The 57,094-nt window shown below is 67.9% G+C and carries 53 protein-coding genes (1 of these 53 cut by a window edge); 33 read left to right on the forward strand and 20 right to left on the reverse strand.

Annotation, left to right across the window (positions count from 1 at the left end; genetic code table 11):
- Nucleotides 1–189: 189 nt before the first annotated feature.
- The 4 genes from EV647_RS37020 to EV647_RS37035 all read right to left on the reverse strand — a co-directional run bounded on the left by EV647_RS37020 (nt 190) and on the right by EV647_RS37035 (nt 3,284).
- Nucleotides 190–1,020, reverse strand: coding sequence for a DUF72 domain-containing protein (locus EV647_RS37020; protein WP_134012463.1), 831 nt, complete (start codon nt 1,018–1,020; stop codon nt 190–192).
- A 2-nt stretch (nt 1,021–1,022) separates the two neighbouring features.
- On the reverse strand, nt 1,023–1,556 hold the full coding sequence (locus EV647_RS37025) for a GNAT family N-acetyltransferase (protein WP_134011543.1): 534 nt from the start codon (nt 1,554–1,556) through the stop codon (nt 1,023–1,025).
- Between the two features lie 67 nt (nt 1,557–1,623).
- Nucleotides 1,624–2,703, reverse strand: coding sequence for an inositol-3-phosphate synthase (locus EV647_RS37030; RefSeq protein ID WP_133783942.1), 1,080 nt, complete (start codon nt 2,701–2,703; stop codon nt 1,624–1,626).
- The gene (locus EV647_RS37035) at nt 2,700–3,284 is read right to left on the reverse strand and encodes a PadR family transcriptional regulator (RefSeq protein ID WP_130386421.1); all 585 of its coding nucleotides are present in this window, start codon (nt 3,282–3,284) and stop codon (nt 2,700–2,702) included. The genes EV647_RS37030 and EV647_RS37035 overlap by 4 nt, the downstream gene beginning before the upstream one ends.
- Before the next feature lie 334 nt (nt 3,285–3,618).
- Between EV647_RS37035 and EV647_RS37040 the strand changes: the two genes are divergently transcribed.
- The 4 genes from EV647_RS37040 (at nt 3,619) to EV647_RS37055 (ending at nt 9,151) form a co-directional block, all read left to right on the forward strand.
- A complete protein-coding gene (locus EV647_RS37040; RefSeq protein WP_134011544.1) occupies nt 3,619–5,100 on the forward strand; it encodes a short-chain fatty acid transporter in 1,482 nt (493 codons plus the stop codon).
- A gap of 126 nt (nt 5,101–5,226) precedes the next feature.
- The gene (locus EV647_RS37045) at nt 5,227–7,467 is read left to right on the forward strand and encodes a transglycosylase domain-containing protein (protein WP_238175376.1); all 2,241 of its coding nucleotides are present in this window, start codon (nt 5,227–5,229) and stop codon (nt 7,465–7,467) included.
- Between the two features lie 128 nt (nt 7,468–7,595).
- Complete coding sequence (locus tag EV647_RS37050) at nt 7,596–8,789, forward strand: mannosyltransferase family protein (protein WP_238175375.1); 1,194 nt, start codon at nt 7,596–7,598, stop codon at nt 8,787–8,789.
- Nucleotides 8,790–8,836: 47 nt separating this feature from the next.
- On the forward strand, nt 8,837–9,151 hold the full coding sequence (locus EV647_RS37055; protein WP_133783948.1) for a hypothetical protein: 315 nt from the start codon (nt 8,837–8,839) through the stop codon (nt 9,149–9,151).
- A gap of 181 nt (nt 9,152–9,332) precedes the next feature.
- On the opposite strand, the gene EV647_RS37060 is transcribed toward EV647_RS37055, so the two are convergent.
- Nucleotides 9,333–13,283: a GH92 family glycosyl hydrolase gene (locus EV647_RS37060; protein WP_238177585.1), complete on the reverse strand. Its 3,951-nt coding sequence runs from the start codon at nt 13,281–13,283 to the stop codon at nt 9,333–9,335.
- 334 nt (nt 13,284–13,617) lie between these two features.
- Between EV647_RS37060 and EV647_RS37065 the strand changes: the two genes are divergently transcribed.
- The 4 genes from EV647_RS37065 (at nt 13,618) to EV647_RS37080 (ending at nt 19,979) form a co-directional block, all read left to right on the forward strand.
- On the forward strand, nt 13,618–14,241 hold the full coding sequence (locus EV647_RS37065) for a hypothetical protein (RefSeq protein ID WP_134011550.1): 624 nt from the start codon (nt 13,618–13,620) through the stop codon (nt 14,239–14,241).
- Nucleotides 14,234–16,057 carry a hypothetical protein gene (locus EV647_RS37070; RefSeq protein WP_134011552.1) on the forward strand — a complete coding sequence of 608 codons (1,824 nt, stop codon included), beginning with the start codon at nt 14,234–14,236 and terminating at the stop codon, nt 16,055–16,057. Before EV647_RS37065 ends, EV647_RS37070 begins: the two co-directional genes overlap by 8 nt.
- Entirely contained in the window at nt 16,054–18,849 is a 2,796-nt protein-coding gene (locus EV647_RS37075) for an ATP-binding protein (protein ID WP_134011554.1), read from the forward strand. The genes EV647_RS37070 and EV647_RS37075 overlap by 4 nt, the downstream gene beginning before the upstream one ends.
- Nucleotides 18,850–18,920: 71 nt before the next feature.
- Nucleotides 18,921–19,979 (forward strand): HD domain-containing protein, encoded by a 1,059-nt coding sequence (locus tag EV647_RS37080; protein ID WP_166680520.1) that lies wholly within the window; start codon nt 18,921–18,923, stop codon nt 19,977–19,979.
- Between the two features lie 112 nt (nt 19,980–20,091).
- Here EV647_RS37080 and EV647_RS42305 read toward each other — a convergent pair whose 3' ends face one another.
- A complete protein-coding gene (locus EV647_RS42305; RefSeq protein ID WP_166680521.1) occupies nt 20,092–20,265 on the reverse strand; it encodes a hypothetical protein in 174 nt (57 codons plus the stop codon).
- Between the two features lie 84 nt (nt 20,266–20,349).
- Between EV647_RS42305 and EV647_RS37085 the strand changes: the two genes are divergently transcribed.
- Genes EV647_RS37085 through EV647_RS37100 form a run of 4 tightly spaced genes read left to right on the forward strand, consistent with a single transcriptional unit; the run spans nt 20,350 to nt 24,973 of the window.
- On the forward strand, nt 20,350–21,519 hold the full coding sequence (locus EV647_RS37085; RefSeq protein WP_134011558.1) for a hypothetical protein: 1,170 nt from the start codon (nt 20,350–20,352) through the stop codon (nt 21,517–21,519).
- A gap of 14 nt (nt 21,520–21,533) precedes the next feature.
- Nucleotides 21,534–21,860, forward strand: a complete 327-nt coding sequence (locus tag EV647_RS37090; protein WP_134011560.1) for a hypothetical protein — start codon at nt 21,534–21,536, stop codon at nt 21,858–21,860.
- A 42-nt stretch (nt 21,861–21,902) separates the two neighbouring features.
- A complete protein-coding gene (locus EV647_RS37095; protein ID WP_166680522.1) occupies nt 21,903–22,802 on the forward strand; it encodes an NAD(P)-dependent oxidoreductase in 900 nt (299 codons plus the stop codon).
- 17 nt (nt 22,803–22,819) lie between these two features.
- Entirely contained in the window at nt 22,820–24,973 is a 2,154-nt protein-coding gene (locus EV647_RS37100; RefSeq protein ID WP_238177586.1) for a glycosyltransferase, read from the forward strand.
- Here EV647_RS37100 and EV647_RS37105 read toward each other — a convergent pair.
- Entirely contained in the window at nt 24,885–25,346 is a 462-nt protein-coding gene (locus EV647_RS37105; RefSeq protein WP_134011564.1) for a GtrA family protein, read from the reverse strand. The two genes, EV647_RS37100 and EV647_RS37105, sit on opposite strands and share 89 nt — an antisense overlap.
- 156 nt (nt 25,347–25,502) lie before the next feature.
- Between EV647_RS37105 and EV647_RS37110 the strand changes: the two genes are divergently transcribed.
- Nucleotides 25,503–26,657 (forward strand): NAD-dependent epimerase/dehydratase family protein, encoded by a 1,155-nt coding sequence (locus EV647_RS37110; RefSeq protein WP_134011566.1) that lies wholly within the window; start codon nt 25,503–25,505, stop codon nt 26,655–26,657.
- On the opposite strand, the gene EV647_RS37115 is transcribed toward EV647_RS37110, so the two are convergent.
- The 5 genes from EV647_RS37115 to EV647_RS37135 are packed head-to-tail and all read right to left on the reverse strand — an operon-like array spanning nt 26,647 to nt 30,900.
- Entirely contained in the window at nt 26,647–27,018 is a 372-nt protein-coding gene (locus EV647_RS37115; RefSeq protein WP_134011568.1) for a VOC family protein, read from the reverse strand. The two genes, EV647_RS37110 and EV647_RS37115, sit on opposite strands and share 11 nt — an antisense overlap.
- A 10-nt stretch (nt 27,019–27,028) precedes the next feature.
- Nucleotides 27,029–27,751 carry a methyltransferase domain-containing protein gene (locus EV647_RS37120; protein WP_238177587.1) on the reverse strand — a complete coding sequence of 241 codons (723 nt, stop codon included), beginning with the start codon at nt 27,749–27,751 and terminating at the stop codon, nt 27,029–27,031.
- Nucleotides 27,752–27,785: 34 nt separating this feature from the next.
- Complete coding sequence (locus tag EV647_RS37125) at nt 27,786–28,787, reverse strand: alanine racemase (protein ID WP_134011572.1); 1,002 nt, start codon at nt 28,785–28,787, stop codon at nt 27,786–27,788.
- Nucleotides 28,788–28,791: 4 nt separating this feature from the next.
- Nucleotides 28,792–29,922, reverse strand: coding sequence for a peptidoglycan bridge formation glycyltransferase FemA/FemB family protein (locus EV647_RS37130; protein ID WP_134011574.1), 1,131 nt, complete (start codon nt 29,920–29,922; stop codon nt 28,792–28,794).
- Between the two features lie 54 nt (nt 29,923–29,976).
- Nucleotides 29,977–30,900, reverse strand: coding sequence for an SDR family NAD(P)-dependent oxidoreductase (locus EV647_RS37135; protein ID WP_202871020.1), 924 nt, complete (start codon nt 30,898–30,900; stop codon nt 29,977–29,979).
- Nucleotides 30,901–31,021: 121 nt separating this feature from the next.
- On the opposite strand from EV647_RS37135, the gene EV647_RS37140 reads away from it, so the two are divergent.
- Genes EV647_RS37140 through EV647_RS37150 form a run of 3 tightly spaced genes read left to right on the forward strand, consistent with a single transcriptional unit; the run spans nt 31,022 to nt 33,547 of the window.
- The gene (locus EV647_RS37140; protein WP_134011578.1) at nt 31,022–31,585 is read left to right on the forward strand and encodes a TetR/AcrR family transcriptional regulator; all 564 of its coding nucleotides are present in this window, start codon (nt 31,022–31,024) and stop codon (nt 31,583–31,585) included.
- Nucleotides 31,582–32,298 carry an SDR family NAD(P)-dependent oxidoreductase gene (locus EV647_RS37145; RefSeq protein ID WP_134011580.1) on the forward strand — a complete coding sequence of 239 codons (717 nt, stop codon included), beginning with the start codon at nt 31,582–31,584 and terminating at the stop codon, nt 32,296–32,298. Before EV647_RS37140 ends, EV647_RS37145 begins: the two co-directional genes overlap by 4 nt.
- Nucleotides 32,299–32,317: 19 nt before the next feature.
- Nucleotides 32,318–33,547, forward strand: a complete 1,230-nt coding sequence (locus tag EV647_RS37150; RefSeq protein WP_134011582.1) for an MFS transporter — start codon at nt 32,318–32,320, stop codon at nt 33,545–33,547.
- On the opposite strand, the gene EV647_RS37155 is transcribed toward EV647_RS37150, so the two are convergent.
- Nucleotides 33,516–34,046: an NUDIX domain-containing protein gene (locus EV647_RS37155; RefSeq protein WP_134011584.1), complete on the reverse strand. Its 531-nt coding sequence runs from the start codon at nt 34,044–34,046 to the stop codon at nt 33,516–33,518. The genes EV647_RS37150 and EV647_RS37155 overlap by 32 nt on opposite strands.
- Before the next feature lie 28 nt (nt 34,047–34,074).
- Between EV647_RS37155 and EV647_RS37160 the strand changes: the two genes are divergently transcribed.
- The gene (locus EV647_RS37160) at nt 34,075–34,632 is read left to right on the forward strand and encodes a hypothetical protein (RefSeq protein WP_134011586.1); all 558 of its coding nucleotides are present in this window, start codon (nt 34,075–34,077) and stop codon (nt 34,630–34,632) included.
- Here EV647_RS37160 and EV647_RS37165 read toward each other — a convergent pair.
- Nucleotides 34,625–35,428 carry a deoxyribonuclease IV gene (locus EV647_RS37165; RefSeq protein ID WP_133783994.1) on the reverse strand — a complete coding sequence of 268 codons (804 nt, stop codon included), beginning with the start codon at nt 35,426–35,428 and terminating at the stop codon, nt 34,625–34,627. The two genes, EV647_RS37160 and EV647_RS37165, sit on opposite strands and share 8 nt — an antisense overlap.
- A gap of 10 nt (nt 35,429–35,438) precedes the next feature.
- Complete coding sequence (locus tag EV647_RS37170) at nt 35,439–35,960, reverse strand: Lrp/AsnC family transcriptional regulator (protein WP_134011588.1); 522 nt, start codon at nt 35,958–35,960, stop codon at nt 35,439–35,441.
- 94 nt (nt 35,961–36,054) lie between these two features.
- On the opposite strand from EV647_RS37170, the gene EV647_RS37175 reads away from it, so the two are divergent.
- From EV647_RS37175 to rplI, 5 genes are all read left to right on the forward strand, one after another.
- Nucleotides 36,055–37,188 (forward strand): MFS transporter, encoded by a 1,134-nt coding sequence (locus EV647_RS37175; RefSeq protein ID WP_134011590.1) that lies wholly within the window; start codon nt 36,055–36,057, stop codon nt 37,186–37,188.
- A 197-nt stretch (nt 37,189–37,385) separates the two neighbouring features.
- Nucleotides 37,386–37,676, forward strand: coding sequence for a 30S ribosomal protein S6 (gene rpsF / locus EV647_RS37180; protein ID WP_130386399.1), 291 nt, complete (start codon nt 37,386–37,388; stop codon nt 37,674–37,676).
- 64 nt (nt 37,677–37,740) lie between these two features.
- Nucleotides 37,741–38,343, forward strand: a complete 603-nt coding sequence (locus tag EV647_RS37185) for a single-stranded DNA-binding protein (RefSeq protein WP_134011592.1) — start codon at nt 37,741–37,743, stop codon at nt 38,341–38,343.
- Nucleotides 38,344–38,415: 72 nt separating this feature from the next.
- On the forward strand, nt 38,416–38,649 hold the full coding sequence (rpsR, locus tag EV647_RS37190) for a 30S ribosomal protein S18 (RefSeq protein ID WP_012924539.1): 234 nt from the start codon (nt 38,416–38,418) through the stop codon (nt 38,647–38,649).
- A gap of 14 nt (nt 38,650–38,663) precedes the next feature.
- The gene (gene rplI, locus EV647_RS37195; protein WP_133784000.1) at nt 38,664–39,110 is read left to right on the forward strand and encodes a 50S ribosomal protein L9; all 447 of its coding nucleotides are present in this window, start codon (nt 38,664–38,666) and stop codon (nt 39,108–39,110) included.
- Nucleotides 39,111–39,183: 73 nt separating this feature from the next.
- On the opposite strand, the gene EV647_RS37200 is transcribed toward rplI, so the two are convergent.
- Nucleotides 39,184–39,375 (reverse strand): hypothetical protein, encoded by a 192-nt coding sequence (locus EV647_RS37200; RefSeq protein ID WP_134011594.1) that lies wholly within the window; start codon nt 39,373–39,375, stop codon nt 39,184–39,186.
- Nucleotides 39,372–40,790 carry a hypothetical protein gene (locus EV647_RS37205; RefSeq protein WP_134011596.1) on the reverse strand — a complete coding sequence of 473 codons (1,419 nt, stop codon included), beginning with the start codon at nt 40,788–40,790 and terminating at the stop codon, nt 39,372–39,374. The genes EV647_RS37200 and EV647_RS37205 overlap by 4 nt, the downstream gene beginning before the upstream one ends.
- A 249-nt stretch (nt 40,791–41,039) precedes the next feature.
- Between EV647_RS37205 and EV647_RS37210 the strand changes: the two genes are divergently transcribed.
- From EV647_RS37210 to EV647_RS37255, 10 genes are read left to right on the forward strand one after another with little or no spacing between them, the layout of a single operon-like run.
- Entirely contained in the window at nt 41,040–41,660 is a 621-nt protein-coding gene (locus EV647_RS37210) for a DUF6668 family protein (protein WP_134011598.1), read from the forward strand.
- Nucleotides 41,661–41,674: 14 nt separating this feature from the next.
- Complete coding sequence (locus EV647_RS37215; RefSeq protein ID WP_133784005.1) at nt 41,675–41,950, forward strand: TrbC/VirB2 family protein; 276 nt, start codon at nt 41,675–41,677, stop codon at nt 41,948–41,950.
- Nucleotides 41,951–41,988: 38 nt separating this feature from the next.
- Entirely contained in the window at nt 41,989–42,852 is an 864-nt protein-coding gene (locus tag EV647_RS37220) for a PT domain-containing protein (protein ID WP_134011600.1), read from the forward strand.
- Nucleotides 42,849–43,706, forward strand: a complete 858-nt coding sequence (locus EV647_RS37225; RefSeq protein ID WP_133784009.1) for a hypothetical protein — start codon at nt 42,849–42,851, stop codon at nt 43,704–43,706. Before EV647_RS37220 ends, EV647_RS37225 begins: the two co-directional genes overlap by 4 nt.
- A 1-nt stretch (nt 43,707) precedes the next feature.
- Nucleotides 43,708–45,357, forward strand: a complete 1,650-nt coding sequence (locus EV647_RS37230; RefSeq protein WP_202871019.1) for a hypothetical protein — start codon at nt 43,708–43,710, stop codon at nt 45,355–45,357.
- Nucleotides 45,344–46,852: an SCO6880 family protein gene (locus EV647_RS37235; RefSeq protein WP_202871018.1), complete on the forward strand. Its 1,509-nt coding sequence runs from the start codon at nt 45,344–45,346 to the stop codon at nt 46,850–46,852. Before EV647_RS37230 ends, EV647_RS37235 begins: the two co-directional genes overlap by 14 nt.
- Nucleotides 46,853–46,886: 34 nt before the next feature.
- Nucleotides 46,887–48,482: an ATP/GTP-binding protein gene (locus EV647_RS37240; RefSeq protein WP_238156757.1), complete on the forward strand. Its 1,596-nt coding sequence runs from the start codon at nt 46,887–46,889 to the stop codon at nt 48,480–48,482.
- 6 nt (nt 48,483–48,488) lie between these two features.
- Nucleotides 48,489–50,324: a type IV secretory system conjugative DNA transfer family protein gene (locus EV647_RS37245; RefSeq protein ID WP_134011602.1), complete on the forward strand. Its 1,836-nt coding sequence runs from the start codon at nt 48,489–48,491 to the stop codon at nt 50,322–50,324.
- Entirely contained in the window at nt 50,314–50,691 is a 378-nt protein-coding gene (locus EV647_RS37250) for a DUF4913 domain-containing protein (protein WP_130386388.1), read from the forward strand. Before EV647_RS37245 ends, EV647_RS37250 begins: the two co-directional genes overlap by 11 nt.
- Nucleotide 50,692: 1 nt before the next feature.
- Nucleotides 50,693–51,037, forward strand: a complete 345-nt coding sequence (locus EV647_RS37255; protein ID WP_134011604.1) for a YrdB family protein — start codon at nt 50,693–50,695, stop codon at nt 51,035–51,037.
- Here the strand turns inward: EV647_RS37255 and EV647_RS37260 are convergent.
- Both EV647_RS37260 and EV647_RS37265 read right to left on the reverse strand, forming a co-directional pair.
- A complete protein-coding gene (locus tag EV647_RS37260) occupies nt 51,034–51,777 on the reverse strand; it encodes a hypothetical protein (RefSeq protein WP_134011606.1) in 744 nt (247 codons plus the stop codon). The genes EV647_RS37255 and EV647_RS37260 overlap by 4 nt on opposite strands.
- Nucleotides 51,778–51,818: 41 nt before the next feature.
- The gene (locus EV647_RS37265) at nt 51,819–53,141 is read right to left on the reverse strand and encodes an MATE family efflux transporter (protein ID WP_238175370.1); all 1,323 of its coding nucleotides are present in this window, start codon (nt 53,139–53,141) and stop codon (nt 51,819–51,821) included.
- Nucleotides 53,142–53,545: 404 nt separating this feature from the next.
- On the opposite strand from EV647_RS37265, the gene EV647_RS37270 reads away from it, so the two are divergent.
- Nucleotides 53,546–56,620, forward strand: coding sequence for a replicative DNA helicase (locus EV647_RS37270; RefSeq protein ID WP_134012473.1), 3,075 nt, complete (start codon nt 53,546–53,548; stop codon nt 56,618–56,620).
- Between the two features lie 19 nt (nt 56,621–56,639).
- On the opposite strand, the gene EV647_RS37275 is transcribed toward EV647_RS37270, so the two are convergent.
- Nucleotides 56,640–57,094 carry the 3' portion of an NADPH-dependent FMN reductase gene (locus tag EV647_RS37275; protein WP_134011608.1) on the reverse strand. Its footprint extends 127 nt past the window's final position, so the window shows 455 of its 582 coding nt (coding positions 128–582); the start codon falls outside the window, past its right edge — the gene reads right to left on this strand; it ends in the stop codon at nt 56,640–56,642.

A 57,094-nucleotide genomic window follows, 5' to 3' on the forward strand; every position in this document is an offset into this window, starting at 1 on the left:
TCGCCTTGACCATGCTCACCCTCGGCGGCTACCGACCACCCCTCCCAGGCCGCACCTGACCCACACATCAGACAGGAGACCCGGTTATCCCCTCGTGTTTGCAGAACGCCGGCGACGGGCGGGTCGGTGCGGCTGTCGCGTGGAACGCCTGCCTGCCGCAGTACGCCCGGGTCGCGGTTGGGCGGGAGGTTAGAAGAGTGTTGGTGGTTCGGGGTCGAGGGGGTCGGGGAGGGGTGCGAGTGTGGGGACGACCGCGGTGACGGTTGCGTGGAAGCGGCGGGCGAGGTTGAGGGCTTCGACGTTGTCCGGGGTGTGCAGGAAGATCGTGGGGGAGCGGCCTTCGGAGAGCCAGTTGATGACCAGTTCGACGAGGTACGTCCAGCCGGCGACGGTTTCGTCCACGGAGTCACGGCCGATGTAGCGGACGATCGGGTGGCCGGTCAGGGCGCGGGTGCGGCGGGCGACTCGTGGCTTCTTCATCCAGGCGTCGCGCTCGGCGAGGCTGGTCGGGCGGCGGGCGAAGAGTGTGCCGGTGTCGAACGGGATCCACTCCGCGTTCGCCCGCGCCAGCACGCGTTCCAGGTTGCCGGCAGCGCGGGGATCGTCGAAGAAGTCGCGGTGCCGGACTTCCACGGCGTACCGGTGTTCGCGGGGTGCCTGGTGGAGGAACGCGGCAAGGGCACCGAGGTCGGTCGGCGCGAACGCGGCCGGGAGCTGGATCCAGACCGCGTGGTTGCGCGGGCCGAACGGCTCGATCGCGGCGAGGAACGCGCGGAGTTCGACGTCGACGTTGTTGAGCCGGCGCTCATGCGTGATGACCTGCGGCAACTTCACCACGAAGCGGAAGTCGGGCGGCGTCTGCGCGGCCCAGGAAGCGACCGTCGATGCGGACGGCGTCGCGTAGAAGGTCGTGTTGCTCTCGACCGCGTTGCACCACGAGGCGTACGAACGCAGCTTGTCCCGGGAAGGCTGCGGCCACGCGGCATGAGTCCACTGCGCGCAACCGACGTACAACTGCATGTTCACAGCGATCGAACGTACTGCCTGTAGACGTGCACGCGGGAGAACCGCGCACGCATCGACGCCTCAGCCGAGATCGGTGCATGCATGAAAGCAGTCACCAGCTTGCCTGGCGCCTCGAAGCCCTCGGCATCATCCTGCGAGGACTTGTAGACATGGAGATAACGGAAGTTCTCCGTGAACCCGGACCGCTGGTACCAGCCGTTGGCTGACGCATCCCCACGCGTCCACGCGTCCAGTACGTCGACCTGAAGCCGAGGAAGAACCGCCCCGAGCAACTGCGTGGCCAGGCCGTGGCGTTGGTGATCGGGATGTACGGCGAGGACGTCGATGGTGGCGCGGTCCGTGAAGATCTCGACGTCCATCAGCCCGACCACTGTGTCGTCGTCGACGGCCACGAGTCGATGCGCCGGGTTGTCGAAGACCGGGCGCTGCGTCACGACGTCGTCGTAGTACTCGGTGCCGAAGAAGCTCAGCAGGCGGCAGTGCAGCCAGCTGGCGGCGTCGGTGTCGCGGTACTCACGGATCTCGGTCATCCGGCGTCATGATGGCACGCCGCCCCGACACCAGGGACGAGTGTCGGGGCGGGTCTTGCTGCCTAGGTCAGCGCTCGACCTCGCCGCGGATGAACTTCTCCACCAGGTCGCGGCAGACGTCGTCGGCGTACTGCTCCGGCGGCGACTTCATGAAGTACGACGACGCGGACAGGATCGGGCCGCCGATGCCGCGGTCCTTCGCGATCTTCACGGCGCGGATGGCGTCGATGATGATGCCGGCCGAGTTCGGCGAGTCCCAGACCTCGAGCTTGTACTCCAGCGACAGCGGTACGTCGCCGAAGTTGCGGCCCTCGAGCCGGATGAACGCCCACTTGCGGTCGTCCAGCCAGGCCACGTAGTCCGACGGGCCGATGTGCACGTTGCGCGGGTCGATGTCGTTGACCAGTTGCGAGGTGACGGACTGGGTCTTGCTGATCTTCTTGGACTCCAGCCGGTCGCGCTCCAGCATGTTCTTGAAGTCCATGTTGCCGCCGACGTTCAGCTGGTACGTCCGGTCGACGGTGACGCCACGGTCCTCGAACAGCTTGGCCAGCACGCGGTGCGTGATGGTGGCGCCGATCTGCGACTTGATGTCGTCGCCGACGATCGGTACGCCGGCCGCGGTGAACTTGTCGGCCCACTCCTTGGTGCCCGCGATGAAGACCGGCAGCGCGTTCACGAACGCGACCTTCGCGTCGATCGCGCACTGGGCGTAGAACTTCGCCGCCTGCTCGGAGCCGACCGGAAGATAGCAGACCAGGACGTCGACCTGCGCGTCCTTCAACGCCTGAACGACGTCGACCGGCGCCGCGTCGGACTCGGTGATCGTCTCGCGGTAGTACTTGCCGAGACCGTCGAGGGTGTGACCGCGCTGGACGGTGACACCGGTCGGCGGCACGTCGCAGATCTTGATCGTGTTGTTCTCGCTGGCGCCGATCGCGTCGGCGAGGTCCAGGCCGACCTTCTTGCCGTCGACGTCGAACGCGGCCACGAACTCCACGTCCCGGACGTGGTAGTCACCGAACACGACGTGCATCAGACCCGGGACGCGCTCCTCGGGCTTCGCGTCACGGTAGTAGTGCACGCCCTGGACGAGCGAGCTTGCGCAGTTGCCGACGCCGACGATCGCTACGCGAATCGAGGTCATCTGGAATCTCCTTGGGTAGGCGGGTAGTGCTGGTCAGGGGGCCGCTGTTGCCGCCGCTCGCCGTCGATCAGCTCGTTCAGCCAGCGGACCTCGCGCTCGGCCGACTCCAGGCCGTGCCGTTGCAGCTCGAGGGTGTAGGCGTCGACCCGCTCCGCCGTCCGGCTCATCGCCGCCCGGAAGTTGGCCAGCCGCTCCTCCATCCGGGCCCTGCGGCCCTCGAGGATGCGCAACCGGGTGGCCGGATCGGTCCGGCCGAAGAACGAGAAGCGGACGCCGAACGTGTCGTCCTCCCAGGCCGACGGGCCGGCTTCGTGCATCGCGTGCGCGAAGTAGTCCTTGCCGTCGGCGGTGATCGTGTACACGATCTTGGGCCTGCGACCCGACTCCGGCGTCCCGGGGTCGGCCGTGATCAGCCCGTTGCGGAGCATCGCCTTCAGACACGGGTACAGCGAACCGAACGACAGCACGCGTCCCCAGCCGAACTGGGCGTTGACGCGCTTGCGGAGCTCGTAACCGTGCATCGGCGCTTCGTGCAGCAGACCGAGTACGGCGAGCTCCAGGACCCCACTGCGGTTTCCCATGAGCCACCTCCCTCGGTCTAGTTTGTCATGACCTGATGTATCGGTTCGATACATCGTGCCGCCACTGTAAGCAGAGGTAGTGGCTGTGGACAACTCTTGACAAACCCAGCCTTTGTCACCCTCGCCGAGCGGCACGCCCAGGAAACCTGTTACGTCAGACGCCGATCTGCGTTAATCGAATGACACCCAGCGTCGTAGTCCGGGAGCGGACGGTAATGACGGCACCAATGCCGCGCCTCCGGCGCGGCGGGTCATTGGGCTGTAACTCCCGGCCTTCCCTCGTCGCTCCGGTCGCTTCGCTCCCTCCACTCCTCAGTCCAGGCCGGGAGGCCCAATGACCGACAGTCATGGGAAGCACGCCAAGTCCGATGTGGAAGCCGAGGGTGCGCTCGCCCGGCTGGCGCTGCGGTTCACCGCGTTCACCGAGAAGTGGCTGCCGGACGCGTTCGGGTTCGTCCTGGTCGGCACGTTCGTGGTGCTGCTGTTCGGGCTCGTCACCGGTGAGCCGCTGCTGAAGCGTCCCGACGACCCGGCCGCGACCAAGGGCTTCGGGATGATCGATGCCTGGGGCATCGGGTTCTGGTCGCTGATCACCTTCACCCTGCAGATGGCGATGATCATCATCGGCGGGTACGCCGTCGCCACCAGCGGACCGGTCGCGCGGTTGATCACGCGGCTGGCCCGGATCCCGAAGAGCCCGCGGACCGCGGTCGCGTTCGTCGCCGCGGTCGCGATGCTGGCGTCGTACCTGAACTGGGCCTTCAGTCTGATCTTCGCGGCGATCCTGGCGCGCGAGGTGGCGCGCAACGTGCCGAAGGCGGACTACCGCGCGCTCGGTGCGATGGCGTTCCTCGGGCTCGGGACCGTGTGGGCGCAGGGGCTGTCCGGCTCTGCGGCATTGCAGGTGGCGAGTGCGAGCAGCAGCCCGGCCCCGGTGCAGGAGGTGATCAAGGCCGGCGGTCACGCCAGCGGTCTGATCCCGCTCAGCGACACGATCTTCACCTGGCAGGCGATCGTGGCGACGTTGATCGTGTACGCCGTCGGCGTCGGGATGGCGTGGTTCATCGCGCCGGGCGAGGGCAATGCGCGGACCGCGGAGCAGATCGGGATCGAACTCAAACCGCTCATCGGCCGCGGGTCGGCGTACAACGGTCAACGGGGAGAAGCCCGCAGGCCGGGCGATTGGCTCGAGCATTCGCCACTGTTCAGTCTGCTGATCGTCCTGCTCGGCGCGGTCTACCTGGTCCGCTACTTCAGTGGGAAGAACTTCTTCAACGCGCTGGACCTCAACACGGTCAACCTGATCCTGTTCCTGCTCGCGATGCTGCTGCACTGGCGGCCGTGGCGGATGGCGCGTGCGGTGCGCGACGGTGCGCCCGCGGCGGCCGGCGTACTGCTCCAGTTCCCCTTGTACGGCGGGATTTTCGGGATGATCGCCTACACCGGGATCTCCGCGCGCCTCGCCGGGTGGTTGGTGCAGGCGAGCAACCAGTTCCTGTTCCCGCCGCTGGTCGCGATCTACTCGTGCATCCTCGGCATCTTCGTGCCGAGCGGCGGCAGCAAGTGGGTGATCGAGGCGCCGTACGTGCTGCAGGCCGCCAACGAACTGAAGGTCGACGCGGGCTGGATGGTCGTCGTGTACGACCTCGGCGAGGCGAGCGCCAACCTGCTGCAACCGTTCTGGATGCTGCCGACGCTCGCCATCCTCGGCCTCAAGGCTCGCGACATCATGGGCTATACCTTCACGATGTTCCTGGCCTGCTTCCCGGCCGCGTTGATCGCCGTGACATTGCTCGCACCGCACGTCACGGGGTAACCGATTGCAGCGACTTTGGGTCCGGCAGGATCTGCTTGCTAGCATCCGATGCGGATTCGGGCCCGTTACCACACCCACCGTAGTCTGTGGGGCAATGACTTCAGCGAGATCGTCGAGGATTGCACAGTGAGTGAAGCTCGTAGGAAGGCCGCCCCGCCGCCCCGGCGCAAGAAGCACTGGGCGCTCCGGGTGCTCGGCTGGCTCGCCGCACTCCTCTTCCTCGGCATCATCGGTTCGGTCGCGGCCTTCTTCGTCGTCTACCAGACGACCAAGATCCCGGACCCGAACAAGGAGTTCGCCACCAACACCACGACGGTGACCTACTCCGACGGCAACCAGCCACTCGGCTCGTTCTTCGAGCAGAACCGGCACACGGTGCCGCTGGCGCAGATCCCGAAGCACGTCCAGGACTCGGTGATCGCGGCAGAGGACCGGACGTTCTGGACCAACCCGGGGATCTCGCCGAGCGGCATGGTCCGGGCGGCGGTGAACATCGCCCGCGGTGAGCAGTTGCAGGGTGGTTCGACGATCACGCAGCAGTACGTGAAGATCATGTACCTGACGCAGGAGCGGACGGTCTCCCGCAAGCTCAAGGAACTGTTCATCGCGACCAAGCTCGGCCGTCAGCAGGACAAGAGCAAGACGCTCGAGGGCTACCTGAACACGATCTACTTCGGCCAGGGCGCCTACGGCATCGCCGCCGCCGGCGATGTCTACTTCAAGCAGCCGAACCCGAAGCTGCTGAGCGTCCAGCAGGCCGCGCTCCTCGCGACCGTGCTGAACAACCCTTCGCTCTTCGACGTCACCGACTCGGATCCGCGGACCAAGAAGCGGATCATCGATCGGTACCACTACGTTCTCGACGGCATGCAGCAGATGGGCACGATCACCGAGGCCCAGGAGAAGCAGTACGCCAACCGGCTGCCGGACTTGTCGCAGATGAAGAAGAAGAGCGACCGCTACAAGGGGCCGAAAGGCTTTCTGCTCGACATGGCTCGTAAGGAGCTGGCGCAGCGCGGGTTCGACGAGGACGAGATCACCGGCGGCGGCCTGAAGGTGACCACCACCTTCAACTACAACCAGCAGAAGAAGATGCTGGCTGCCGCACAGAACGAGCTGCCTGAGAAGAAGAACGGCCTGCATGTCGGGATGGCTGCGGTACAGCCGGGCACCGGCCAGTTGCTGGCGATGTACGGCGGGCCGGACTTCCTCAAGAGCCAGTTGAACTGGGCAACGACCAAGGCGCGACCCGGTTCGTCGTTCAAGCCGTTCGCGCTGGCCGCGGCGCTGAAGGACGGCAAGTCTCTCTGGGACGTCTACCAAGGCGACAGCCCGATCACGATCCAGGGCCAGAAGTTCGGCAACGAGCTCAGCACCGACTACGGCGACGTCACGCTGATGAAGGCGACCGAGCAGTCGATCAACACCGCCTTCTACGATCTGGTCGACAACGCCATGGAGAACGGCCCGGCCAAGGTCGTCGACGCTGCCGAGGCGGCCGGCATCCCGGCGTCGAAGACGCTGGAGAAGGACCGGGGGGCGCCGGCCACGGTGCTCGGCCCGGATGCGTACGCCTCGCCGGTCGACATGGCGAACGCCTACGCGACGTTCGCTGCCGAGGGCAAGTACACGCCGCTGCACGTGATCAAGGAAGTCCGCGGCCCGGACGGCAAGGTGCTGTGGTCGGACGCGAGCGTGCTGAAGCAGCAGAAGCAGGCCTTCACGCCGGAGATCGCCAACCTGGTGAACTACGCCCTGCAGAACGTGGTCAAGAAGGGCACCGGGACCGGCGCCAAGGATCTGGACCGCGCGGTGGCCGGCAAGACCGGCACCGCCGGTGGTGTCGCGGTCGAGGACCGCAAGGAGAACGCGGCGTGCGACGGCTGTAAGGACGGCTCGGCGACGCTGACCTCGTGGTGGACGGGCTACACGCCACAGGAATCCACCTCCGTGCTGTACCGGGCCGGTGCGACCGGTGAATCGGACCTCGACCCGTACAGCGACGACCCGGCCTTCTTCGGTGGCAACTGGCCGCTGAAGACCTGGCTGGCGTTCATGAAGTCGGCCCTCGACGGCGTCCCCGAGGCCGAGTTCGCGGACCCGGACAAGGACCAGATCAAGGACACGTCGACCCCGACGTTCACCCCGCCCCCGAACACTCCGCCGCCGAGTACGCCGCCGCCCAGCACCCCGCCGCCGAGTACGCCGCCGCCGAGCACCCCGCCCCCGTCGACGCCGGACAAGCCGACGAACACCCCGACCAAGACCAAACCCACGCGGACGACGACGACCCCGGTCATCCCGTCCCTGCCGACGGGCGGAACAACGAAACCCAAACCCACCGACACACCGCAGACGCCCGGGTAACGGAGCTGTCCTGGCTCAACTCGATGGCCGGCTGCTCGCGGTGATCGACCGGCCGGATCGCGCTGGAACCTGGATGAGGGACGATGGGGGCGTGACTCGGGTGGACTGTGGTGGCTGGCGGTGGGGGCGTGTTTGAGCGCTCGGTTGCCGGCGAGCCCAAGCCGGGGCGTGCCCGGCGAGCCCGGGTCGACAGGGTTGGCTGGCAGCGGTGGATGCCGACGCCGCTGACTCGGGAGGTGCTCGGGTGGTGGCTCGTCACCCGGGTGGCGCTGTTCGTACTGTCGGTCTCCGCGCCGCTCCTGTTCAACCGGGGCGGCGACTACCCGAACGTGTGGAAGGCCTGGCTGCAGTGGGACGTCTGGCACCTGAAGGCGGTCGCCGAGTTCGGCTACAACCACGGTGAGCCGTCCGGTGCGCCGCTGGCTGCCTTCTTCCCGGGCTTCCCGTTGCTGGTCCGGTTGGTCAGCTACACCGGCATCGGCTACGTTGCCGCCGGCATCGTGGTGTCGGCAGTCGCCAGCGCCGTGGCGGGCGTGTACCTCGCGCGCCTGGCGCAGTACGAGTTCCCGGAGCTGAAGGGCATCGGCCCGAACGCCGCCATGATCTGGTACGGCGCCCCGGTCGGAGTGTTCCTCGCCGCCGGGTACACCGAGGCGCTGTTCTGCGCCTTCGCGTTCCCCGCCTGGCTGGCCGCGCGGCAGGGACGCTGGGCCCGCGCCGCCGTCTTCGTCGCGCTGGCGTCCACGGTGCGGGTGTCCGGGATCTTCCTGATCTTCGCGCTGCTCGTCGAGTTCGTCACCTCGAAGAAGCGTGACTGGTTGTCGCTGCCGTGGCTGGCGCTGCCCGCCGTACCGGTGCTCGGTTTCATGGCGTACCTGAAGCAGATTCACGGCTCCTGGTTCGCCTGGCAGGACGCGCAGGAGAAGGGCTGGGCGCGGGAGTTCACCTGGCCCTGGATCTCGCTCGTGCACACTTTCGAGGCCGCGAGCAAGGGCCACTTCCCGGCTGACCGCAGCGACTGGACCTGGATGTTCCGGGCCGAGCTGGTCACGCTGTTCGTCGGGCTGATCCTGCTCGCCTGGCTGTTCTGGCGCCGGTCCTGGGGCGAGGCGGCCTGGGTCGCCGCCACGATCGGTGCGTTCTGTACGTCGTTCTGGATCTACTCACTCACCCGGGCCACCCTGCTGATGTGGCCGCTGTGGATCGGCCTCGCGGTCCTCGCCAGACGCAGACCGTGGATCGGCCGCCTCTACCTGGCTGTGGCGATACCCCTGGCCGCCATCTGGGCCGCCGCCTTCTTCACCGGCCGCTGGTCGGGCTGAGTAGTTCTGCTCAGGCGCTGGACCCGTCCCGTGCCTACCGTGGTCCCATGGAAGCCCGGACGATCGGCAGGGTCGCCCTGCAGGCGGTCTTCGTCGGCGTGATGGCGGGTGTCGCGTACGCGCTGATGCGTCAGTTCGGTGCGCCGCTGTGCCCGCCGACCGGGGTGAGTTGCGCCGTGGAGAGCGGTGGCGCGCTGTTCGCCGTGCAACTCGGGGGCGTGGCGACGACGCTGGCGCTGCCCGTGCTGGCTCTGCGGGCCGGGCTCGGGTGGGTCTTCGCGGTCGCAGCGACAGCCGGAGTGCTGGTCGTGAACCTGGTCTGGTTCCTGTCATTGTCCGGCATGTGGACAGTTCTGGGGTGAGGCAACCCTCGGGAGGGTTCGAGCGTCGATAGGGGTGAAGGGGTGGCAGTCCGGGCGGGGACCGCCACCCCTCCTTACTTGCAGTAAGTACTGCCGGCGGAACCTCTCAGGGGCAGGCTCCGCCGGCTGGACCACACGAGGGCGACGGCCGGTGCCGTCGCCCTCGCGTCATGCTCAGGTGCTAGCCGTAGTTGCGGTCGATCGACTGGGACGGGGTCGGGCTCGGCTTCGTCTCGGCCACGCGCTTGTCGCTCGGGTGGGTACCGGTCTCGACGCCCTTCAGCGTGCCGAGCAGCTCGATCTCGGACAGGGTGACGCCGTCGGCCCCCGCCGCCGGCGTGAGCACCAGCCGGTACTGCGTGTACGCCCTGGGCGAGCTGATGCTGAAGGACCTCGTGTACGACGTCCACGCCCAGCTCTGCCCGGTACGGCGGTCCACTGTCGTCCACGTCGTACCGTCGTTCGAGCCCTCCAGTGTCCACGCCGACGGAGCTGTGCCGGTCGCACCGCTTGTCAGCGTGTACATGCCGACCGGACGCCCCTGTGGCAGGGCGACCGTGACCGTCGGCTGGGCGCCGGTCAGCGTGACCTGTGTCTTCGAGTCGTTGTCGATCAAAGCGGAGACATCCGCGCCACCCGCACCGATCACCGCGCCGGTGTCGGAGGTCGAGTCCCGCCAGGTCGTCGGGTCCTCACCCGGCTTGGTGATCGACGGTGGGGCGTCGTTGCGGCCGCTGCCCCACTTGGTCGGCTGGTCGGTCATCTCGAACTCGATCTTGCCGCCTCCTGCGATCAGGTCGTGCGGCAACGCTGTCGAAGTCCAGTTCTTGCCGTTGACGCGAACGCTCTTCACATAGACGTTCTTCGATGAGTTCTGCGGTGCGCTGATCACCAGCTTCTTGCCGCCGGCCAGTCGGACCGTCACCTTGGTGAACAGCGGCGAGCCGATCGCGTACGACGGTGAACCGACCTGCAACGGGTAGAAGCCGAGAGAGCTGAACAGGTACCACGACGACATCTCGCCGTTGTCCTCGTCACCTGGGTACCCCTGCCCGATCTCCGAGCCGGTGTACAACCGCGACAACGCCTCACGCACGAGAGCCTGCGTCTTCCACGGCTGCCCCGCCACGTCGTACATGTAGGTGATGTGGTGCGACGGCTGGTTGCTGTGGCCGTACTGCCCCATGCGGACGTCACGCGCCTCGAGCATCTCGTGGATCGTGCCGCCGTACCCGCCGGTGTGCAGCGCGTCTTCCGGCGTACTGAAGAACTCGTCGAGCTTCTTCGCCAGACCGTCCCTGCCGCCGTAGATCGCGGCCAGGCCGGCCCCGTCCTGCGGAGTGGAGAACGCCATGTTCCACGCGTTCGTCTCGGTGTAGTCGTGACCCCAGTCCCGCGGGTCGAAGGTGCTCGGGGAGTTGCCCCAGACACCGTCCGGGCCCTTGCCCTGGAAGAAGCCGACCGTCGGGTCGTAGAGCGTGACGTAGTTGCGGGCCCGGTTCAGGAAGTACTTGTAGTTGTCCAGGTACTCCTGCTTGCGCGGGTCGTTCTTCTTGGCCTTGTCGTACAACGCCTTCGACAGGTTCGCGATCCCGAAGTCGTTGATGTAGCCGTCCATCGACCAGCTGAAGCCCTCACCGGTGGTGTTGGCCGTGTAGCCGTTGAACGTGGACAGGTCCATGCCCTTGCGGCCGACGTTCTGCGACGGCGGTACGACGGACGCGTTCTTGACCGCCGCGTCGTACATCGCCTGGACGTCGATCCCCTTGATGCCCTTGAGGTACGCGTCCGCGAAGGCGACGTCGGACGACGTACCGACCATCAGGTTCGCGTAGCCGGGGGAGGACCAGCGGGAGATCCAGCCGCCGTCCTCGTACTGCTGCACGAATCCGTTGACCAGATCCGCCGCCTCGTCCTGCGCGAACAGCGAGTACGCCGGCCACACCGTGCGGTACGTGTCCCAGAATCCGTTGTTCACGTACGTCTGCCCGGCGACGATTTTCGAGCCGGTCGTGGTCGGGGTGTCGGTGCCCACCTTCGGCGAGGTCGGCGACGCGTACATGATGACCGGCTTGTCCTTGGATCCCGTGTTCTCGGACCCGTTGTTCGGGTAGAGGAACAGCCGGTAGAGGTTCGAGTACAGCGTGGTCAGCTGGTCGGCCGTCGCGCCCTCGACCTCGATCGTGCTGAGCTTCTTGTCCCACGCGGCCTGCGCGGCGTCCTTGACCTTGCTGAACTTCGAGCCCACCGGGAGCTCCAGCCCGAGGTTCTTCTGAGCCTGTGCGGTGCTGATCAGCGAGGTCGCGATCCGCAGCTGCACCTGGGTGACCGTGCGATCGAAGCCGAAGTATCCACCGACGTTCGCCCCGCCCCCGTTCGACAGTTTGCCCGAAGCAACAACCTTCTGGTCCACGACGCCGTACACGAACAACCGGCCGGCGCCGGTGGACAGTCCGCTCTTGATATCGGAGTACCCAGTGACCACGCCGGTCGCCGGGTCGAGAGTGAGGCCGCCGCTGTTGTTGACGTTGTCGAAGATCAGCGACGCCTTGCCGGCCGGGAAGCTGAACCGCAGCAGCGCGGCGTGGTCGGTCGGCGCGATCTCGGCCGCGTTGCCGTTGTCGAACGTGACGCCGTAGTAGTACGGACGGGCGATCTCGTTGTCGTGGCTGAACGACCAGGCGCGGGCCTTGCGATCCGCGGTCGGGGTCGCCGCGGTCGACGGCATCACCTGGAAGGTCTGCCGGTCACCCATCCACGGGCTGGGCTCGTGGCTGATCGACAGGGCCTGCATGGTCGGCTTGTTCGCCTCGTTGTTGCCCTTGGCGTAGTCGTACAGCCAGGACGTGGACCCGGCGTTCGTCACCGGCGTCCAGAAGTTGAAGCCGTGCGGTACGGCGGTGGCCGGGAAGTTGTTGCCCCGCGAGAAGCCGCCGGTCGCGTTCGTGCCGCGGGTGGTCAGTGCGAGGTCCGACGGGTGCTTGGCCGCGGTCTTCTGCGCCGCGCGGTCCGGGTTGATCGCCGCGGCAATCCGGACGTCGTCGATCCAGCCGCGGAACTCGGCCGGTCCGGACGGCTTGTCGTACCCGACCAGGATCCGTGTGATCGTCTTGCCGGCGGCAACCTTGCCGAGATCGGCCTCGATGTTGTTCCACTGGTTCGTGTAGAGCGCCTTGGAGTCGCCCTGGCCGCGCGGGCTGAGCTCGAAGCCGTGGTGGTCCTTGGCCTTCAGGTCGCTCAGATAGGTGCCGTCGGAGAACGCCAGGTCGAGCGCGGCGTACGTGCTCGGGTAGCTGAGATCGCCCTCGACGTGCTCGGGGAAGATCTTGTACGAGAGGCGGGTGTCCCTGCCCACCTTCAGGTCGACGTCGGACACCTTGTTCCACGTGTATCCACGGCCCTCCGCGTCCTGGTGCCCGGCGTACCGGAAAGACTTGACGCCGGTGAAGCCGACGCGGGCGCGGGCGTTGTAGGCGCTGGTCGGGCCGGAGTCGAGGCGCGACTCGGCGACCGGGCCGGGTGGCGGCAGCGGGGCGCCGTTCGACAGGTACCAGTCGGCGAGTTGGACGATGTTCTCACCGTGGTTCAGCGTGATGTCCAGCTTGAAGTACATGTACGCCGTGTCGTTGGCGAAGCTGTACTCCTTGGTCTGGAACCGGTTCTCGAAGCTCTGACCGGTCTGGGTGTCCAGCGTGATCCACGTGGTGCCGTCGTTCGAACCCGAGACGGTCCAGTTCTGCGGGTCGCGGCCGTCCGCGTCGTTCGCCGAGGTCAGCGCGTACTTCTTGATCACCACCGGGGCCGAGGTCTGGTAGACCAGCCAGCCGGTCGGCTGGAACACCAGCCACTTGGTGAACTTGTCACCGTCGGCGGCGTTCGTGGCGATCTCGCCGCCACCGGTGTTCTCGCCGTTCGCGGTCACCTTGGTGACCTTGTCCATCTCGCTGCCGCCGATCCCGGTCGGCGTCGGGCCGCGCACCCCGTCGGTGCGTGGCTTCCCGTCCGGGCCGGTCTCGACGGCGTCGGTGTACCCGGGCTGTGGCTGGCCTGGCTCGAACGAGGTGAAGTACGACGAACCGCTGATCACCGGCTGCTCCGAGGCAGCAGATGACGCGGCATGCGCTGGCGTCATGGCAACAGACAGTGTCACAACCAGCGTGAGAGACGTGACGAGCCCCAGTGGGCGGCGGAGATTCATCGACGCTCCTTGCACATCCGGCCGGCGCGACGGGACGCCCCCGTCCACCGGTGTAGGTACGCGGCCCCGATGACAAGGTTGTCAGCCCGCGCCCGGCCGGAATCGTCTCCCGCCGATCACGCGCCGTCAAGATCTCGTCGCGTTCGGTCCGCATCGGGCCGGAGTTTTCCACAAGTGGCAACGCGATCGGGCTGCGACAGGCACAGGCGGTAACTACAGTTACCTTGCGCGGTCCGCTGGGGAGGCCGCACGGTCTCGGGAGGACGTAGTGGCTGTCGAACGTGCCGGGCTGGTCCGTCGGCACCACACTCATCTGCTCCTGCCCCATGCCGCGCTGGACGCCCCGCAGCGAGCCCTGTTCGAGGTGGCGCTGCGCCCGGCCGGCTGGACCGCGGATCCGGACGACACGTCCACCATGTCCCTGCGCTGGAACCGTGGCGATGCCGCGCTGCGACTGCAGACGCTCGGCTGGTTCCCGCTGCTGGTGACCGTGGGTCCGATGGGGAAGGCGACCGGCGTTCATCGGGATGCCGCCGCGAGGCTGACCTCGGCGGTGCTGGCGGGCGGCGGGAAGAGCTTCACGGACCGGCAACTGGTCGAGTACCTGCCGCAGGCGCAGGAGCGCTGGCAGCGTGCACTGCTGGAACGTCGACGGTTATCCACAGCCGAGCGCCTGCTCCAGGCACGACGGTGCTCGTCCTGCGGAGCGTGGTCCGACCTGTCGGCGACGCACTGCGCCGGATGTCGTCGGCGGTTCACCACAGCTGACGATGCGGAACGGGACGCTACGGTCAGCCGTGCAGCGGCAACGGTCCAGGAGGCCGAGGCGATCCTGGCGGATCTGGCGCGTGGTGTGGTCCTGGACCGCCTGAACGGTGCGGCGCATGGCTGAGCCGATGGTCGCGACTCGTGAGGCCGAGCAGTGGGGCTGGGAGTACCGCGGGCGCGAGGTCGTGGTCGTCGAGCAGCAAGACCCGCCCGTTCCCGCCGTACCGCCGCCGACGGAGCTTGCGGCGCTCGAGACCAAGCGTGCTGCCGCCGTACGGATGCGGCCCGTCCTGACGTGGACGATGATCGCGGCCGTTGTAGCCACCGGTGTGGTCGGCGTCGTTGTGGACCCGTTGATCGCGCTGGTGCCTGCCGTAGTGGCGATCGGTCTCGGCTGGTTGTGCTGGGGACGACCGGAGCTGCTCCGACGGGCTACCGCCAAGGAGCATCAGCTGTGGTTGGCCCACTGCGTCAGCACGATGGCCCGGTTCGAGCGCGACGTACAGGCCTGGCAGCAGGACCTGAGCGACCGGGAGCGGGCCAAGTCCCTGCAGGTCAGCGCCGTACGTCCGTGGGTGCCGGTCGGCCCGGCGACGAAGGAGCGCGTCGACCTGTACGGCGGGACTGCCGCGGGCTGGCGTGCGGCGTTGCTCGCGATGGGGAGCTCGCTGATGAGCGCCGGCGGGCGACTCGTGGTTCTCGACCTCACGCAAGACTCTGTGATCGAGCCGCTGCACCGCATGGCCTCGGATCACGGTGCGCCGATCCGGTCGGCCGTCGTACCGGACGAGGCGCGCTCGCTGAACCCGCTCACCGGCTTGAGCGCTGATGAGATCGGTGTCGTGGTCGCAGAAGGATTGCGCGCGGCCGAGCCCGAGCAGACCGAGTCGCGGGGTGTCGACGCGAACTTGGTGCAGCAGGTCGTCGAGTGTCTGACGGACGGCCCGGTCACCTTCACGAGACTGCACCTGGCGTTCCAGGTGTTGCTGCGGCAGCTGACGCCGGATCAGCGGGCTTCGTTGACGCGGGCTGAGTACACGAGGCTGTCCGATCTCTTGAGCGAGGCTGCCCGGCGTACGGCGGAAGCTCGGCTGTTCCGGCTGGCTGCGGGCGTGCAGCGGCTGGCTGCGGTCACGGGTGATGCGCCGATGGACGGGTGGGAGGACGACGACGTCTCGCTGCGGGTGTTCGAGTTGTCGCATCGCGAGCCGGAGCTGACCGCCTCGTTGCTCAGGCATCTGCTGTTCCAGATCACGATGGTCCGGATCCAGCGTGGCCAGCTGTCGGGGCGGGGAGAGCGGATCGTGGTGATCGCCGGAGCTGATGCGGTGGCGCGGCCGGAGCTCGAGCGGTTCGACAGCATCTGCCGACGCAACGGGATCCGTCTCGTGCTGCTGTTCGCGCATCTGCGGGACAGCGCGGTGGAGCTCCTCGGCGGCGGGGACGCCGTACTGTTCATGCGCCTCGGGAACGCGAAGGAGGCCGAGCAGGCCGCGACTTTCATCGGGCGGCAGCACCGGCTGGTGGCGAGTCAGTTCACCTATTCACACGGGACGAACACGTCCACGTCGACCTCGGACAGTACGACGCGCGGCAACAGTTCGTCGACGAGCGATTCGGTCGGCGTACAGACGTCGGACAGCCGGCAGGCGACGTTCGGGCTGCTGTTCAGCAGGCGGCATCGGTCCGGGTCCAAGACCTCGGGCGAGCAGTCCTCGTCATCGACGACCGGCGGTACGTCGTGGTCGGAGTCGACGTCGACCTCGGCGTCGAGCGGGACCACGGAGAGTACGTCGGTCGGGTATCAGCGCACGTACGAGTACTCGGTGGAGCCGACGGTGCTGCAGGGGTTGTCGCCGACCGCTTTTGTGATGGTCGACCCGCTCGATCCGGCGAGTCCGCGGCTGGGCGATTGCGATCCGCGGTTGGGTGCTTCGTGATTGCGTCAGGTGCAGGTGTTCCGCGGTGGCGCGTCACCTCGGTTCCGTTGGCCGGCGGGCCGGACACGGACCTGGCGCAACGGTTCACGGCGCTTCGGCGTGGGTTGCTGCCTGCACTGATGCTGCAGGCGTCGGCGGGGCGTTCCTTCAGCTGCTGCTGGACTCGCGCGGTGGCCGGTGGGCCGATCGAGGTTCGGGTCGGTATCGAGCCTGTGGACGGCGCCGTTTCCTACCCGGTGGGTGCGCGGGCAGTCGCTGCGGACGCGGTCGATTTCCCTTGCTGGGTGGGTGTGGACGGCGTGCACGACGTACTGACTGCGCTTCCGGAGGCCGAGGTCGAGCCGGCCGGGACGCTAGAGGATCTAGCGGAGGCGTTGCCGGCGTTCGCCTGGTTGGTGCGAGCCTCGCCTCTTGGTGTCCAGAAGCGCGGTGAGTTGCTCGACGACCTCCATCTGCGGATGACGATCGGGCTGGACCGGGAGAAGATCTCGGGTCGGGACGCGCTCGAGCTCGAGCGGAGCCGGGCTCGCTACCGGGACTTCTCCGCGGCGCAGGGTGGCTTGTGGTCGGTGGAGATTCTCGCTGGTGGAGTGGATGAAGCCAGTGCGAGGCTCGTGGCGCAGACCTTGTCCGGGGCGGCTGACCTGCACGCCACGCCGTACAGCTTGACGACTCAGTCCGAGGGTCGCGCTTTCGAGGCGACCGGGGAGCTGCTTGCAGCCGTCGCGCGGCCGCCGGTGCGGGAGATCGCCGGTGTTCGAGTGGTCGAACACGTGCGTTTCGACCTGACGCCTGAGACCCCGGCGGACGGGATCCCGCTGGGCGACGTCATCGATGCGTCGGGGCGCGCGGTCGGGACAATGACGGTTTCGCGGGACACGTTGAACCGGCACGCGTTTGTTGCCGGCGCCACCGGTTCGGGCAAGTCGCAAACGATCCGCCACCTGCTCGAGGGCCTGACGGCGGCCGCCGTACCGTGGCTGGTGATCGAGCCCGCGAAGGCGGAGTACGCCGGGATGGCCGGACGCCTGGGTTCGGACTCCAGTGTCGCGGTCGTCCGCCTCGGCGATCCGGACGTCGTACCGCTGAGCCTGAATCCGCTGGAACCGGAGGCCGGGTTCCCGCTGCAGACGCACCTCGACCTGGTCCGCGCGTTGTTCCTGGCCGCCTTCGAAGCGAACGAACCTTTTCCACAGGTCCTCAGTCAGGCGCTGACCCGGTGCTACACCTCGTACGGCTGGGACCTCGCACTAAGCCGCGGGGGCCCGCAGTACCCGACGCTCGCGGATCTGCAGCTCACCGCACGCCAGGTGGTCGACGACATCGGGTACGGCGCCGAACTCGCCGCCGATGTCCGCGGCTTCGTCGACGTCCGCCTCAGCTCGTTGCTGCTCGGGACCCCCGGCCGGTTCCTCGGCGGCGGCCACCCGCTCGACGTCGCGGACCTGCTCAGCCGGAACGTCGTACTCGAACTCGAGGACGTCGGCGACGACCAGGACAAGGCGTTCTGCATGGGCGTCGTCCTGATCCGCCTGATCGAACACCTCCGCGTCCGCCGCGGACCGGCCTCCGGCCTGCGCCATGTCACGGTCGTCGAAGAGGCCCACCGGTTGCTCAAGGCAAGCACTGGCGACTCTGGCGGAACGGCCGGTCACGCGGTCGAGATGTTCGCCGGCCTGCTCGCCGAGATCCGCGCGTACGGCGAAGGCATCGTGGTCGCCGAGCAGATCCCCGGCAAGGTCATCCCCGACGTCGTCAAGAACTCCGCCCTCAAGATCCTGCACCGCCTCCCCGCCGCCGACGACCGCGAAACCGTCGGCGCCACCATGAACCTCGACACCCCCCAATCCCGAGCCGTGGTCTCCCTCCCACCCGGCCAAGCCGCCACCTTCACCGACGGCATGGACCGCCCCATCCTCCTCCAAATCCCCCACGGCGAACCCCGCGAAAGACGATTGGCTTTACCACCGACCGTTGCCACCACGGCCTGTCGGAGCGCTGCCTGTGGAGCCGTCTGCCGAGACGCTCCCTGCAGCATCCGCGCAATCGGCGACGCCACCGCGCTACTTGCCGACTCTCCGCACCTGACCGTGTGGGTCGAGCTCCTAACAGTCGCGCACGTCGCGGGCCTACCCAGGCCGGTGCTGCTGGCTGGCCCGCCGCTTCCGGACAACACGTCCGCTCGCCTCCGGGAATGTGTTGTCGCCGAAGCGGTCACCCGGGCGGTCACTGCTCGATCGCACCTGATCCGCGCGGACTACGCGCCGGACACGTTGGCAGAGCACCTTGCGGGCACAGTCACGCGCGCATTGTCCGGGGGCGCGCCCGCATGTCCAGTCTCCGCGGAAACGCACTGGCAGGCCGGCCGCTACCGTTTCACCGACGTACCGCTGGCCCTGCACCACTGGCAGGGTCGTCGAGACCGGCCGCATCCGATGACCTCCTCCTGGCGCGCCCGCGGTCTGGATCTGGACGGCGCCACCATCGACGAGCAGTTGTTGAGGTACGCCGTTCGCGCCGGCAGCCGACTGCCCGCCGCCGAGCTCCTCTGGGGCGATGGCCATCTGGCCGCCGCGATCGACCAACTCTCCGGTGCGTCAGATCCCACGTCCCGCCTCATCGCCGCTGCCGGCCGTCTTCAGATCCCCGACGCGTGGCACCACTACATCTTTGACCTGGCCACCACCGCAGACACCCCCTTCAGCGCCGCCGCCCCGGATGCGGGAACTACGCCGCGGCCCGGCGGAGCGGCACTCGACCAGGACGAGACAAGGAGCAGATGGCATGACTGACGCGGACACGGCCGATGAGCCAGTTCCGTTCGATCTTCCCGGGTGGGACGGATACCGAGACCGTGTGCTCCATGGCTGACCTGCGCATCTTCCCGGGTTGGGACGACTGGAGCGCTGCGGGGATCGACCTGCGAGCGCTCCTCTCCGATCAGACCGCTGACGAATTAGCCGTAGCGTTCGATGCTGCGGTCGGCTGGCACGAAGGCCAGACCAGACCGGCCGGCGAACCCTACTGGCAGCATCTGCTTCAAGTGCTGCACGTGCTGGCAAGCGGACTCGACGTCAAGGATGTCGATCTGCTCAGGGCGGGGCTGCTGCACGACGTTGTGGAAGACACGGCGGGCACGGGAGCCGATCTGGTGGCGCGGTTCGGGGAGCGTACGGCGGGGTTGGTGGACGCGGTCACGATTCCGGAGGTCCGGGCGGGGGAGTCGAAGGACGAGGTGCGGACGGCATACCTGGCGAAGCTCGCGCGGGCGCCTCGGAAGGTGTTGCTGTTGAAGCTGTCGGATCGGTACAGCAACGTGCAGCGCCTGCATACGCATCCACGGGTCGCGAAGCAGCGCTCGTACTATGCGGAGACCGTCGAGCGATTCGTTCCGTTGGCGTCTGTGGATGACCGGCTGGATCAGCTGTTCAAGCGTTGGGCGGACGCGTACTCGTACCTCGCGGGTCCGGTCGACAGCATCGAGACTGCCGACAAACTCGCGGCGGCCCTTCACCGGGAGCAGGTCGACAAGAGCGGGCAGCCGTACGTCGACCATGTCCGTGGCGCTGCGGCAATTGCGCGCGCGAACGGCGCCCGTACAGACCAGCAGATGGCGGCGCACCTCCACGACACCGTGGAAGACACCGCCTGCACGCTTGCCCAACTCCGCGACCTCGGCGTGCCCGATCCCGTCGTGGACATGGTCGACGCTCTCACCCGTCGGCCCGGCGAATCCCACGACACGTATCTGACGCGCCTCACCCGAACCCCCGATGCCGTCCTCGTCAAGCGAGCCGACATCGAACACAACAGCAGCCCGTCCCGCCAGAGCCAACTAGATCCGGCTACCCAAGACCGCTTGCGCCAGAAGTACGCCCACGCCGTACGAGTTCTCGACGAGGCCACCGGCAACCATGGATAGCCGCCGCCACCGCGCCGACAACTCCACCCCCGACCAGCCCACCGCCAGCACCGCCCCACACCACGACAACCCCGCGCCTCGAGACGGCCTCGATCCCACTCCCGATCTTCGCTCAGATCAACCCGACCCACCCAAGCCCAACGCCGAGCCGCACGACCGCCCACCACCCAGCCCCGCGGATGAGCACCGCGAGCCCGACCACCACAGCGAGCCCGACCAGCACCGCGAGCCCGACCACCACAGAGAGCCCGACCAACACGAGGAGCGCCAGGAGACCGACCGTCACTCGCCGGACCGAGCCGCCGAGTCACCCTCAACCGACGCTCAACCGGACCCGTTCGCGTCGTACCCTCCCGAACTCCGCGCCCACATGCACCACGACGACACCCTGTCCCGCCTGCAATACCTCAGCAACCCCCTGCCCGAACCCGACCGTACGAGCGATGGTGAGCCGGGCGAGGGACCCGACGACGAGACCGACGGTGTCGTAGAGGACAACGCCGCAGCCACGCAACCAGAACCCTCGAGTGCTGACACGCCTCCAGATGTAGCGGACAACGCGAAGCCCACCTCAACCGATGACGAACTCGAAACCACGGAAGCCGAGGCGGACGAGGCCGCGCAACAGCCAACAACCGACCCAAACCGCGATACGGACCGGGACAGCAGCAACACCACAACGGACGGCCCGATACCGTCCGACGACTCTGCGGGTCCAGGCGAGCGCATGACCCTCGACACCGAGGTGAACGGCGAGGCCGTGGAGAGGCGCGTCGACCGGTGGAACCCGGATCGTGCCAATCTGCCTGTCCGCGTCCCGGACGGCGAGCAGGATGCCGGCGTGGCGGATCCTGAAGCCGAGCCGATGGATCTCGACGAAGCAATGGACTATGTGACCACCATGAAGAGTGAAAGGCCATGGCTGGAACCAGTCGCCGACTGTGATCCCAGAATCCAGCGCATCCACACAGCGATCGATCTGGGTCCCGGGCACGCACATATCCGTCACGGAGCGATGGGTGACGACGAACTGTATCGGCGCAGGGTCGCGTATCTCGAAGACCCCGCACAACTCGACGAAGCCAAGCGGATGGCCGGCATCGATGGTCTCAAGCCCGACAAGGTGCATTTCTGTGCCGACACGGCAACACGTATCAATGACGCTACTGCTTTTGCGGTCGCGTATGCAGGCGTCGTCGAGCACCCAGAAGTTCGGCGGGTTCTCGACGCAGGCGCCGACCAGGCTCATCACCCGCATGCAGTCGAGATCCCGCTCGCCGACCTGCTTGGCACGGACGGCCACAGGTTCTGCTCGGGCTACCGGTTGACGGGAGACTGGGCCGAGTCCAACGCAATTCGCAAAGAGTGGGTCATCGCTCGCGCAGAGGGTCAGGATCTGTCCGGACTTCAGGAGCCGCAGACAGAGCGGATCTCGTCGTTCGTGAACGGGACCATGATGGTGCGATTCGCCCGCAACCCAACTGATCAGAAGTTCTACATAGCTACCATGTTCGTCCAACCGCCACCCGATGAAGATTGAGAGAGGTTGCTGGGATGGCAATTGCCCGATACTGGCTGACCGACAAAACGGCGCCGTTCGCGACGTTCCTGAACCTCCTTGACGCCTATTACCATCCCGAGATCCGTGATGAGAACTTCGACGCGCTGGTGCAGCGGGCACGGGCCGCGCAGGCCGACGACGAGGAGTTGGCGATCTTCAAGCAGCAGTTCGAACAGTTGCTGGAGGGTCATCGAGACGGACTTCACCCGAAGGCAATCGCCACCGCCGCAGGCTACGACCAAAGGAACGACGAGGAGTTCCTCGTGTGGTTGTGGGGGGTGTTGTATCCGGGGGAGGTGGTTCCGGGGGGTGCGGTTTGAGGGGGGTGGGAGGAGTGCGGGGGCGCGGGTAGGTTGAGGGGTATGGACGAGCGTGTGTTGGTCACGGGGGCGTCGGGGTTTGTGGGGCGGGGTTTGGTTAGGGCCTTGCGGGGGCGGGGGGTGTTGGTTACTGCGGTGGATCGGGAGCCGGGGGATTCCTCGTGGGATGGCGGGGTGCATGTGGTGACGGGGGATCTTGCGGAGCAGGAGACGTGTGTTGCGGCGTTCGAGACGCGGCCTACCGCGGTGGTACATCTGGCGGCGTTGACGTCGGTGTTGCGTTCGGTGGATGCGCCGATGCAGACCTTTGCGCAGAACGTGACGATCACGCAGGTGCTGCTGGAGTTGAGTCGCGGTAGTGGCGTGGACCGGTTCGTGCTGGCGTCGACCAATGCGGTCGTGGGGGATGTCGGTACGTCGACCATCACCGCGGATCTTCCGCTGCGGCCGTTGACGCCGTACGGCGCGACGAAGGCGGCGGGTGAGATGTTGCTGTCGGCGTACTCGGGGAGTTACGGGATGGCGACCGCGGCGCTGCGGTTCACCAACGTGTACGGGCCGGGGATGTCGCACAAGGACAGCTTCGTGCCGCGGATGATGCGGGCGGCCTTGAGCGGTGGCGGCGTGCGGGTGTACGGCGACGGGAAGCAGCGGCGGGATCTGGTCTTCATCGACGACGTGGTGAACGGCGTACTGCTCGCGCTCGACAGCAAGTACGACGGGCGCGCGATCATCGGATCCGGGCGGTCGGTGTCGGTGCTCGAGATGATCGACGCGGTGCGTGCAGTGACCGGATGCCCGGTGCCGGCCGAGCACATCGAGGCGCCGGCGGGCGAGATGCCGGCCGTGGTCGTGGACATCACCAACGATCTCGGCTACGAGCCGACGGTTTCGCTGGAAGACGGTCTGGCCCGGACGTGGCAGTACTTCAAAACCCAGTGAGCAAGCTACAAAGAGCAGTGCGGACGCACTGGCTGCTCGCGGTCTTCCTGCTGGCAGGTCTGGTACTGCGTGTTCTCGCGACCGTCGCGTACCGGCCCGCGATCATCTACACCGACTCGGTCCAGTACCTGACCAACATGGGCAAGCTGAGCCCTGACCAGCTCAACCCGATCGGGTACGACTTCGTGCTCGGCCCGCTGGTGGCGATCGGCGGACTGACATTCGTCGTGATCGTGCAGCACCTCGCCGGGCTGCTTCTCGGTGTCGCGATCTACGCGCTGGCGCGCAGGCTCACCGTCTACCGCTGGTTGGCCGCGTTCGCCGCCGCACCGATCCTGCTCGACGCGTACCAGGTGCAGATCGAGCAGAACATCATGGCCGAGACCACGTTCGACGTGATCCTGGTGGCGATCCTCTGGCTCCTCCTCGGCAAGGGTGTGCCGGGCTGGCGGCGCGCGGCCGTCGTCGGCGTACTGGTCGGCGCCGCCTTCACGGTGCGCGCGATCGGATTGGTCCTGCTGATCGCAGTCGTGCTCTACCTGATCGTGGTGGGCAAACAGCGCGTACGCCGTACCGCTGCCGCCGTCGCGGGATTCGGTGTCGTTTTCGCCGCGTACGCCGGCTACTACCATGCGGAAACGGGCCGCTGGGGTTTCACCGGCGCCGAGAACCAGGTCCTGTACGGGCGGACCGCTACGGTCGCCAACTGCGACAAGCTCCCACTCGACGAGGGCACGCGGCTGTTCTGCCCGAAGGAACCGCTGGGCCAACGCCTCGGCGTGGACAGCTACGCCCACAACCACTACGGCGACCCGAACTGGCCCGGTCCGCTTCCACCCGGTACGACGAAGCGTCAACTGGCGACTGAGTTCGCACACCTCGTGATCAAGCACCAGCCGCTGGACGTGACGTGGGCGGCGCTGAAGGACTTCGCGAAGGGTTTCGCGCCCACACGCACCACGTCACCTGACGACGTACCGCTGGACCGCTGGCAGTTCCAGCTGACCTACCCGAACCTCAAAGACCCCAACACCACAGAGGCTGCAGTGAAATGGGGAGGGTCCGAGCCACACGTCTCCCACGCACCTGCGGTCATTCTGCGCGCCTACCAGCTCCACGGCGGCTACACCTCCGGCACAGTGCTCGCACTGTGCGTGCTGATCGCTCTTGCTGCCGTAGCAAGGGCTAAGGAGCTCCGGTCGGCCACGCTGTTCCCCGTAGCGGCCGGTGTGATCCTCCTGCTCGGCTCAGCTGCGTTCGAGTTCTCCTGGCGATACCAACTGCCCGGACTGGCGTTCTTCCCGCTCGCAGGCGCCATAGGTCTCCGGGCACTGCTCGGCAAGGACCAGGCACGACCTGCGATGGCGGGCTTCCCAGACGCCGTGGATTCCGAAGCAGTAAAGGACAAGCCGAGCTTCGCCCCGGTCGTAGTGGTCATCGCCGCGTACAACGAGGCCGGCGGCATCGGCCAGGTGCTCACCGACATGCCGCGTACCTGTGCCGGCCTCCAGGTCGACGTCCTGGTCGTCGTGGACGGCGCGACCGACAACACCGCCGAAATCGCCCGTGAACACGGGGCGTACGTGTGTGTTGCCCAGAGCAACCGAGGTCAGGGCGCGGCGCTCCGGCTCGGGTATCACCTGGCAGCACAAGGCGGAGCGCGGTACGTCGTCACCACGGACGCGGACGGTCAGTACGACAACGACGAGCTGGAGACCCTCCTGGAGCCGATCCTGCTCGACCGGGCCGACTTCGTCACCGGGTCGCGCCGCCTCGGGGCCGAGGACGCGGACAGCCGGCTGCGCTGGGTCGGCGTCCGGGTGTTCGCCGTCCTCGCGTCGATCCTGACGGGCAAGAAGCTGACCGACACCTCGTTCGGGTTCCGCGCGATGCGGGCCGAACTCGCGACAGCGGTGACGTTGCGTGAACCGCAGTACCAGTCGTCGGAGCTGCTGCTCGGTGCGCTCGCGCTCGGCGCCCGCGTGGTCGAGCTGCCGATGACGATGCGCCGCCGTGGCGACGGCAGCAGCAAGAAGGGCCCGGGGATCGTGTACGGCGCGAACTACGGGCGGGTGATGACGACTACGTGGCTACGGGAGTACGTACTTCGACGGGGTCGGAAACCGTCTTGGCGAACACCAGCCGGTCGAAAAGCACGAACTTCACAATGAACAGCACCGCGTACGTCGCGAGGTACGACCCGGTCACCAGCACCGTCTGCCACGCGTGGGACTCGAGCGGCTGGACCAGGTGATCGGTCACCGACGTGACCACCGCGGCCATGACCGCCGACCCGACCACGATGATTGTGTACGGCAACTTCTGCCCGCTGCGGCCCCACGTCCACCGACGGTTGAGCACGTAGTTCGGCACCGCGCCGGAGACCCAGGCGACCAGGCTCGCGACGATCGCTGCCGTGCCGAACCAGTAGCACAGAGCGAACGCCAGCTGGCTGACCACGGTGGCGATCACGGACGACGCAGAGTACTTCGCCCACAGCAACAATCGGCTGCGGGAGAGATAGGCCTTGGTGAGTACGCGCATCCCGGCCTATTCTGCACCTCCACACCAGCCAGCGGCAGTGCGCCGGAAATTCTCAGCCGATTACCAGCGAATAGGTGGCTCTGATCACGTTACTGGAGTGGGTACTCGGGATAGGAAGGGTGGTGACGACGTTTCCCGACGGAAGGCGGCCGAACCGTGCGCGTACTCGTCCTGGGCGGTGACGGCTACCTAGGGTGGCCGACTGCACTGCACCTGTCCGACCGTGGCCATGACACGGCCGTGCTCGACAACATGGCCCGGCGTGGTTACGACCGCGAGCTGGGCGTCCAGAGTCTGGTCCCGATCGAAGATCTCGAAAGCCGGGTCGCGGCCTGGGAAGAGGTCTCCGGCCGACGGATCCCGGCGTACGTCGGTGATCTGCTCGACGCCGACTTCGTCTACCGGGTCGTGCGGGAGTTCGCGCCGGACGCGATCGTGCATTTCGCCGAGCAGCGCGCCGCGCCGTACTCGATGATCGACCGCGAACACGCTGTCTACACCCAGCACAACAACGTGGTCGGCACGCTGAACCTGATGTACGCCATCGCCGAGACCAACCCGGACATCCACCTGGTGAAGCTCGGCACGATGGGTGAGTACGGGACGCCGAACATCGACATCGAGGAAGGCTGGCTGGAGGTCGAGCACAACGGCCGTAAGGACCGGATGCTCTACCCGAAGAAGCCGGGCTCGTTCTACCACCTGAGCAAGGTGCACGACTCGCACAACCTCGAGTTCGGCTGCCGGATCTGGGGGATGCGCGTCACCGACCTCAACCAGGGCGTGGTGTACGGGCAGCAGACCGTCCAGACCGTGCGGGACGCGCGGCTGGCGACGCGGTTCGACTACGACGCCGTGTTCGGCACGGTACTCAACCGGTTCGTCATCCAGGCAGTACTCGGTGAGCCGCTGACCGTCTACGGCAGCGGCGGGCAGACCCGCGGGTTCCTGGACATCCGGGACACCGTCGAGTGCATCCGGCTCGCGGTCGAGAATCCGGCGGACGCGGGCGAGTTCCGCGTGTTCAACCAGATGACCGAGAGCTACTCGGTGTCGCAGCTCGCCGACCTGGTCGCGGAGTGTTTCCCCGGGCCGGTGCAGGTCGAGCACCTGGAGAACCCGCGCGTCGAGCAGGCCGAGCACTACTACAACGTGAAGCACACCGGGCTGGTCGGCCTGGGCCTGCAGCCGCACCTGCTGTCGGACACGCTGATCGAGTCGATGTTCGACATCGTGTCGGCCAACAAGGACCGCGTCGACCCGGCCGCTCTGCTACCGACCGTCCGCTGGACGGGTCACCTCAATCGGTGAAGAAGCAGAAGATGTGACCGACGGGGTCGGCGTACACCCGGACGTCGGGCTGTGGCTGGAACTCCATCAGCCGCGCCCCGGCGTCCATCGCCCGCCGGTGCGCCGACTCCAGGTCGTCGACTTGGATGTCCAGGTGTAGCTGCATCTGCTGGACGCCGGTCTGACTCGGCCACGTGGGCGGCTGATAGTTCGGCTCCAGCTGGAACGACAGGCCGGTCGTGCCGTCGGGATCGGTCGCCGTGACCCACGTGTCGTCGTGAGCGTTCAGCTCCCAGCCGAGCGCGCGGCTGTAGAACTCACCGAGCGCTCGCGGGTCGGGCGCGTCCAGTACGACGCCTTTCAACGCGTATTTATGGCTCATCTCCAGAACGTTAGCGCTGCCCGCCGACAAGAAGCGTCGGGAGCACGGCGAGGAAGCGGTCCCGGCGGCCGCGGCCGGCCTGTTCCCTGAGCCAGCCGGCGGCATCTTCTCGAGTGATCAAGGCCTTGTCGACGGCGGCTTCAGCGGCGCTCTTGAGCTGTGGAGCCATCTGTTCGTAGTCGGTGACGACTTCGGTGTGTACGGCGACCTCGACCTCGGTGAAGCCGGTGTCGAGGAGGACGTCGCGCAAGGTGCGGGTCGCGCGCGGGGAGACCGTGCGGGACTCGAGGCCGAGGCGGATCACGTCGGTCAGGTCCTGGTCGGAGCTGTCGATCAGGACGAAGCCGTAGTCCTGCCCGCCGAGCACGATCCGCCCACCGGGACGTAGTACCCGATAGGCCTCGGCCACCGTCGGAGCGGAATCCTCGAGCAGATGGAACAGCCGTAACGCGCGGTAGCCGTCCATCGACTCGTCCTCGAGCGGCAGCTCGTCGGAATGTGCCACGTGAAACATCGCCCCGGGCGCCCGCTCCCGAGCCGCCTCGATCGCGTCGGGATCCGCGTCGACCCCGGTCACCTTCAGGCCCTTCTTCGCCAGCTCGGCCACCGCATGACCCGCCCGGCACGCGACATCGACGCAGGTCGCGCCACGTTTCAGCCCCAGCATCCGGTACGACGCCGCACGCAACTCCGCCGCCCCGGGCCGCTCCTCCATCCGCTCCAGAAAACTCATACGGTCCACGCTGCAACTTCAGGTGGACCTGAAGTCAATCCATCGACACCTTGTCGAACGTGGTCGTGGTGTAGCGGACGTCGAGGGCGACCTCGTCGCCTACTGCGGGCGGGGCGACCGACGACGGGAGGAACAGCATGCTGGCCTGCATGTGCGGTGGTTCGGCGAACCAGCGCTGCTTGCCTTCGATGGTGAACGGTGACAGCGCCATGCCGGCCGCGTCGAGGCTGCCCTTGGCCATCGCGATCGCGCGTTGCCGGACGCTCGCCGCCGCGGTCGGTGCCTCCAGGCCGACGCCGTGCGCCGTACCGCCGGAGACGATCAGGATGTGCCCGTCGCCGCTGACCCGGCGCTGCCGGTAGCCGACGCGCTCGCCGCGGCGGACCGAGTGCACGTCGAGGACGGTCGCCCGGACCGACAGCGCGCCGCGGTCGCCGAGCCACAGCCCGGTGCCCATGCGGAGCTTCACGTCCGGACCGATGTCGGCCAGCTTCTGCGCCGGTACGTGCGACACCCACAGCGGGCCCTTGCGGACGTCGAGCGCCGCCTTCGCCAGTTGCTGAGCCTCGCGGAGGTTGGCCGACGTACCGCCGGCGCCCATCGGGAAGTGCAGCGACCAGCCCTCGAACCGGATCCGGTCGAGCGCGTTCAGCAGCATCGTGTGCCGCAGTTCGCGGGCGCCGATGCCGTGCCGGCGCATCGAAGTCATCACCTCGATCAGCACCCGGCTGCCGGCCGGGATCGAGACCAGGTCGGCCAGCCGGCTGACCGTGTGGATCACGTTCTTGCTCTGCGGCACCTCGAGGAACGGCCGCCACGGCGACAGCACCACGACGTCCTCGCGTGGATCCGCGGGAACCTCGAAGTACGTGCCGACCGCGACCGTCCGGGCGCCGAGCGCGCGGGCTTCTGCGAACAGCCGGTGGTTGCCGAACCCGTACCCGTTGCCCTTGGCGACCGGGACGATGTCGGGGTTCCACGTGGAACGCAGGTGATCACGCCATCGATCGGAATCGACGTGCAGGACTAGGGGCATGGTGTCAACGCCGTCTCATGTAGAGGTCGAATGCGGTGTACAGCGCCTTGTTCAACGGCAGATCCCACTCACCGACGTACTCGACGGCCTCGCCGCCGGTCCCGGTCTTGAACTGGATCAGCCCGACATGCGGGTCGTTCGGGTCCAAGGTGTCGGTGATGCCCCGTAGGTCGTACACGGACGCACCCGCCGCGAGCGCGTCCGACATCATGCGCCACTGGATCGCGTTCGATCCGCGCACGTCTCGTTTGGCGGTCGAGCTGGCACCGTAGGAGTACCAGGAATGACCGCCGACCCGGACCCAGATCGTCGACGCGACCAGGTCGCCCTCGTGATGGGCGTTGTAGATCCGGAAGTCACAGCAATCGGCCGGCTGGTTGGCCATCGCGGCGTACATCTTCTCGAAGTACGGCAGCGGCCGCGGCGTGAAGTGGTCGCGCTCGGCGGTCTCGACGTACAGCTGATGGAACGCCTTGATGTCCTCGGTCCCGCCCTGCGTCACCTCGACGCCGACCTTGTCGGCCTTCTTGATGTTGCGCCGCCAGAGCTGGTTCATGCCCTTGAGCAGGTCGTCCGGGGTGCGGCCGGCCAGCGGCACCTGGAAGACGTACTGAGGTTGCCCGGCCGCGAAACCTTCCGCGATCCGGGGCGCCTTCCACCCCAGCTTGCGGAGCTTCTCGGCGACAGTGGCGCCGGACGGCTCGATCACGTCCGGGCGGACGTCGCCGAGGCGCGGCTGCTGACCGCCGGCGATCGCGTCCTTGATCGTCTGCGCGGTCCAGCGCCGGGTCGCCACCGGCGGACCCATCCGGATGCCGAACGCGCCGCGCTCCTGCAGATGCGCGGCCAGCGGACGAAGGTAGCTGCCGAGGTCGATCGCGTCCCAGTCGATCACCGGGCCTTCCGGCAGGTAGGCCAGGTACCGCTTCACCTTCGGCATCTGCCGGTACAGCACCAGGCCGACGCCGACGAGGTTGCCGGGGTTTCCCGATTCGTACCAGCCGAGTGACTCCGCCTTCCACTCGCTCTTCACCGCAGCCCAGCCCGGGGTCTGCAGGAAGCTCGCCGACGGCTGCGCCGCGATGTAGGCGGCGTGCTCGTCCGCGGAGATGGTCCGAATGCTCAAGTCACTCACGGTGGGTCAGGTTACCGGCCCAGCCACGTGATCCGTAGCTGAGCCGGTTTCTGATCAAACCTGTGCGAGCAGCTTCTCCGACAGGTCCCACAACCGAGTGGCCGACTCCGGATCGAGCGCGTACTCCGCGACGCCGTGCATCGGATCGCCTTCCGTCAACGGCAGTGCCTCGTTGTTGTCCTCGAAATAGCGGCCGGTGACGCCGTCGACGAGCGGCGAGGCGGCCAGCAGGACCGACGTCGACGCGCCCTGCTCGACGGTCTTCCACAAGAAGCGGTCCCACTCCTTCTGCACGTCCTCAGACACGTGCCGCTGCAACGCGGTCCGGATCCCGCCCGGCATCAAGGCGTTGGCGACGATGCCGTCACTCGCCCAGCGCTTGGCCGCCTCGACGGCGAACAGGATGTTGGCCGTCTTGGACTGCCCGTACGACGCCCACTCGTCGTACGGCCTGTTCTCGAAGTGGATGTCCTCGAACACGACGTCCGAGGAGTGATGCGCGCTGGAGCTGACGGACACGATCCTCGCGGAGCCGGCCTCCGCGAGCGCGCTGTGCAGGCCGAGCGCGAGGCCGAAGTGGCCGAGGTGGTTGGTCGCGAACTGGTGCTCCCAGCCTTCCGGCGTCCGGTTCAGCGGCTCGGCCATCACGCCGGCGTTGTTCACCAGGATGTGCAACGGGCCGGCCCAGGTGGCGGCGAAGGCGCGCACCGAGGCGCGGTCGGCGAGTTCGATCGGCGCGACGAAGACGTGGTTGTTGCCGGTGCTCTCGATGATCTGGGCGGCGACGCGTTCGCCGGCCGCGGTGTTCCGGACGGCGAGGGTGACCTCGGCGCCGGCCGTGGCCAGGGCACGAGCGGTCTCGACGCCGATGCCGGACGCGCCGCCGGTGACGACGGCCCGGCGACCTGTCAGGTCGACGCCGGCGATGACCTCGGCCGCGGTGGAGTCATGCGTGAAAGGAGTGGTGATCCTGCTCATCAGGTCATTCCTGTTCTACGAGCTACGCTTTAACCGGAGGAGCCTCCGGTAAATCCAGTTAAGCGGAGATGCCTCCGGTTATCAAGTCCGCTAGGTTGTGAGGCCACGGAGGGAGGGGGAGATGGGTACCAGCGAGCGCCCGTTGCGTGCGGACGCCCAGCGCAATCGGGACCAGATCGTCGCCGCTGCGGGGCGCGCGTTCTCGAAGTGCGGGCTGGAGGCGACGCTGGAAGGGATCGCGAAGGACGCCGGGGTCGGCATCGGCACCCTCTACCGGCACTTCCCGACCCGCGAGCTGCTGATCGAGGCGGCGTACCGGAATGAGCTCGCCGCGGTCTGCGACGCATCCGTGGAACTGCTGAAGCAGCTGCCACCGGACCAAGCGCTGCGGGCGTGGATGGACCGATTCATCGACTACATGGCGCGCAAACGCGGCATGGCCGACGCGCTGCGAGCAGTCTTCGCTTCCGGCGCGAACCCGTACGCACAGAGCCTCGAGCTCCTCGTCGGTGCGGTGCAGCCACTACTCGACGCGGGCGCTGCGGCGGGTCAGATCCGGTCGGACATCTCGGCCGGGGACCTGCTGGTCAGCATCGGTGGCGTCGGCGGTGCCGCGGCCGACGACCGTGACCAAGCGGGCCGCTTGCTCGACCTGCTGATGGACGGCCTCCGGTACCGCGCATGAAGGTTGCCTTGGTGACCGGATCCGCGTCAGGCATCGGAGCCGCGACCGTACGGCGGTTGGCCGCGGACGGGATGACCGTCGCGGTGCACTCGCGATCCAGCCGGTCCACCGGAGAAGCCTTGGCCGCGGAGTTGGGCGGGTCGTACCACCAGGCAGATCTGTCCGACGACGCTGCTGCTCAGGCGCTGGTGCCTGAGGTGCTGGCCGAGCACGGGCGCCTCGACGTACTCGTGAACAACGCGGGCATCAGCTGGCCGGTCCCGCACGCGGACCTCGACGGGCTGACCGCGTCCGACTGGCGGCAGCTGCTCGACGTCAACCTGATCGCACCCTGGCTGCTGTGTACGGCGGCCCTCCCGACGCTCCGCGAGTACGGCGGATGCATAGTCAACGTGACGAGCCACGCTGGCGTCCGCCCCAAGGGCAGCTCGATCGCGTACGCCGCCTCGAAGGCCGCGCTCAATCACGTGACGAAACTGCTGGCTGCCGCGCTCGGACCCGACGTACGGGTCAACGCGGTCGCACCCGGACTCGTCGACACGCCGCTCACCGAGTCGTGGACCGAGGCCCAGGACCTGTGGAAAACCTCGAGCCCGATGCGTCGCGCCGCCCGGCCCGCGGATGTCGCCGACCTGATCTCGGCAGTTGTCCACAACGCTTACCTGACTGGTGAAGTGATCATGTTCGACGGCGGCATGAATTTGTGTCGGTGACGGCTTCTACGATCGCGGGATGTCTTTGGGTCGGGACTTCCGTCGGTTGTGGGTCGCGTTCACAGTCAGTGCCCTCGGATCGGCGGTAGGGCTCGGCGCGCTGCCGTTGGTCGCCGTACTCGCCCTGGACTCCAGCACCTTCCAGGTCTCGATGCTCGCCGCGTTGTCGGCGGTGGCCGGCGCCGCACTCGCGTTGCCGATGGGCGACTTCATCGAACAGCGGCGAAAGCGACCGGTGATGATCGCGTCCGATCTCGTGCGGTTCGCGGCCCTGGTCTCGGTGCCGGTGTCCGCGGCGTTCGGCGTACTGACTTATGCACACCTGTGTGTCGCGGGTGTGCTTCAAGCGGCCGGAACGATCGCGTTCCAGTCGGCGAGCGGCGCGCATCTGAAGGCGCTCGTGCCGGCCGAGGGACGGGCGGAGGCGAACAGCCGGTTCGAGCAGACGAACTGGGTCTCGCTGAGCATCGGTCCGGCGGTCGGGGGTGTGCTGGTCAGTTTGGTCGGTGCGACCGTCACGCTGGCGGTCGATGCGGTCTCGTTCCTCGGTTCGGCGCTCGGTATCCGACGGATCCAGCAGCCTGAGCCGGAGCCGGTGAAGCGGGAGGGCAAGCGCGACATCACGGCAGGGTGGCGGTACATCCTGCGCCACCGCGGGCTGCGCATCCTGTTCTGGAACTCGCAGTTGTTCGGCGGACCGGTGATGATGACCTCGCCCTTGCTGACGGTCTTCATGTTGCGCGACCTCGGGCTGTCCGCGTGGAGCTACGGCGTCATGCTCGGTGTCTCCTGCATCGGCGGGGTCATCGGCGCGCGGATGGCGCCGCGGCTCACCCGGCGATACGGGCTGCAGTGGATGCTGCTGGTGTTCGGCGTACTGCGGGCGCCGTGGCTGCTCCTCTTCCCGCTGGCGCCGCACGGGTGGGGCGGGTTCGTGCTGCTCACTGTGGCGGAGACGGCGCTGCTGGTGGGAGCCGGCGCGTTCAACCCGTCGTTCGCGACGTACCGCATGGAGGTGACCGAGGACGGGTTCATGGCCCGGGTCGTGGGGTCGTGGTCGATCAGCTCGCGGTGCGTGCAGCCTGCGTTCATGGCGCTCGGCGGCGTGCTCGCGACGGTGGTCGGGATGCGCGGTGCCCTGTGGGTCGCGGGCATCTGCTGCACGCTGAGCGCCGTACTGCTGCCTTGGCGCGCAGGGCGGAGCCGTCAGACACCGCCTAAACCAGCTGCATTGCCTGAGCCAGCCTGACGATGGAGCCCACCTCTTCGGGCTGCCCGTCCAGGTACGCGGCCGCTTCGTGCGGCGGCAGCACCAGTACGTCGGTGACCTGTTCGCCGTCCTCGGGGTTCGTCGGCTCCTGCTCGATGACGACGTCCGCGACGTAGTTCGCCCAGTACGAGACCGGGTGCGGGAGGTGCGGACGGTACGGTCCGGGGCGACGGTGATCAGCTCGATGGGCGCCCAGCCAGGTGAGCGGACCGGTCAGCCGTGCGCCGGCCTCCTCGAGCAGCTCGCGGTGGACGAGCTCCTCGATCGTCTCGCCCGGTTCGCGGGTCCCGCCGGGCAGGAAGCGCCAGCCCAGATCGTTGGTGCAGACAACGATTCCGCCGGTGGTGCGGCCGACGACGTGGACGTTGCTGATCAGCTCGTCCGGCGGCTGCTCGACGGTGTACCGGACGTCGAGGTCGCCCCACTCCCAGTAGCCCGGTGCGAACAGGTCGGGGAACCGCTCCGCCCAGGTCTGCATAACCTCATTCTGCGCTACCGTCGCTGCCATGGTGCAGCCAGACCCTGACCCCAAGCCCACCGCGGCCGCCGACTCCGAGCCGGTCGCCGAGGAGGCTGTGGACGAGAAGGCTGTGGACGGTAAGGCTGTGGACGAGGAGGCCGTGGACGAGGAGGCCGTGGACGAGGAGGCCGTGGACGAGGAGGAGGCCGAGCCGAAGCCGGATCCCGAGAAGGCCCGGAGCACGGTCGACCGCCTGATGTGGACCAGCGCCTGGCTGACCGTCATGGTCGGTGTGTTCCTGCTGTCCGGCATGCTCCAGGCCGAGGGCGGTTACAACGTTCTCGGCTGGCTCGGCGCGGTAGTGGCGATCCTGGGGCTGCTCGCCCTCATCGCCGCGTACGCCGCCTGCGCGCTGAACCGCATCACGCTGCGAACCAAGGTCCTCGGCTCCGCCGACCTGTTCCAGGCCAGCACCCTCGTCGTCGCGATCGTCGTCATCTGCGGCCTGCTCGTGCCGTCCAACAACACCGCCGCGCTCGCGATCCTGCTCCCCTGGGCCGTGACCTACTGGTTGCACGGCCTGACGAAGGCCCCGACTACGTGAGGTGCGCCCGCAGGTAGTCGAGGTCGGCCTTCTGGCCGTTGTCGGCGTTCGGGGTCTCGACGACGACCGGGGCGCCGGCGGCCTGCACGACCGCGACGATGTCGGCCGGGTCGATGTGCCCGTCCTCGAAGTTGCTGTGCCGGTCCGCGCCGGAGCCGAACTCGTCCCGGGAGCCGTTCGCATGCACCAGGTCGATCCGCCCGGTGATCGCCAGCACCCGCTCGACGATCGACGGCAGCTCCTCGCCGGCCGCGTGGAAGTGGCACGTGTCCAGGCAGAACCCGACGTTCTCCAGCCGGTCGTTGCCCGACGCCTGCACCGCCTCCCAGAGCCGTGCGATCCGGTCCAGCTGCCGGGCCATCGCGTTCTCACCGCCGGCCGTGTTCTCGATCAGCAGCGGCACCGGCAGCTCGGCGCGCTCGATGCACTTGCGCCAGTTGTCGAACCCGGCCTCCGGATCGTCCTCGTCGCCGACGTGCCCACCGTGCACGATCACGCCCTTGACGTCGATCTCCGCCGCCTTGTCCAGCGTCTGCTGCAACAGCTTGCGGCTCGGGATCCGGATCCGGTTGTTCGTGTTCGCAACATTCAGCCGGTACGGCGCATGCACGTAGAGGTCGACGCCCGCGGCGGCGGCCCGCTCCTTCAGCGCCTCCTCGCCGTCCGCGTACGCGAGCTTGGGCGCCTTGTAGTCCTGCGGATTCCCCAGGAAGAACTGCACCAGGTCGGCCCCCCGATCGGCCGCCTCGGCCAGCGGGTCCTCCTGGTCCACGTGCGCACCAAGCTTCACAGTCATACCCACCACCCTAGAACTGTCCACCGACACTTCCGGAGCCCCATCCGGCCGAGCGGCTGACCTTGCGTTCCTCGGGGGTGGGCGGCTGGACGGGGCGGCCCTCGAATTCTGTGGACAGGACGATGTGGGTGTTCATCTCGCCGTGTTCGCCGAGGCGTTCGAAGAGGCCTTCGAGGTGGCGCATCGAGGTGACGCGGACGCGCAGCATCGAGCAGGAGTTGCCGCTCAGCTTGTGGATCTCCAGGACCTCGGGGAAGTCCTCGGCGCGGGTTGTCTTGAGCAGGCAGCGGCCCGTCGTGCAGCGCATCTGGACGAACGCGGACAGCGGCTGGCCCGCCTTGGCCGGGTCCACCTCGGCGCGGTAGCCGGTGATCACACCGGCCTCCTCCAGGCGCCGTACCCGGTCCGCCACCGCGGGCGGCGAGAGGTTGACCCGCTTGCCGAGTTGGTTGAACGACAGCCGGCCGTCGGACTGCAGCGCGGTCAGGATCTGCCAGTCGGTGGAGTCCATTTCCCGCTCCTGAAAGGTCATGTCCCCAGAACACCTTTCATCTCGGTCGTCCGCAAGGCCGAATGCTTTACATCATGTATTCAGCGAGAACGGGCACCTTTCTAACGTGTTGGCCATGCTTGTTCCTGTGGTTCTCGCTGCCGCGCTGATGAACGCGGCGATGGTCGCCGCGAGCGCGGTCAGCACCATCCTGACCGCCGACGAACTCGGCTCCAGCCTGGCCGGCGTCCCGAACACAGCCGGCGTACTGGGCACCGCGGCAGGCGCTATCGCCGTCGGCCGGTGGACCACGCGGCTCGGACGCGCGCACGCCCTCCGGCTCGGGTACGGCGTGGGCGTCGCCGGGGGAGCGTTGACGGTTGTCGCCGCGGTGGGCGCGCCGGTCGTACTGCTCTTCGCCGGAATGTTCCTGCTCGGCGCCGGGAACGCCGCCAGCCTCTTGTCCAGGTACGCCGCCGGCGAGGCAGTGCCCGACTCCCGGCGGGCGTCTGCGATGAGCGCCGTCGTGTGGGCGAGCACGGCCGGCGCCGCGGGCGGGCCGTTCCTGCTGGCGCCGTCCCAGTCCTTCGCGTCGGCGCTCGGGCTGCCCGAGGTCGCCGGGCCGTTCCTGCTCGCGGTGGCAGCTGTCTTCGGCGCACTGGTCGCTTCGACGTACATCCGGACCGTCCACGTCGCCGAGCAGCCGGCACAGACCCGGCTCGACCGTCCGGCAGAGTCCCGCCGTACGTCGGTTCTCCTCGCCGCCGGCGTGATGATCGCCGGGCACCTGGTGATGGTCGCGCTCATGTCGGCGGTCCCGGTGCACACTCATCACCATGGCGACGGACTCGGACTTCTGGGCCTGATGCTGTCCGCGCACACGCTCGGAATGTTCGCGCTGTCGCCGCTGACCGGTTGGTGGATCGATCGCTCCGGTCCGCAACCGGTGATGCTCGCCGGTCTGCTGCTCCTGATCGGGTCGGCCGTCCTGACCACGCAGTCCGGGGCGGCCTTCACGCCGGCGCTCTTCCTGCTCGGCTACGCGTGGAACCTGTGCTACCTGGGCGGCAGTGCGCGGCTCCTCGGCACGCCGTTCGAGAGCAAGGTCGAGTCGTCCATCTGGGCGATCTCGGCGCTGGCGGCCGCCAGTTCACCCTGGCTCTACACGCTCGGCGGATATCCGCTGTTGACGGTGATCTCGGTGGTCCTCGCCGTACCGTTGCTGCTGCTCGTGCTCCGGCGTACCGCTCCGCGGATCGCCCGGTCGTGACGCAGAGTCACCGGAACAGGCCTGTGGATATGGTCGGTCGGCAGTCCGAACGCTGGTATTCTCTCTGATGTGGCCCGGTCCATCGACCGGGCTCGTTGCTTGGCGTCGGCGGCAAGTGCCGGCGCGGAGCAGACCGCATCGCCCTCCTGCCACGGAGAGACCGTGGCCGCCAAGTCCGAAGGAGGTGGAGTTCGCGCATGCGTCGTTATGAAGTCATGGTGATCCTCGACCCGGAGCTCGATGAGCGCACCGTGGAGCCGTCCATCGACCAGTACCTGAACATCGTCCGCAAGGAAGGTGGCACGGTCGAGAAGCTCGACATCTGGGGCCGTCGCAAGCTCGCTTATGACGTGAAGAAGAAGTCCGAAGGCATCTATGCCGTCGTCGACCTGACCGCCGAGCCGGCGGTGGTGAAGGAACTCGACCGGCAGCTCACGCTGAACGAGTCGATCCTGCGCACCAAGGTCATCCGGCCGGACCAGCACTGAACCTCGGGCGTCAGGTGGTCTGGCGTCACACCACCCATCGTCTGCAGTACAGGAGGAAGTTGTCATGGCCGGTGAACCACCCATCACTCTGATCGGAAACCTGACAGGTGATCCGGAGCTGCGGTTCACGCCGTCCGGGGCCGCGGTCGCGAACTTCACGATCGCCTCTACTCCGCGGACGCTGGACCGGCAGACCAACGAGTGGAAAGACGGCGAGACCCTCTTCATCTCGTGTGCCGTGTGGCGGCAGGTCGCCGAGAACGTCGCCGAGTCGCTGACCCGCGGTTCCCGGGTCGTCGTGCACGGGCGCCTGAAGGCGCGCAGCTACGACGACCGCGACGGGAACAAGCGCACCGTGTTCGAGTGTGATGTCGAAGAGATCGGCGCCAGCATGCGGTACGCGACGCTGAAGATCTCGAAGACGTCGCGTTCCGACGGTGGCGGTTTCGGTGGCGGCGGCAACCAGGGTGGCGGCGGCTACCAAGGTGGCGGCAACCAGGGCGGTGGCTACCAAGGTGGCCAGGGTGGCGGCCAGGGCGGCGCCCCGCAGAACGACCCCTGGGCGACCCCGCAAGGTGCAGGACAAGGCGGTGGCGGCCAGTCCGCCCCGCAGAACGACCCCTGGGCCAGCCAGGGCGGCGGCTCGATGGAGGAGCCCCCGTTCTGATCGGCCCGCAATCCCGTTAGTGACCATTCCGGCATCCGTGCCGGGCTCTGGAAGTAGGAAGAGAGCACCACAATGGCCAAGATCATTCGGAAGCCGAAGAAGAAGGTCTGCGGCTTCTGCAAGGACAAGGCGACGTACGTCGATTACAAGGACACCGCGCTGCTGCGCAAGTTCATCTCGGACCGCGGCAAGATCCGCGCCCGCCGGGTGACCGGGAACTGCGTGCAGCACCAGCGCGATGTCGCGACCGCTATCAAGAACGCTCGTGAGGTGGCCCTGCTGCCGTACACGAGCACCGCTCGCTGAGGGAGGCGCGGACCATGAAGCTCATCCTGTCTCAGGAGGTCGAGGGCCTCGGGGCTCCCGGCGACATCGTCGAGGTGAAGGACGGCTACGGCCGTAACTACCTGGTCCCGCGCGGCCTGGCCATCGGCTGGACCCGCGGCGCCGAGAAGCAGATCCAGTCGATCAAGCGGGCGCGCGACGCCCGGGCGATCCAGGGCAAGGAGCACGCGAGCGAGGTCAAGAACCAGCTCGAGCAGCTCTCCGTCACCCTGGCCGTCAAGGCCGGCGACACCGGCCGGCTGTTCGGCTCGGTCACCCCGGCCGACATCGCCACGGCGATCAAGTCAGCCGGCGGCCCGCTGGTCGAGAAGCGCGCGATCGCGATCGCGTCGCCGATCAAGACCACCGGCAAGCACCAGGTTGCCGTCCAGCTGCACCCGGAGGTGGCCGCCACGGTCCGCCTCGAGGTCGCGGCCGGCTGATCTCTGCCTGACGTTCAAGGCCCGCGTTCCCCCGGTCGGGGGGACGCGGGCCTTGTCGTTGCCGGTATCGGCGTCAGGGCTTCGCGGGAGTCGGCCAGTCGACGGGCTGGGGCTCGACCACCGGTCCGTTGGACGGCTTGACCTTGGGCCAGTCGACCGGCTCCGGCTCGATGGTGTCCGCGAGCGCCTGGGAAGGCGCCAGCAGGATGCCGACGGCAACCAGTGCGGACGTGACCCGCGCCGCGCGGCGCATTCGACGGTTCATTTCGCCGGATCCAATGCGTAGAGAACGGAGTTGTACACGATGACCGCGCGTTTGCCGATGACACCCCACGGTCGCGTGGTCCCCTCGTTCATCGGGTAGGTGTTCCAGTTCGGCGAGACGGCGTACGGCTTGCTGCTGATCGTGCCGTAGAGCATCGATCCGCTGACCGACAAGGGCTGGAAGCCCGGGAGCCGCCTGGTGTTGTTCTTGGTCAGCGTGAGGTTGACGAGGCACTCACCCCAGGCAGCGAACTTGCGGTTCGGGTCGGGGACCCAGTCCCAGCCGTCGGTGTCGCCGTTGCGTACCGTTCCGCAGCTCGCGACCACCTTGCCGCTCGCGGTCGAGTGCACCGCCGGGATCGACTCCTCCGCCGGGTTCTTGGCATTGGTCCACAGCGCCTGGACGTAGTCCGGGCTCGCCGAGACCACCTGGATGAGCTGGCCCGCGCCACCTGGCGGCTGCAGATTCACGGTGACGATCTTCTTGCCCGGCTGCGTCCAGTAGAGCGGACCGAGGTACTGCGCCATCAGCGTGCGATCGCCTTCGGCGAGCAGGATCGTGGAGCTGCGCGGCTGATCCGGGACCGTCTTGAGTTCGCCGCCCGAGATCACCATCGCCCCGGACTCGTCGCCGAGCAGGACCAGCGGCGACTTGCCGAAGAACTGCACCTTGGCGCTGTCCGGCAACTCGATCGTCTTCGCCTCGGCGCCGCCGCCCGCCCAGTAGTACAGAGTGCTCGGAGTCGCGATTGCCAGCACCTGCTTCCCGTCGATGGTGGTGTAGACCGGGTTCTCGGCGTCTTTCGGCACCTTGTCCTGCCACAGCACCTTGCCGTTGGCATCGAACACGGCGACCTTCCCGTCGGTCGTGAGGATGGCGACCTCGGTGCCGTCCGGCTTGAGCGCCGGCGTGCTGTCCTCGGCGAGGTCGACCGTCCAGCCCGCGTGCGTCGAGTAGCCCTTCGGCTGCGTCCTGGGGGGGAACTCGTCAGGGCGCACGTTCGGGGCGGGGAGCTCGGGCAGCTTGGGCGACTCGGTCACCTGCGGCTTGCTTTCGCCGAGCTTGCTGAAGACGGTGATGTACAGCGTCGTACCGGCGATCAGGACGACGGCCACGGCCATCGCGAGCACGATCGGCCAGATCGGCTTCTTTCCCTTGCGGGGGTCGGTGTCGATCGCCTCCACCTGCCCGTCCGGGTGGATGACCAACGGCCAGGAAGCGCCGTCGGCCTCGACCGCGGTCGCCTTCACCGCACGGCCGAGCTGCGCGGCCTGCTCGCTGACGAGCTGGATCGCAGCCTGCCGCGGATCGTGGTGGTTGACCGGGTGACTACGCCCGGCGATCTTCACCTCGGCGTTGTGGTCGTCGTACAGCCGGATCGTGACCTTGGGCCAGGAAGGGATCTTCTCAGCCACGATGTCCTCTCATTCCCGCCACAGGTCTCCCTCGATCATCGGCTTCCGGCGTCCTCGTTCTAGCATGTCCCCCGCATGAGGGCATACCGGGGATTCCGGGCATGCAGAAACCACGCGGGCCTGTCGGCTCGACTGACCCCGACAAGGGGGTAGAAACATCCTCGCCTGTGGATGGGTCACGCAAGTACACCCGGAAAGCGAGAGAATACGGTGGGCAACAGCCTGTGACGGACCGCGAGAGGAGGGGCCATGACGCAGAACCCGTGGACACGGGAGCAGTCTCCGGGGCCGCAGCCGCCGTCGCCGGGCCCCGGACCTCAGCCGGACATCACTCCGCGGGGGCCGTCGGCGCCCCAGCACGGGGTGCCGGCGCCCGCGGAGGATCAGCGCCTGCCCAAGTTCGCGATTCCGGCCGCCGACACCCTGTGGTGGGTCGGCGTCCACGGCGGCTCCGGCGAGACCACGATGTCGGTCCTGCTGCCGGGGACCCGGGCGTCCAACCACCGTTGGCCGATCCCGCCGCCGCCGGTGCCGACGCCGGTGATCCTGGTTGCCCGGACGCACGGGTCCGGTCTGCGCGCCGCGCAGCGAGCCGCGATCGAGTGGGCCTCGGGTGTCGTCCAGGGTGTCGCCGTGCTCGGCCTGGTGCTGATCGCGGACGCTCCTGGCCGGCTGCCCCGCGTGCTCGACGACTTCGCCGACATCGTCGGCGGAGGTGTTCCGAGGGTCTGGGACATTCCGTGGATCGAGGAGTGGCGCAGAGGGGAGGCTCCCACGCCTGACAACACGCCAGACGAGGTTTTCGAAGTACTCGAATCCATTTACGCACTTCGCGCGTCAAACCCAGCGGACTACCCCGCCCCGTACTGAAAGGCACCAAGACAATGATGTTGCTTCACCACCTGGTTACCGAGCTTCCGAACTCGCTGCCCCTGGAGGCGCCGCCTGTAGAGGTGACGAAGGGCCTGAACAAGGTCCTCGACTGGGTCAAGTGGATCGCGTACCTGGTCTGTGCACTCGGCATCATCATCGCCGGCGGCATGATGGCCATCGGTCAGCGTCGCGGCGAGGGTGGCGAGCACGCCGCCCGGCTCGGCTGGGTCCTCGCGGCCTGCATCGTCATCGGTGCGGCGACCGCCCTCGTCGACGCCCTGAAGTGATCCGGGCGCGCGGAGAGCTGGTCGGAGGCTGATCGTAGGTGGGACTGTTCAGCAAGGACCCGGACTCCGACGACGATTCCGACGGCGAGAAGAGCACGTTCTTCGAGGAGCGTGGCTTCATCGCGTCGGCGATCGTCGTCGGAGCGGTGCTGATCTGCCTGGTCGTCTGGTTCATGCTGGGGAGCCGCTCGGACAATCCGACGGCCAACCCCAGCCAGACGCCGAGCACGGTCGTTCCTACCGGACAGCCCACCGAAGAAGAGACGAACCAGCCGCCCGCGTCGCCGACCGCGCTACCGACCGGCACGGTGCCGACACCGCCACCGGCCAACAGCCGCGACGGCGGCTGTCACAACAAGAACCCGAACCAGGCGATCCCCAGGCTCGCCGCCCCGGTCGCGGTCTCGTGGCAGTTCGAGGGAAAGATGCTGATTCCCATCCAGGCCGCGAACGGCCCCGCGACCACCAGCCCCAACGGTGTGCGCTCCTGCTTCTCGCACTCGCCGACGGGTGCGGTGCTCGCCGCCATGGTCGCGCTCGGCCAGCTCCAGAACCCGGAGGTCGGCGTTGCCACACTGCGGAGCCGGGTGTACCCCGGCCCGGGCCGGGACGCCGCCATCGCCGAGGCCAGGAAGGCGACCACGACGCCGTCGGCCATGACGGGCGGGCTCCAGTTCGCCGCCTTCAAGGTGCTCGACTACCCGACGAACGCGACCCGGGCGATCATCCAGATCGTCGCCGACCTGAACGGCAAGGCGTACGGCGCGATGCCGATCACCATGCGGTGGTACCGCGGTGACTGGTACGTCGAGCTGCAGGACGACGGCAGCTTCAACGGCTCGCTCGAGCCGGACATCCTGTCCAGTCTCAGCGGCTACGTCCGGTTCAGTGGTGCGGCATGATCGCTCTCGGCTGTTCGGGGTGGCCCTGGGACTGGGACGACTGCTTCGAGGAAGGCCTGAAGACCGCGCTCGAGTGGGCCTTCGGCAAGGTCTTCGACTTCATCTTCGACGCGATCGCCAAGGTCGTCATCGACGCGGTCGACGCGGTCATGAAGGCCATCGGTCTGCTCTGGGTCTACATCCCGACCCCGAACATCGCGGAGAACACCCCGGCGCTGTGGATCCAGGGACACATCCAATTCATCACGCTGTTCATCGCCGCGCTCGCGGTCATCGTCGGTGCGGTCCAGATGGCGATCTCGCACCGGGGTGAGCCGGCCCGCGACATCCTCAAATCGTTGATCACCCTGGTCGTGGTGACGGGTTCCGCGGCGGTTTTCGCGAGCACGCTGATCTCGGCTGCCGACGGCTTCTCGTCCTGGATCGTCAACGCGGCGCTGAAGAAGGACGACCAGAACTACGCGAAGAACCTGCTCGACACGCTGGACGAACCGTTCGGCTGGTTACTGGTGATCCTCGTCGGGATCCTGATGGTGATCGCCGCTGTCATCCAGCTGGCGCTCATGATCGTCCGTTACGGCATGCTCGTGCTGCTGGTCGGGATGCTTCCGCTGACCGCGGCCGCGACGAACACCGAAATGGGGATGATGTGGTTCAAGCGCGCACTCGCCTGGCTGGCGTCGTTCATCATCTACAAACCCGTCGCGGCGATCATCTATGCCACCGCGATCGGTCTGATGGGTTCGGAAGGCACTGGACACATCCTCAAGATCATCATGGGCGTCACGCTGATGCTGGTGGCCATCGTCGCGCTGCCGGCCATCCTTCGCTTCGTCTCGCCAAGGACGTCCTGACATGATCCAGCTGAACGTCCTCGACTGGGCGATCAACCTCATGAAAGACATTCTCGGGGTTGTCCTCGGCCCCGCCGTGGAATGGATACTCTCGCACGTGTTCAAGCCAATCCTTGATGCGATCGCCTCGGCGGTCGGCACGCTCATGAGCACGATCGCCACCTTCTGGGTCTACGTACCGACCATCGGGATCGGGAACGACGGCAGCGATCCGAACACCAGCGGCAAGCCGTCCAACGACACGGTCGCCTGGATCTGGGGCCACACGGAGTTCATCGCGCTCTTCATCGCCGCCATCGGGCTGATCTTCGGCGCCCTGCAGATGGCCTGGAGCCAACGCGGTGAGGCGGCCCGCGACATCCTCCGCTCGCTGATCACGCTCGCGGTCGCCGCGGCGTTCTCGATCGCCGTCGCGCAGGCGCTGATCACGGCCGGCGACATGTTCTCCAGTTGCATCATCAGCACCGCACTGGATTCGAAATCCACCACCGGCTCCTGGGCCAACGGCTGCCAGAACATCGGATCCGGTGACGCGACGGCCTTCGGCACCACGATGTCGGCAGTGCTCGGGTTCGGCGTGGTCGCCGGCATCGCCGGTTCACCGCTGCTGATCGGCATCATGATCGCGATCGGCCTGCTGTGTGTGATCGCGAGCCTGATCCAGATCGTGCTGATGGTCGTCCGCAGCGCCATGCTGATCCTGCTGATCGGCGTGCTGCCGATCGCCGCCGCCGCGACGAACACCGAGATGGGCCGGAACTGGTTCAAACGGATCGTCTCGTGGCTGCTCGCCTTCATCCTGTACAAGCCGGTGGCGGCGATCATCTACGCGACGGCGATCCGGTTGGTCTCGAACAACGGCGATCTGTCGTTCAAGTACATCACCGAAGGCGATGGGGTCCTGAACCCCGACAACATCGGCCACATGGTGATGAACGTGGTCACCGGACTCACGATGTTGGTGCTCGCACTGTTCGCGATGCCGGCGCTGATGCGGTTCATCGTGCCGATGGTCGGCGCGACGGCGGGCGGCGCCGGCGCCGGCATGCTCGCGGCCAAGATGGCCGGGATGGACAAGCTCGGTGACCTGGCGAACAAGGGCGTCAGCGAGGGGTCGGAAGGCGGCGGTGGCGGCGGTGGCGGCGGCGGTGGCGGCGGGGGGGGCGACGGTCCGACCGGTGCGCAGAACGTCGGGAGGGCGTCGCAGCAGGCCCCGAGCACTGGTGGCGCCGGTGAAGGCGCGGCCGCCGGAGGCGAAGGCGCTGCTGCAGGCGGTGCTGCGGGAGGCGGTGCTGCGGGCGGTGCTGCCGGTGGTGGCGGCGCGGCGGCGGGCGGTGCAGCTGCCGGCGGTGCCGCGGCGGCCCTCGGACCGGCCGCGGTCGCGGTCGTCGCGGTCAAGGCCGGCATGGATGCCACCAAGGCGGTCGGTCAGACGGCCGCATCCGAGACCATCGGCAACGACGAGATGGACCAGAGCTCGCAAGGCGGGGGCGGCGGTGGAGGCGGCGGCAGCGATGGCGGCGGCCCCACCGGCAGCGGCGGTGGCGGCGACCTGAGCCGCGAGCGAGACCGCGCTCGCGACTACCGTGACGACGACCGAAACAACCAACCACCCCCACCACCACCGGACGGACCAAGTGGCAGCGGCTGAGAACGTACGACGCGCACCTCGCACCTACGGCAACTGGCGGAGGCCCGCCTCGGCGGGCATCGCCGGCCTGGGGATGCTCGGCACCGGCATCATGATGGGTGGCCTGCTGCTGGTCGTCATCTCGACGATGGTGGGCGGCATCAGGGCAGCCCTCGTCAGCCTGCTGATCGTCGGCGCGGCGCTCGGGCTGCTGATCACGAAGGACAAGCACGGGTTCTCCACGCTGCAACGGCTCTCGACCCACATTGGATGGCAACGAGCAAAGATGGCTAAGCACAACCTTTACCGCTCCGGCCCGCTCGGCCGGACCGCCTGGGGCAAGTTCCAGCTTCCCGGTCTCGCCGCAGCCTCCCAGCTGAGCGAGTACCAGGACTCCTACGGCCGGCCGTTCGCGCTGCTGTACTACCCGAGCACCCGGCACTTCACCGTCGTCATCAACGCCGAGCCCGACGGCGCCTCGCTCGTCGACGAGGAGCAGGTGGACATCTGGGTGGCGCACTGGGGCCAGTGGCTCGCCTCGCTCGGTCACGAGCCGGGCATCGTCGCCGCGTCGGTGACGGTGGAGAGCGCACCGGACACCGGCATCCGGCTGCGCCGTGAGGTCGGCAACAACATGGTCGACGGGTCGCCGGCGATCGCCCGGGCAATGCTGACCGAGGTCGTGCAGACGTACCCGGAGGGCTCCGCGCTGGTCTCGGCCCGGGTCGCGCTGACCTTCAAGGGCACCGACCGGAGCGGTAAGCGGCGCAAGGAAGACGACATGGGCCGCGAACTCGCAGCCCGGCTGCCCGCGCTGACCCAGAGCCTGAACGCGACCGGTGCGGGCGCCGCTCGTCCGGTCAGCGCGCAGGAGCTGTGCGAGGCGATCCGGATCGCGTACGACCCGGCGTCCGCCGCCTTGATCGACGAGGCGCGTGCCCAGGGCATGCCGCCCGAGCTGCAATGGACCGATGTCGGCCCGGCCGGGACCCAGGCGTTCTGGGACAAGTACCGGCACGACTCGGCCTGGTCCGTGACCTGGCAGATGTCGCAGGCTCCGCGCGGCGAGGTGTTCTCGTCGGTGCTGTCGCAGCTGGTCGCGCCGCACCCCGACATCGACCGCAAGCGCGTGACGCTGCTCTACCGCCCGCTCGACGCCGGTACGGCGGCCCGGATGGTGGAGGCCGACAAGCGCAACGCGTCGTTCCGCGCCACGGCGTCCGCCCGGCCGTCCGCGCGCAACCTGGCGGAGGCTCGGGCCGCCGAACGTTCCGCGCAGGAGGAGGCCCGGGGCGCGGGCTTGGTCAACTTCGGTATGGCCGTCACCGGCACCGTGATGACTGCCGAGCAGATTCCGGACATGATCGCCGCGATCGACAACCTCGGCGCCACCGCGCGTGTTCTGCTGCGGCCGGTGTACGGCTCGCAGGACTCCGCGTTCGTCGCCGCACTCCCGCTGGGTGTCGTCGTACAGAACCACCTCGCGGTGCCGGCGGGGCTGCGGGAATCCCTATGATGAGACTTCGCACAGTGACATCTGGGGGGTCACAGTGAGCAAGAAGCAGAAGAAGCCGGTTGACCCGAGCCGTCGCGGACGGCGGCCGATGCCCCGTGGCTGGCCCGGTATGGGCGGCGGCTACTCGACGTACCTGCAGGCTCCGCAGGAATGGCGCGGTACGACGGTCCAGGTCTGCGGAATGTGGCCGTTCTCGGCCGGGACCGGCAGCCCGATGGTCGGCGTACCGATCGGCCGGAACATCCTCTCCGGCGCGACCATGTGCTGCGACCCGATCAGCTGGTTCATGCGGGCCAAGCTGATCTCGAACCCGTCGATGTTCGTGCTCGGCAAGCCGGGTCTGGGCAAGTCGACGATCACCCGGCGGATGGCGCTCGGCATGGCCGGGTACGGCGTGATGCCGCTGGTGCTCGGTGACCTGAAGCCGGACTACAAGGACCTCATCGAGGCCCTCGGCGGTCAGGTCATCCAGCTCGGCCGCGGTCGTGGTCACCTGAACGTGCTCGACCCGGGCGAGTCCCGGGAGGCCGCGCTCCGGCTGACCGGCAAGGCCCGCGAGGCGATCCAGGCCGACGCGCACGGCCGCCGGCAGACGATGGTCTCGGCGCTGATCGCGATCATGCGTAACCAGAACCCGAACGACCGCGAGGAGACCATCCTCGACGAGGCGCTCAAGGTCCTCGACGAGCGGTTCCAAGGTACGCCGGTGCTGAAGGACCTGCTCCAGGTCATCCAGGACGCCCCGGACCGGGTCCGCAACGTCGCCCTGGACCGCGGCAGCCTGGACCGCTACCGGCAGATCACCGAGGGCCTGGAGGCATCGCTGATCGGTCTGGTCGGCGGCGGTCGGCTGGGCGAGATCTTCTCCGCGCCGACCGACAACCCGATGCAGATGGACCGCCCGGTGGTGTTCGACGTGTCCAACGTCGACGACTCCGAGACCAGCCTGCAGGCCGCCGTACTGCTGGCCTGCTGGTCGTACGGGTTCGGCGCGGTCGCGGTCTCGCAGGCGCTGGCGGATGCCGGACTGGAGCCGCGGCGGCACTACTTCGTCATTCTGGACGAGCTGTGGCGGGTGCTGCGGGCCGGAAGCGGTCTGGTAGACCGCGTCGACGCGCTGACCCGTCTGAACCGGCAACGCGGTGTCGGCATGGCGATGATCTCGCACACCATGTCCGACCTGTTGGCGCTGCCGAACCCTGAGGACCGGATGAAGGCGAAGGGTTTCGTCGAGCGGTCCGGCATGGTCATCTGCGGTGGTCTGCCGCGCGCCGAGATGGAGAACCTGACCGAGGTCGTGTCGATGTCGATGGAGGAGCAGAACATGCTCGTCGGCTGGCAGGACCCGCCCGCGTGGGACCCGGCCACCGGCAAGGAGGCCGCACCTCCCGGCCGCGGAAACTTCCTGATCAAGGTCGGTGGGCGCCCGGGCATCCCGGTGCACGTCGGCCTCACGTCGGTCGAGCGCGAGATCAACGACACCAACAAGCTGTGGACCACCGGCAACGACGGGAAGCCACAGAAGATCGAGGTCGCGCCGGACGGCACCGAGCAGGTCGTCGGTGAGTACAGCCTGGACGATCCGATGCTGCTGCCACCGCCCGACCCGACCACGCGCGTGGGGAGCTGACGAGTCATGGCGCAGGGCAGGAAGAGCACCGGCCCGGGTGGGATCTCACCCGAGGCCGTCCTGATCTTTGCGATCATCGGCGCGGTCGCGCTGGTGGTCTTCTCGATGTGGGGCGCGCTGAAGGTCGCGTCCGCGATCAACGGCTCACGGACGCCCGGGAACCCGTTCGACGCGATCGTCGACCTGTCGAAGGGAAACCTGGAGTGGTCCGGCGCGGCCACCGGCATCCTGGTCGTGGAGATCGTGGTGCTGCTCGGCCTGGTCGGCGGCGGGTGGATGTTCTTCCGGAACCGGGAGCGCTCGATCGGCCGGGTCGACCGGCAGGCGCAACTGATGTCGAAGCGGTCCGAGATCTACAAGCTGACCCGCGAAGGCGCGCAGGAGAAGGCGAACCAGCTCGGCGCCGGGCACGCGGGTCCGGGCATCCTGATCGGCCGGACCGTCCGGGACAACCTGGAGGTCTTCGGCAACTGGGAAGACATGCACGTCGACATCTGGGGTCCCCGAACCGGTAAGACCACCTCGCGCGCCGTGCCGGCGATCCTGGACGCGCCCGGCTGCGTCGTCGCCACGTCGAACAAGCGGGACATCGTCGACGCCACCCGCGGACCGCGTTCGGAGAAGGGCCCGCTGTGGGTGTTCGACCCGCAGGAGGTCTGCGAGGAGCCGCCGAACTGGTGGTGGAACCCGCTGACCTACATCACCGACGAGACCAAGGCGCGGGAGCTGGCCGAGCACTTCGTCGCCTCGCAGCGTCAGGTCGGTGCCCAGACCGACGCGTTCTTCGACGCCGCCGGTACGGACCTGCTGGCCGGTCTGCTGCTCGCGGCCGCCGTTGCCAAGCGGCCGATCACCCAGGTCTACAGCTGGCTGGCCGACCAGCGGAACGACGAGCCGGAGCGGATCCTGCGCAACACCCCGGGTCTGCAACTGTCCGCGGACGCCCTGTCCGGTGTGATCAATGCGCCCGACAAGCAGCGCGCCGGTGTCTACGGCACTGCGCAGCAGAGCGCCCAGTTCCTGGTCAACCGCAAGGTGACCCGCTGGGTCATCCCGAACGGCCCGAACGACAACCGGCCGCAGTTCAACCCGCACGAGTTCGTCCGTCAGGGCGGCACGCTGTACAGCCTGTCGAAGGAAGGCGCGGGTACGGCGGGTCCGCTGGTCACCGCGCTGACGGTCGCCGTCGTGGAGGCCGCCGAGCAGTACGCCCGCGGCTGCCCGATGGGCCGGATGCCCAGCCCGCTGGTCGGCGTACTCGACGAGGCCGCCAACGTGTGCCGGTGGAAGAACCTCCCCGACCTGTACTCGCACTTCGGTTCCCGCGGCATCGTGCTGATGACGATCCTGCAGTCCTGGGCGCAGGGCCAGGAGTGCTGGGGCGACCACGGCATGCAGAAGCTCTGGGGCTCGGCCAACATCCGGGTGTACGGCGGTGGCGCGGCCGACGCGTCCTTCCTCGAGAACCTGAGCAAGATGATCGGTGACTACGACATCAGCTCGAGCTCGGTGTCGTACAACGAGGGCAAGCGCGGCACCAGCCAGCAGGTCCAGCGGCACAACATCATGGAGGTCTCCGACCTCGCCTCGATGCCGCCCGGCCGCGCGGTCGTGTTCCCGTCCGGGATCCCGGCCACGCTGGTGAAGACGGTGCCGTGGTTCACCCGGCCGGACGCCGGTGCCGTGAAGGCGTCGCTGGCGAAGTACGATCCGGGAGCGGCAATGAACGTTCCGGTCAGCAACAACCCGTGGGTGGCTTCGAGTATCCAGGCGCCTCCGCAGCGCGGACCGGAGCGACCGGTCTGGGAGCAGAACGAGGGAGACAACCGCGGTGGATGGTGAGCAGGAGCTGTTCTACCCGCACGTCGCGGCGTTCGTGGAAGACCGGCTCATCTACCTCTACACGCGTCGGCTCGGGCAGCAGTTCATCTGGTGCCCCGAGTGGTACCGGCACGCGGAGGCTTTGAGTCGGCTGGACTCGATCTGGCGTGCCTGGGAGCACCTGCGACTGGACCCGGCGACCGGGATGTCGGTCTGGTGGCGCGACCACGCGGACCCGCACATGATGTCGCTGCTGGACCCGGACGGCCCGTTCGCCGCCTGCCGGAACAACCAGCACACCGACTACCCGATCCCGCCGCTCCCGGTGCAGGAGCCGCCGGCCGGCCTGTTCTTCGACCAGCGGCAGCCGAACATCCGCGGCATCTGAGATGTGGAAGGGCGCCAACCTGCTGGTCGCCTTCGTCGTCGAGGTGGTTGCCCTGGGCATCTTCGGCTGGTGGGGCTGGAACACCGCTGATGCGACGCTCGCGCGGTGGCTACTCGTCATCGGCTTACCGGTGGTGGCCGCGATCGTCTGGGGAATGTTCGCGGCGCCGACCGCGGCGCGCGGGGCTTCGGCGCGGTGGATCGTGAAGGTTCTCGTCTTCGGCCTGGCGGGTGCCGCCCTGTGGAGCCTGGGGCACCCGCTGCTCGCCGTCGGGTACGTCGTGGTGGTTGCAGCGAACCTACTGATCATCCACACGCAGAAGCTGCAGCCGACGAAGCCGAGCTAGATCTCCAGGTCCGGCTCGCTCGCCCGGTTCGGCTTCACGACCTTGCCCTGCTTTGTCCGGACCCGGCCGGGACCGCGGACGTGGCGGCGCGCCTGGGGTAGCTGAGCTTCCGGCGCCTCCTCCGGTGCCTTGCGGACGGCCTCGCTCGGGTTCGGCTGCGCCTCGCGGCGGTGCTCCCGCGCGGAGGCGTCGTACTCCCGGGAGATCCTGTCGTCGCTGACGGCCTTACGTTCCTCGATGGTGGCGGCGTTCTGGTACCGGCGGCCTTCCGCGACCAGCCCTGCCGATCCGACCTCGTCGCGGTGCGCTGCCGCCTCGTCCAGCTCGTGCCGGCCGTGGGCCCGGTCGCTGACACCCCGCTGTACGTCGTTCGTGGCGTACTGCCGGTACCGGTCGCGGGCCTCCTCGTCGGCGTACGCGAGCTGGAACGCCCGAGAGGTCTCCGCGGTGGCATCGAGGAGCTCCTCGCGGCTGCGCCGCTCCGTGAGCTCCTGCTGCTCCTTGGCAGCACGCTCGTCGAGCTCTTCCGCGCGCGCCTCCGCGTCTTCTTCCTGGCGGGCCTGCTCGTCCGCCTCGTCCCGGCGTTCGGCTTCCTCCGCCAGATCGTGGGTCGGGTGCCTGTCGGCCTCTGCTCGTGCCTGGGCGGCCTTCCGCTCACGCGCGGCCTCGGTGTCGTCGTCGCCCTGCTCCCGCTGGTCGGGTTCGAGCTCGACGGACTGGTCGTCGTCGGTGTCGGGCATGCCGCTCCTTTCCTTCTGTTCCACGATGCCGCACCGCAGGGTCAGCGGGTAGCTCCCGTGACCAGCCACGCGTCGCGCCGCTCACGCGTGGTCAAAGTGAGGAATCGCAGCAGCATGTACCCGCCGAACGCCCACCACAGCGCCACGATCCCGCCGCCGAGCCAGAGCACCGCCAGCGCGAGCGGGACGTACAGCACGAGCGCGACGATGCCGGCCGCTGCGAGGTACCGTCCGTCTCCGGCGCCGATGAGTACGCCGTCCAGCACGAACACGACTCCGTTGATCGGCTGCCACAACGCGGAAACGATCAGGATGGCGGCGAGCGTACGACGTACCTCGGGGTCGCTGGTGAACCACGGGACGTAGACGTCGCGCAGGCCCCAGAGCGCGAGGCCGCCGATCAGCCCGGAGAACAGGCCCCACCACATCATCCGGCGGGTGATCGCGCGCGTCCCCGCGACGTCGCCGGCGCCCAGCGCGCGGCCGGTGAGCGCCTGCGCGGCGATCGCGATGGCGTCCAGGGCGAGCGCGAGGAACGACCACAGCGTGAAGGCGACCTGGTGAGCCGCGACCGACGTCGTACCGAGGGCCGTGGCGACGAACGTGAGCAGGACGATCGCCGCGCGCAGCGTCAGCGTCCGGATCACGAGCGGTACGCCCATCTGCGCGGAGGCCAGGATTCCGGGGCGATCGGGGCGGAGCTTGGCGCCGTCGCGGCGGGCGCCACGGACCACCACCACGACCAGCGCGACACCGGCACCGGTCTGTGCGAGCGCCGTACCCAGGGCGGAGCCCGCGATGTCCAGACGAAGGCCGTACACGAGCAGGACGTTCAGCCCGATGTTGGCGAGGTTGGCGGTGATCGCGACGACCATCGGGGTCTTCGTGTCCTGCAGCCCCCGCAGTACGCCGGTGGCGGCGAGCAGGAGCAGCATCGACGGGATGCCGAAGCAGGAGATCCGCAGGTACGTCACCGCGTGGTCGGCCACCTCCGGCGACGGGTCGAACGCCGCGATGGCCTGCGGCGCGAGGGCCAGTCCGAGGAGCGCGAGTACGACGCCCAGCAGCAACGCCAGCCAGAGTCCGTCGATGCCCTGGGCAAGGGCGCCCTTGTGGTCGCCGGCGCCGATCCGGCGGGCGACCGCGGACGTGGTGCCGTACGCGAGGAAGACGCAGATACCGACGAGGGTCTGCAGGATGGTGCCGGCGACGCCGAGCGCGGCGAGTTGCGGGGTGCCCAGGTGACCGACGATCGCGGAGTCCGCGAGCAGCATCAGCGGCTCGGACACCAGGGCGAAGAACGCCGGGACGGCCAGCCGGAGGATCTCCCGGTCCTGTTCGCCCACCCACTGTCGACGTCTCACCGGAGCGAGGTTACCCACGACTCGCGGGCGCGTCGGAAATTGGTCTCAGACTTTTTCTTCTCCACAGTTGTGAACTAGAGAAACCGCAGGTCACGGGGCTGTTGTGGGTTCTTGTCCCCAGATATCCACAGGGTTGTGCCCAACCTGTGCACACCCCTTCCGGGGGTTATCCACGATTCGTCCACAGGGGGTGTGGACGACCGAGTGGCCTTTGGTGACGCGACCGGCGTACGGTCGCGAGGCCTGTCGCCGAAAACTGTCGGTGGGCTTGGCTAGGATTCGAGCAGGTGTTCGAAACCGGCCGGCGGTGGCTGGGCAGCGGGCGGACGAGGAGGTCGGACGAAGTGAGCGTGGCGGAGTTCCGCGGGGGCCAGGACGGCGGCCACGAAGAGCGGCGTCCGGAGATGGGCTTCGACCGCACCCCTCCCCAGGATCTCGCGGCCGAGCAGTGTGTGCTCGGCGCGATGATGCTGAGCAAGGATGCGATCGCCGACGTGATCGAGAATCTGCGCAGCACGGACTTCTACCGCCCGGCGCACGAGGCCGTCTTCGACGCGATCACCGACCTGTACGCACGGGGTGAGCCGGCCGACGCGATCACGGTCGCGGCCGAGCTCAACAAGCGCGGCGAGATGACCCGGATCGGCGGCGCGCCGTACGTGCACACCCTGGTCGCGTCCGTCCCGCTCGCGGCCAACGCCAGCTACTACGCGCACATCGTCCGGGAGAAGGCGATCCTGCGCCGCCTGGTCGAGGCCGGCACCAAGATCGTCCAGCTCGGGTACGCCGGCGAGGGCGAGGTCGACGACGTCGTCGACGAGGCCCAGGCCGAGATCTACTCCGTCACCGAGAAGCGGACCGCCGAGGACTACGCGCCGCTGAAGGACATCATGGAGGGCGCCCTCGACGAGATCGAGGCGATCGACTCCCGCGGTGACGCGATGGTCGGCGTACCGACCGGGTTCACCGACCTGGACGAGCTGACCAACGGCCTGCACCCCGGCCAGATGATCATCGTCGCCGCCCGTCCCGCGATGGGGAAGGCGCTCGCGCTCGACACCCCGCTGCCGACGCCGGCCGGCTGGACCACGATGGCCGAGGTCGCGGTCGGCGACCAGCTGCTGGACGCCGACGGGCTGCCGACCACGGTCGTCGCGGCGACCGAGGTGATGGTGGACCGGCCGTGCTTCCGGCTGTCGTTCTCCGACGGCAGCACGATCGTCGCCGACGCCGAGCACCAGTGGCGCGTCGAGGACGGCGGCCGCCCGGTGGTCTGCACGACCGCCGACCTGTACACGGCGATGTCGGCGAGTCCCGGGCTGACACCGCCGATCCCCGGGTCGGCGCCGCGGCAGATCACCGGGCACGGCTTCCCGGCCGCGCTGCACGGCGAGGGCGAGCGGCGGCTCGAGTGGGTCGACCCGGTCGACAGCGTGCCGGTGCGCTGCGTCGAGGTCGACAACCCCGACCACCTGTACCTGGCCGGCAAGACGATGATCCCGACCCACAACTCGACGCTGGGTCTGGACTTCGCCCGGTCGGCGTCCATCAAGCACGGCCTGACCTCGTGCATCTTCTCGCTGGAGATGAGCCGCAACGAGATCACCATGCGACTGCTGTCGGCGGAGGCGAAGGTCCCGCTGCACCACATGCGCAACGGCAAGATGACCGACGAGGACTGGGCCCGCCTGGCCCGCAAGATGGGCGAGGTCTCCGAGGCCCCGCTGTTCATCGACGACTCGCCGAACCTGACGATGATGGAGATCCGCGCCAAGGCCCGCCGCCTCAAACAGCGCCACGACCTCAAACTGATCGTCATCGACTACCTCCAGCTGATGACGTCCGGCAAGAAGGTCGAGTCCCGCCAGCTGGAAGTCTCCGAGTTCTCCCGCTCCATCAAGCTCCTCGCCAAGGAGCTCGAGCTCCCCGTAGTCGCCATCTGCCAGCTCAACCGAGGCTCCGAACAACGCTCCGACAAACGCCCCATGGCCTCCGACCTCCGCGAATCGGGTTGCCTGACGGCGGACACCCGGCTGATGAGGGCCGATACCGGCGCGGAGATCTCGCTCGGTGAGCTGCTCGCCACGGACGCGCGGGACATCCCGGTCTGGTCGCTCGACGACCGGCTGAAGCTGGTGCCGCGCACGTTGACGCACGCCTTCCCGAGTGGGGTGAAGGAGGTGTTCCGGGTAAAGCTGGCGTCCGGTCGGGAGATCGAGGCCACTGCGAACCACCCGTTCCTGACGTACAACGGATGGAAACCACTGGGGGAGCTGACGCCGGGCGCTCGTGTGGGTTCGCTCCGGCACGTTCCGGCTCCACTCGACGTCAAGCCGTGGGACGAGGACGAGATCACGCTGCTTGCTCACTTGCTGGGCGACGGCTCGTTCGTGAAGCGGCAGCCGATCCGGTACGCGAGCATCGACGAGGCCAACCTGACCGCGGTCGCTGCGGCGGCACACCGGCGCTTCGGCATCACCGCGGTCCGCGACGAGTACGCCGCCGCCCAGGTCACCACGCTTCGCCTGCCGGCGCCGTACCGGCTGGCCCGCGGCAAACGGAACCCGATCGCAGCCTGGCTGGACGGCCTCGGCCTGTTCGGCTTGCGCAGCCACGAGAAGTTCGTGCCTGACGGGGTGTTCGGCCTCCCGAAGGAACAGGTGGCGCACTTCATCCGCCACCTCTGGGCCACCGACGGATCGGTCCGCTGGCGGCCAGAGATCAACGGTGGCCAGATCTACTACGCATCGACCAGTCGCCGGATGGTCGACGACCTCGCACGCCTCCTGCTCCGGTTCAACATCTTTACCCGCATCGCGGCTGCAAAGAAGACGGGCTACCGCGACTCGTATCACCTGTACATCTACGGCGCCGGGAATCAGTTGCGCTTCCTCGACGAGATCGGCGTCCACGGGCAACGTGGCGAGGCTTGTCGGTTCGTCCGGACGAACCTCCGGCCGGTTGTCGCCGCGCCGAAGCTGGACACCGTGCCGGTTGAGGTCTGGGAACAAGTCAAAGCGGTCATGCACGAGCGCGCTGTCACCAAACGAGAGTTGGCAATGATGCTGGGGCAGCGGGGAAGCGGCAGTCGACTGTTCGCCGGAGCCCCGACCCGTGCGCGCTTGCGTCAGGTCGCAGACATCCTCGAAGACGCCGATCTCGAGGTCCTCGCGACCAACGACATTTTCTGGGACACCATCACGTCCGTCGAGAGCCTCGGCGACCAAGAGGTGTACGACGCAACAGTCCTAGGCACCCACAACTTCGTGGCTAATGGAATCTCCTTACATAACAGCCTTGAGCAGGATGCCGATGTTGTCATTCTGTTGCATCGGGAGGATGCGTACGAGCGTGAGTCGACCCGGCCCGGGGAGGCGGACTTTATTGTTGCCAAGCACCGGAACGGGCCGACTGCGGATGTGGTGGTTGCCTTCCAGGGGCACTACTCACGGTTCGTGGACATGGCGCACGACGGGTGAGTGACCCGGACGGCGATGGTTATGCGGCGACCGGTTGGCCGACGCGGAGTTGCTTGAGGGCGGCTGACCATGACTCGAGCTGGTCGAACAGGATGGTTGCCTGGTCGGCGTACTGCGGGCCGGGGCGGAATTGGGAGAAGTTCTCGAAGTCGGTGAAGAGCGAGAACGACAGCTGCTGACGTACGTCGGCGATCTGGAGCTCCGCGCTGATGGCGCGCAGATGCTCGATCGCCCGCGCCCCGCCGAGGGAGCCGTAGGACACGAAGCCGGCGGCCTTGTTGTTCCACTCGGCGTACAGGTAGTCGATCGCGTTCTTCAGTACGCCGGACGTGGAGTGGTTGTACTCCGGCGTGACGAACACGAACCCGTCGTACGCCGCGATCTTCTCGGCCCACGCCTTCGTGTGCTCGCCGGCGTACTGCCCGGCCGACGGCGGCACGGCCTCGTCCAGGTGGGGCAGCGGGTAGTCGACGA

Source organism: Kribbella sp. VKM Ac-2566, from assembly GCF_004366005.1.
In the GTDB taxonomy this organism is placed as follows: Bacteria; Actinomycetota; Actinomycetes; order Propionibacteriales; family Kribbellaceae; genus Kribbella; species Kribbella pratensis.

Bases quoted from the DNA above. Each gene is read 5' to 3' on its own strand.
- EV647_RS37070 (WP_134011552.1), top strand. From the start codon at position 14,234: ATGGCTGAGCCGATGGTCGCGACTCGTGAGGCCGAGCAGTGGGGCTGG.
- EV647_RS37260 (WP_134011606.1), bottom strand. From the start codon at position 51,777: ATGCCCGACACCGACGACGACCAGTCCGTCGAGCTCGAACCCGACCAG.
- rpsR (WP_012924539.1), top strand. From the start codon at position 38,416: ATGGCCAAGATCATTCGGAAGCCGAAGAAGAAGGTCTGCGGCTTCTGC.
- EV647_RS37115 (WP_134011568.1), bottom strand. From the start codon at position 27,018: ATGAGCCATAAATACGCGTTGAAAGGCGTCGTACTGGACGCGCCCGAC.
- EV647_RS37140 (WP_134011578.1), top strand. From the start codon at position 31,022: ATGGGTACCAGCGAGCGCCCGTTGCGTGCGGACGCCCAGCGCAATCGG.
- EV647_RS37215 (WP_133784005.1), top strand. From the start codon at position 41,675: ATGATGTTGCTTCACCACCTGGTTACCGAGCTTCCGAACTCGCTGCCC.
- EV647_RS37030 (WP_133783942.1), bottom strand. From the start codon at position 2,703: ATGACCTCGATTCGCGTAGCGATCGTCGGCGTCGGCAACTGCGCAAGC.
- EV647_RS37125 (WP_134011572.1), bottom strand. From the start codon at position 28,787: ATGCCCCTAGTCCTGCACGTCGATTCCGATCGATGGCGTGATCACCTG.
- EV647_RS37020 (WP_134012463.1), bottom strand. From the start codon at position 1,020: ATGCAGTTGTACGTCGGTTGCGCGCAGTGGACTCATGCCGCGTGGCCG.
- EV647_RS37080 (WP_166680520.1), top strand. From the start codon at position 18,921: ATGGCTGACCTGCGCATCTTCCCGGGTTGGGACGACTGGAGCGCTGCG.
- EV647_RS37155 (WP_134011584.1), bottom strand. From the start codon at position 34,046: ATGCAGACCTGGGCGGAGCGGTTCCCCGACCTGTTCGCACCGGGCTAC.
- EV647_RS37185 (WP_134011592.1), top strand. From the start codon at position 37,741: ATGGCCGGTGAACCACCCATCACTCTGATCGGAAACCTGACAGGTGAT.
- EV647_RS37200 (WP_134011594.1), bottom strand. From the start codon at position 39,375: ATGAACCGTCGAATGCGCCGCGCGGCGCGGGTCACGTCCGCACTGGTT.
- EV647_RS37090 (WP_134011560.1), top strand. From the start codon at position 21,534: ATGGCAATTGCCCGATACTGGCTGACCGACAAAACGGCGCCGTTCGCG.
- EV647_RS37210 (WP_134011598.1), top strand. From the start codon at position 41,040: ATGACGCAGAACCCGTGGACACGGGAGCAGTCTCCGGGGCCGCAGCCG.
- EV647_RS37150 (WP_134011582.1), top strand. From the start codon at position 32,318: ATGTCTTTGGGTCGGGACTTCCGTCGGTTGTGGGTCGCGTTCACAGTC.
- EV647_RS37055 (WP_133783948.1), top strand. From the start codon at position 8,837: ATGGAAGCCCGGACGATCGGCAGGGTCGCCCTGCAGGCGGTCTTCGTC.
- EV647_RS37270 (WP_134012473.1), top strand. From the start codon at position 53,546: ATGGGCTTCGACCGCACCCCTCCCCAGGATCTCGCGGCCGAGCAGTGT.
- rpsF (WP_130386399.1), top strand. From the start codon at position 37,386: ATGCGTCGTTATGAAGTCATGGTGATCCTCGACCCGGAGCTCGATGAG.
- EV647_RS37085 (WP_134011558.1), top strand. From the start codon at position 20,350: ATGCACCACGACGACACCCTGTCCCGCCTGCAATACCTCAGCAACCCC.
- EV647_RS37095 (WP_166680522.1), top strand. From the start codon at position 21,903: ATGGACGAGCGTGTGTTGGTCACGGGGGCGTCGGGGTTTGTGGGGCGG.
- rplI (WP_133784000.1), top strand. From the start codon at position 38,664: ATGAAGCTCATCCTGTCTCAGGAGGTCGAGGGCCTCGGGGCTCCCGGC.
- EV647_RS37025 (WP_134011543.1), bottom strand. From the start codon at position 1,556: ATGACCGAGATCCGTGAGTACCGCGACACCGACGCCGCCAGCTGGCTG.
- EV647_RS37145 (WP_134011580.1), top strand. From the start codon at position 31,582: ATGAAGGTTGCCTTGGTGACCGGATCCGCGTCAGGCATCGGAGCCGCG.
- EV647_RS37060 (WP_238177585.1), bottom strand. From the start codon at position 13,283: ATGACGCCAGCGCATGCCGCGTCATCTGCTGCCTCGGAGCAGCCGGTG.
- EV647_RS37170 (WP_134011588.1), bottom strand. From the start codon at position 35,960: ATGACCTTTCAGGAGCGGGAAATGGACTCCACCGACTGGCAGATCCTG.
- EV647_RS37040 (WP_134011544.1), top strand. From the start codon at position 3,619: ATGACCGACAGTCATGGGAAGCACGCCAAGTCCGATGTGGAAGCCGAG.
- EV647_RS37225 (WP_133784009.1), top strand. From the start codon at position 42,849: ATGATCGCTCTCGGCTGTTCGGGGTGGCCCTGGGACTGGGACGACTGC.
- EV647_RS37175 (WP_134011590.1), top strand. From the start codon at position 36,055: ATGCTTGTTCCTGTGGTTCTCGCTGCCGCGCTGATGAACGCGGCGATG.
- EV647_RS37120 (WP_238177587.1), bottom strand. From the start codon at position 27,751: ATGAGTTTTCTGGAGCGGATGGAGGAGCGGCCCGGGGCGGCGGAGTTG.
- EV647_RS37035 (WP_130386421.1), bottom strand. From the start codon at position 3,284: ATGGGAAACCGCAGTGGGGTCCTGGAGCTCGCCGTACTCGGTCTGCTG.
- EV647_RS37165 (WP_133783994.1), bottom strand. From the start codon at position 35,428: ATGACTGTGAAGCTTGGTGCGCACGTGGACCAGGAGGACCCGCTGGCC.
- EV647_RS37230 (WP_202871019.1), top strand. From the start codon at position 43,708: ATGATCCAGCTGAACGTCCTCGACTGGGCGATCAACCTCATGAAAGAC.
- EV647_RS37105 (WP_134011564.1), bottom strand. From the start codon at position 25,346: ATGCGCGTACTCACCAAGGCCTATCTCTCCCGCAGCCGATTGTTGCTG.
- EV647_RS37255 (WP_134011604.1), top strand. From the start codon at position 50,693: ATGTGGAAGGGCGCCAACCTGCTGGTCGCCTTCGTCGTCGAGGTGGTT.
- EV647_RS37135 (WP_202871020.1), bottom strand. From the start codon at position 30,900: ATGAGCAGGATCACCACTCCTTTCACGCATGACTCCACCGCGGCCGAG.
- EV647_RS37245 (WP_134011602.1), top strand. From the start codon at position 48,489: ATGGCGCAGGGCAGGAAGAGCACCGGCCCGGGTGGGATCTCACCCGAG.
- EV647_RS37160 (WP_134011586.1), top strand. From the start codon at position 34,075: ATGGTGCAGCCAGACCCTGACCCCAAGCCCACCGCGGCCGCCGACTCC.